Raw genomic sequence first — 56,225 nt, forward strand, 5'->3', positions numbered from 1 at the left:
GGACGACTCGGCGATCAAGAACCTCGTCGTGCACAACAACGAGATCGCCGGCAACAACCAGGACGACTGGGAGACCCGGATCCCGGGGTGCGGCTGCACCGGCGGCCTGAAGTTCTGGGACGTCAAGGGCGCCACCGTCACCGAGAACTACGTGCACGACAACCTGAGCGTCGGCCTCTGGGCCGACACCAACAACATCGACTTCCTGTTCGACCGCAACTGGATCGAGCACAACGAGAGCGTCGGCCTCTGGTACGAGATCAGCTACAACGCCACCATCACCCGCAACGTCTTCAAGCGGAACGCCTGGGCCAGCGGCGTCAAGAACCAGGGCTCACCGGCGCCGGCGATCTACATCTCGGAATCGGGCGGCGACGCCCGGCTCGCGAGCGCCACCAGCGGCAGCACGAACCTCACCATCAACGACAACTACTTCGAGGACAACTTCTCCGGCGTCTCGATCTTCGAGAACGCCAACCGCTTCTGCAACTCCAACGCGAACACCAGCAGGTCCTACTGCACGCCGCTGGTCGACCCGAAGCTGATCCCGCCGCCCTACGACGAGGACTACGTCGACCCGGTCAACGCCACCCACCCCTGCTACACCTCCGTCAAGGACGAGCCGTACCGGAGCGACTGCCGCTGGCACTCGCGCAACGTCAAGGTGTTCGGCAACGAGTTCCGCTTCGACAGGGCGAACGTGCCCTGCGCCGGCCCCTACTGCGGCGCCCAGGCCCTGTACGCCCAGGGCGCCGACAACCTGCCCTGGTCGCCGTACACGGTCGCCGGGATCCAGCAGGACGTGATGTTCAACGGCGGCAACAGCTTCCACGACAACACCTACATCGGTGACTGGAAGTTCGCCAAGGGATGGGGTGAGACCGTCTCCTGGGACACCTGGCGCTCCGCCCCCTACAACCAGGAGGCCGGCAGCACCCTCAACGGCTCGTCGGAAGAGCCGCCCGTGCCCAACGCGCTCGACGCCGACACCGCGACGCTCGAGAACTCGGCCGGCAAGTGGACCGCCTGGTACGGCAGCACCGTGCAACGAGCCGCCGAGGCGGCCCACGCGGGCTCGTACGGGCTGCGGATCGAGGCCACCGGGGGCAGCGGCTGGGGCGTGACGCTCAGCAACTGGCCCGGCTTCACGACCACCCCGGGCGCGAAGCGGTTCAGCCTGTGGGCCAGGCAGGGCACGGCCGGGATCGCCTCCGCGACCGTCAGCGTGCAGTGGTTCGACAACGCCCAGCAGCTGCTGCGGACCGATCCGGTTCCGGTGGGTGAGCTGAGCGGGAGCTGGCAGGAGTTCGCGGCGCGGCTCACCGCCCCCGCCGGGACCGCGAGCGTCAACCTGGAGGTGCGCGGCGCGGGCGGCAGCGCCGGCAGCTCGCTCCACCTGGACGACGTCGTGCTCGCCGACCTGGAGTGACGGCGGGCCGGGCATGACGTGATGGTCGTGCGTGCCGGCGCACGGCCATCACCCCGCCCTGAGGACGGTCTGTCAGCCCAGGGCGGCGACGAAGCGGTCCATGGCCGTGGTGGCGTCCACCAGCATCCGGGCCGACTCCACCGCGTCCTCGCCCTCCAGGCCGTGATCGGCGCCGGGGATCTCGATGTACTCGTGGCCGGTCGCCACCGCCGTCTTGCCGTCCCACGACCGGTCCGCCCCTCCCCCGACCAGCAGCGCGGGCTCGCGGCTGCGGCGCAGTGCGTCCGCGACGAGCGCGTACCGCAGCAACGGGGTCAGCCAGATCGCGGGCAGCCCCCGCTCGGCGGCGAGCGGCGCCGCGAACGAGCCGAGCGACTTGGCCACGAGCAGCACCCGCGGGACGTCCCCCTCGGCGTCGAGCGCCGCCCGCGCCTGCTCCATCACCCAGGCGGCCATCTCGTCCTGGTCCCGCGTCTCCGGCGTCTCCCACCAGATCTCCTGGACCGACCAGCCGCGCCGGACGAGCACCGTCCGGGCGAGGTGAAGCAGCGGCCGGGCGGGCACGTACGCCGCTCCGGGCAGCAGCACGGCCACCTTGTCGGAGTCGCGTTCCCATCGGGTCGGCACCCCGAACACCGTTTCAGGAGCCATGCCTGGAGTATAGGGTCGCCCCTGCTTGATCCCGTGGTCGTTTTCACCGATGACCCGGCCCGCCCCTTCGGCGGCGCCCGGCGGGCACGCGGCGAAAGCGCTCGGCGGGCTCGACGACGTGCTCGCGCCGGCCGTAAGGGTGCATGACCGGCCGCACGCGTGGTCGGCCGCAGTCGCCGGAGCCGTGGCGAACGTTCCCGCCGCGCCCGGCCACGGCCGCCGAGGCCGCGCCGGACCGGCAGATCCCGTGCGGGGCCGGTTTCAACGGCCTGGAGCCGTCCATCGCGAGCGCCAGGAGCAAGAGCGAGGCCTGTGCCGGAGGTGAGGCTCCATGACGCGCTGCGTCTCGGCCGAGGAACAGGTGTTCTCGCATCCTGAAGGCGCGGCCCGTCAGTGCTGCTGGAGCTTGGCGAGCAGCAGGTTCGAGTCGTTCCCGGTCAGGTTGGCGCCGTTGGTCACGTAGGCCCGGTGTCCTCGGACGGCGACGGCCGTGGTGCCCTGCATGCCGTCGCCGGCGTCCAGGAGGGTTTCGTGGGTGCCGTCCGCGGCGACCCGTACGAGCTGGCTGGACTGGTTGATCGCGGCGAGGATCTCGGTGCCGCGGCCGGTGAAGTCGAAGTCGTCGATGCCCGCCAGCCCCGTGGCCCGCACCTCGGCCCGGCCGGGGCCGCCGCCCCTGGTCAGCGGGATGCGGACGATGGTGCCGCGGTCGGAGTTGCCGGCCCACACGGCGCCGTCGTGGATCTTCATGCCGTTGGCGCCGAAGAACGAGCCGGGCGCCAGGGCCGGGTCCGCCGACCACACGGTGGCCGTGCCGCCGTGCAGCGGGGCCTGCCAGATGCGCCCGCCGGTCGAGTCGGTGACCAGGAAGCGGTCCCGTTCGCCGTCGATGACCAGGGCGTTCGGCATGGTGTCGGCGGGCAGCGGCACGACGAGCCGCGGCGCGCCGGAGGAGCGGACCTGCCAGATGCCGGTCAGCCCGCCCTGCCCGGCGGAGTAGAGGAAGTACAGGGCGCCGCTGCCTGACCGGGCGACGCCGGTGACCACCGGGTCCCCGACGACCGGGGTGGTGCCGCCGCCGCCCGGAGGCGGCGGCATGGTGACGAGCACCTGGACCGAACCGTCCCGCGCGACCCGCACCACCTGGCGGGCGGGGATCATGCCGACGACCACGCCGCCGCCGGGCTCCAGGGCGATGCTCTCGGCGGCCTGCCCCGCCGCCCGGTCGAAGTGGGCGAGGACGCGCACCTCGCCCAGGCGGGTGCCGGGATGCATCGGAGTGGCGGCCGCGGCGCTTGTGGTGCCCGTGGCGAGCAGGGCGGCGAGGCCGAGTGTGGCGGCGCGCCGCCGGAGCCCGGTGGGCCGGTGGAGGGACATGGCTTCCTTTCGGTGGTGCCGGGCAGGGGCAGGCAAGGCCGGTTCTCCCGCCGCGGACTGTATCGCTCAGTACAGAGCGGTCTGCCACAGACTGTATCAGCGAGTACAGAAGCTCTGTACCATGAGATACAGAACACCGGAGGAGGCTCCATGGGGCACACCCCGACCACCGCGCGGGGCCGCGCGACCCGAGGGCGCATCCTCGACGCGGCAGCGGACCTCATCCAGCGGCACGGCGTCGCGGCGGTGACGCTGGACGCGGTCGAGCGCGCCGCGGGGGTCGGCCGGAGCCAGCTCTACCACTACTTCGACGACCGCGACGACCTCATCCGCTCGGTCGTGCACGCCACCGTGGACAAGGTGCTGGCCGCGCAGGAACCGCTGCTCCTGGAGGTCGGCTCCCTAGCCGGCATCGAGCGCTGGTTCGACGCGATCGTGGCCAACGGAACGCGGCAGGACGCGGTGGGCGGTTGCGCGATCGGCTCGCTGGCCAGCCAGCTCGGCGGCCAGGACGAGCTCACCCGGCAGGCGTTCGTGGACGCCTTCGCGCGCTGGGAGGCGCCCCTCATCGCGGGCCTGCGCTGGATGCAGGAGTCGGGCGAGCTGCGCCCGGACGTGGACGTGACGGAGCTGGCCGACCTCACCATGGCCGCGATCCAGGGCGGCCTCCTGCTGGCCCAGATCCGCCGCACCCCTGACCAGCTCCGTCACGCGCTGAACGGCGCGCGGGCGGCGCTGAAGGACGCGCTCACGTCCCCGCCCTGAACGCGGGAAACTCTTTTTTGAACGTACGATCCAGATAAGCTAGGGTGGGGCCATGGCGAGGACCCGGGAGTTCGACACCGAGGCGGCGGTGAGCCGCGCGATGGAGCTGTTCTGGACGCGCGGCTACGAGGCGACCACCGTGCGCGACCTGACCCGGCACCTGGGGCTCGGGCAGGGCTCCCTCTACGCCGCGTTCGGCGACAAGGACGGCCTCTACCGGGCCGCGCTGGAGCACTACCGCAGCACGCTCGCCGCGGATGCCCTGCGCCGCCTGGAGGAGGGGGCCGATGCCCGCTCGGCGATCCGCGCGATGCTGGCCGAGCGCGTGCGCATCGCCGTCGAGCACGAGGGCCGGGGCTGCCTGGCGGTCAACGCCGCCTGCGAGCGCCTGCCGCAGGACCCGCCGACCAGGCGCATCGTGCGCGACATGCAGGACGTCGGCCGCGACGCCATCGCCGAGGTGCTGCGGGTCGCGGCCGAACGGGGCGAGATCGCGGCGCGGCACGACCCGCACACGCTCGCCGCGTTCCTGGTCACCTTCCTCGACGGCCTGCTGGTGTCCGCCAAGATCACGCCGGACGCCCGGGCCCTCGAATCGCTCGTGGAGGTGGCGCTCGCCGCCCTCGATTGATTTTTTCACGCCCCAAATCTGTATCAAGCGATCCACAATAAGGAGTACCCGTGTTCGACCACGACGGAATCCCCGTCCGCACCGGCCGCGCCGCCGTCAACGGCACGAGCCTGCACTACCGCACGGCCGGCTCCGGGCCGGCGGTGGTGCTGCTGCACGGCGTGCCGAAGACCGGCTACCACTGGGCGCGCTCGGCCACGAGCGCTACGCCGTGATCGGCGAGGACTGGGGAGCGGTGATCGGCTACCAGCTCGCCGCCCGGCACCGCGAGCACGTCACCGCCCTCGTGTTCGCCGAGGCGCTGTTCCCGGGTTCGGCTTCGAGGAGCACACCGCGCTCACCCCCGAGAACGTCTCCGGCGGCATGCACCTGTGGCATCTGGGCTTCTACTTCCAGCCGGACGTCCCGGAGATGCTGATCGCCGGGCACGAGCGCGAGCTGATCACGTACATGATCAAGTTCGAGCGTAGCCGCCCGGACAGCGCCACCCCCGACGCGATCGACGAGTACGTGCGCTGCTACTCGATGCCCGGCGGCATCCGCGCGATGCTGTCGATCTACCGGGCGATGCTCGTCGACGCGGAGCAGAACCGGCAGGCCGCGCGGCGGAAGCTGGACATCCCGTGCTGGCGCTCGGCGGTTCGGCGTTCATCGGCGACCGCAACGAGTCACAGATGCGGCTCATGGCCCACGACGTCACCGGTCACGTCTTCGACGCCGGCCACGACCTCGCCGAGGAGGTGCCGACGAGATGGCCGGCGTCGTCCTGCCGTTCCTGGCGGCGCAGTCGGCGGCCGCCGCCTGAGCGCGACGCCCACGGGCCGCCGTCATGAGGCCTCCAGCTCGATGGTGGTACCGGCGGGTCGGAGCGCAGCGTGAGCCGGGCGACGTTCTGCCGGGCCAGCCAGAGGCCCCGCCCCTCCGGGCTGCCGGGATCCGGAAGCCGCCCGGGGTCCGCGGCGCCTCCTGGCCCGCGATCGTCGATCCGGCAGTAGAGCCGCCGGCCGACGTGCCACAGGCGCAGCCGCCCGCTGCCGCCGCCGTGCCGGACGGCGTTGGTGGTGATCTCGTTGACCGCCACGACGAAGCGGTACAGGCCGAGGCCGGTCAGGCCCCACAGCCCGCACAGGCGTTCCACCTCGTGCCGGATGGCGACGAGCGTGCCGAGGTCGAAGTCGCGCAGCAGCAGGACGCGGGCGGCCTGCGCCCCCGGTGCGGCGGATCCGCGCGGTCGCTGCGGCCCGGGCTGCCGGTCGGTGGGTTCGGATGCGCTCATCATGGCCCGCCTGCCGGGCTCGGGCCGCCGAGCGGGCGGGCGGCCAGGATGCAGGTGTCGTCGTCGGGGTTGGCGTGATCGAGCTGGTTGACCAGATCGGCCACGGGGTGCGGCGCCGGCTCCGCCGTGATGCGGTTCAGCACGGCGAGCACGGGGGCCAGGCCCTGCTCCGAGCTCTGGTGGCGCTGCTCGACGAGGCCGTCGGTGTAGAGCAGCAGCACGTCACCGGGCCTCAGGGACGTGACGGTGGTCGGGTATTCGGCGGCCGGGAAGGCGCCGAGCAGCGGCCCGTCGGGCTGCTCCAGCTCAACGGTGACGCCGGCGCGGGCCAGCAGCGGCGCCGGGTGGCCCGCCCGCGCCCACACCAGGCGGTTGCGGCCGGGCTCGTAGCGGGCCACCACCGCCGTGGCGGTCACGGGCAGCAGGTTCGGCTGCGCCGCGACGTGGCCGTCGGCGAACAGCAGCCGGTTGAGGGCGGTCAGCAGCCGGCCGGGGTCGTCGGTGGTGGTGACGGCGAGCGCGGCCAGGCCGTGGCGGAGCTGGGCCATGGCGGCGGCGGCCTCCATGCCGTGGCCGGCCACGTCCCCGACCGACAGCAGGACGTTGCCGTTGCCGGTCGGGGTGGCGTGGTACCAGTCGCCGCCGACGCGGCTGGCCTTCTCCGCGGGCAGGTAGCGGACCGCGACCCGCAGGCCCGGCAGGTCGATCGGCTCCTGCGGCATCGGCAGGACGATCTGCTGCAGCCTGGTCACGACCCGGTGCTCGGCGGCCAGGCTCTGCTGCTGGGCGCGCAGCTGCCGCTCGGCCTCGGTCAGCCGCAGGCGGCTGATCTCGCCGGCGGTCACGTCCTGGACGATGCCGTACACCTTGACAGGCCGGCCTTCGGTGTCACGCACCGCGTCGACGACGGTCCGGACGTGCTTGATCCGGCCGCCCAGGCGGATGCGGTAGGTCACATCGACGGCCTCGCCGCGGCCGAACGCCTCGGCGGCCCGGGCACGCACGGGCAGGTCATCGGGGACGATCAGGGCCTCGGTCTCCTCCCGGGACAGGGGGCCTTCGGAGGGGGCACGCTCATAGACGCGGTACAGCCCGTCCGACCAGAGGACCTGCCCCGTGACGAGGTCCCACTCGCCCCAGCCGAGATTGCCCAGGCGCTCGGTCTGGGCGATGCGCTCGGCCAGGCGCGTCTCCTCGTCGTGGCGGATCCAGCTGTTGAGCAGCCCGGCGCCGACCGGCCACACCTTGACCGTGAGCAGGATCTCCGCGGGCGCGCGCTCGGCCGGGCTGAGGTAGGGAAGCGGGCCGATCTGCCGGGGCAGGCCGTCGCGCAGCGTCTGGTGCCAGGCGTCCCAGATCGGGCCGTCCACGATCGCGGGATAGATCTCGCTCATCCTGTGCCCGATCAGCTGCGCGCCGCTGCGTCCGGACAGGTCGAGCACGGCGGGGCTCGCGGCGGCGAAGGTGTAGTCGTCGACCTGTCCCGTCGCCGTGTACCGCGGGATGAGCAGGACATGCCGGCCGGCGAGCCCGTCGAGGATCTGCTGCACCGCCTGGATCCAGGCTTCGCCCGAGGAGGACGGGCGCGGGGCCGGCGCGGGAGCGGCCTGGTCCTGAGCAGGCCGCAGGGCGGCCTCCAGCATCGCGGAGACGAAGGGAGGCCCGCGTGGGGGTTCCTTCTCCAGCGCCGCGAGCAGTTCGGCGGCCAGCTCGTGGGCCGGCCGCCGCTGCTCGGCCGCCAGCCGCACCAGGTAGGCGTGGGCCTCGCCCAGCCGGCAGCCGGCCCGGCCGGCCAGCAGCCCGCTGGCCTGCCCCAGCACGATGTCCGGAGGCGGCTGCGCCTTGCCGATGCGGGCGTCGAGGTCGGCCAGCCGGCTGCGATAGCCCTCCGGATTCATCAGCCGCTGCCATGAGGCACGTAGCCGCAGGTCGCCATCACCCTCGCCCTTCTCGCGCGCTCAGGCCAGGCCGAAGGCGGCCAGCAGCCCCATGGTCCGCAGCTGATCCGAGATGCGGCGGTTCGGGCCGACCACGCGAAACTCGGAGCGGGCCGCGTTCGCCATGCGCATCGCGTTGACCAGCACACCGACCCCGGTGGAGTCGATGAACGTCACGGCGGACAGATCCACCCGCACGGCCGCCGGACGGTACTCGGTCACGGCTTCCTTGATCCTCTTGTTGATCTCGGTGGAGTTGGTGAAGTCGATCTCGCCTCGCAGCGTGACCTGCAGAACCTCGTCGGTCCTCATCTCCATCGACGCCTCCTGCATGCGTTCCCCCTTCTCCGGTGCCGAGCGATGGGGCGACAGCATGAACGTGGCGATGCGATCGGACGCTCATTCTGCTCATGTAGGGCGCACTAGCGGCATTGTCCCGCAACCCGCCCGTCCTGTCATGGGACCGGCTCCCCCGCTCTCTCCTTGCTCAGCCGAGCGAGATCCGGTCGAGGTCGGGGGCCGCCGCCGCGTCGTTGTGCAGCTTGACGGTGTTCGCCCCGGCCCGCAGCGTGACCGGGATCGTGGTGGTGTAGGGCGTGTTGTTGCCCGTCCCGCTCACCTTCACCTCCACCGGGGTCCCGTCGTTGACGGTCACGACGTACGACCGCTCGCCGTTGACGGTGAAGTCGACGAACAGCGTGTACGAGCCCGCCGCCGGCACCGTGACGTCCTCGAACAGCACGTAAGCGTCGGGGCCGCCGCCCAGGTTGCGTACCTTCTGCCCGCCGGAGCAGGCCGCGCAGCTCGTGATGCCGGCGTCGCCGATGCGGTTGCGCGAGTCCTCGGCCTCCCGCATGAACACCCGGTCGGCCGGGCGGGGCCGGACGCGGAGCTGGCGGGTGACGGTGCCGGGCCGGCCGAGCAGGCGGAAGGACGCGCTGATCGGGACGTCGGCCGCGCTCACCTCGCCGGGCGACGTGATCGTCCACGAGCCGGTCAGGGTCTGCCCGAGGCGCAGGGTGGCCGCGGTGGCGGGGCCGCCCTCGACGGTCCAGCCGGCGGGGGCGGCCGGGGCGAGGCTCACCTGGTCGAGCGCCTCGTCGTCGTCGAGGCGGAGGGTGGCCGACACGTTGAGCGTCTGCCGTCCCGGGCCGACCCACTGCAGGCCGGAGGGGTCGACGGTCATCGTGGTCCGCGGCGGGCCGGGCGCGGCCGGCATGGGGGCGATCGCGATGCGGTCCACGCCCGCCGCCCCGGTCAGCGCGATCGTGTTGGCTCCGGCCTTGAGGGTGACGGGCAGGGAGGTGGCGGCGGGCACGTCCGGGTTGTCGCCCGGCACCCGTACCTCGGTGGGGGCCGCGCCGTTGACGGAGATCGACAGCGGGGCCGGCGCGGCGGCGGTGTGGTCGATCCGGAGACGGTACTCGCCGGCGGCCGGGGCGGTCACGTCCCGGTAGGTGAGCGTGCCGCCGGACAGCCCCGTCACCTGCGCCGAGCCCGAGCAGGCCGCGCAGCGCTCGACGCGCGCCCCGCCCGAGCGCCGCTGGTGCTCGGCCTCCAGCGGCAGGCTGCCGCGCGAGAGCGGGTAGGCGCGGGCGACCGCGATCTCGTCGATCCTGAGCTGCCGGTGGAAGCGCGGCGCCTGCGGGCCGGCCCAGGTGTCGAGCACCTCCAGCTTCACGTAGCGGGCGTGCCGCTCCCCCAGGTCGATGATCTGCACGCCGCGGGCGCTGGGCAGGGCGGCAGCCCGTACCGGCCGGCCCCAGTGCCTGCCGTCGTCGCTGACGTGGACGCGGTAGTTCTTGATGCGGGCGGAGTCCTCCGGGCGGCCGAAGGACTCCCTGGCGTAGACGGGTGACCATTCGCGCTGGTTGACGGCCAGGTACGCGATCCGCTCCCGCCGCCCGAGATCCAGGGTCACGGAGGCGGGCAGCCGGCCGCCCGCGTCCCAGAAGGTCTCGAAGCTGCCGTCCACCAGCTCGGGCGCGGTCGAGGTGACGCCGTCGAGGAAGCCGGTGCGGCCGGCGGTCTCGACCTTGAAGACGGTGTCGTAGTCGTCCCACGCGGTGATGCCGAGGATGGTCAGGTGGCCGCCGGACTGGGCGAAGCGCAAGGGCCGTCCGGTGCGCAGGTCGCTCACCCGGCGCACGCGGTAGCCGTTGTCGCGCAGCCGGACGTGGTCGGTGCTCGGCCGGGTGACGACGTGCACGTACTGGATGTCCGGGTCGTCGCGGCGGACGGTGATCACGCCGTGCGCGCCGTCGTTCCAGAAGCCCGGCTGCAGGCCGCCGTACATGTAGCCGCCGCCCTCGGTGGCCCGCAGCGACTCGCTGATCGGCGGGACCCACGTGGACATGAAGGCGTTGAACGCCTCCTGCTGGGGCGGGAACCGGCCGTTCACCATCGGCGTCTCGGCCATCAGCGACTTCATCGACGAGCCGGCGTTGGTGATGAAGCGGCCCGTGCTGAGGCGGACGTCCACCGGGTGGTCGCCGCCGTCGTACCACCAGTCGCCGGTGGTGGGCAGCTTGTAGTCGGCCTCGGTCAGGCGCGGCATGGGCGTCCAGGCGGCCTGCGGGTAGTCGTAGGGCGGCGTCATGCCGGTCTTCTGCTCGTTGCTGACCGTGTCCATGATCGGGGTGTCCTCGTTGTTGTTGCTCAGCAACCAGGACGGGCGCCGCTCGCGGATCTGCTCGTACAGGCGGTGTTGTTCCCAGTACTCGTTGTCGTTGTCGATCCAGAACCCGGCCAGGTCCGGATACCGCTCCATGACCTCGAAGAACAGGTCGTAGCTGAACATGCCGAAGCCGGCCCGTGTCGTCAGGTCGACCCGCTGCCCCTTGTAGGCGGAGTAGGCAACCGAGTCGAGCGTCTCCACGCCCTGCTCGGCGTGCCACTGGGGGTCGTCGGTCATGTAGAGCAGGACCCGCACGCCCTTCTCCTTGCCCGCGGCGACCAGCTCGCCGAGCAGGTCCCGCTCGGTGGCGCAGCTGCCCGGGATCGCCGACGGCCACGGCCGCGCGTAGCCGAGCCTGCTGTGGAAGGTCGCGAGCACGATGTACGAGGCGCCGAGCTTGCGTGCCTCGTCCACCCAGTAGCCGGCGCTCCAGCCGCCGCCGGTGACGTCGCGTTCCCAGGCGGCGCAGTCGAGGTGCCTGGGCGCGGTGAACATGCCCCAGTGCAGGAACAGCCCGGCCGTGGCGTCGCGCAACCACTGCTGGCGCGGGTGGACGACCTCGGCCAGGGCGGGCGGAGCGGTGAGCAGGGCGGCGATCAGGGCGAGGACGAGGGCGGCTCTGAGTCTCATGGGATGCGTCCCTTCAGACATCCGAGGGGTATCGCAGGCAGGCGGGCGAGTCAAGAGGCGGATTCCCGATCCGGCTTGACGGGCCGTCAGCGAAGTGATCCTATGACCCACGATAGGAAAGTTTCCTAATCTGGAGGGCGCATGCGCTTACTCCTCCCGGGCAAGGCGACCTTCCGCCCGGCGACCCGTTCCCTTGATGTCCGGCGATCGCCCGCGCGACCTCGACGGACGCTCCCCTTCCTGCGGCGCGTGCAGACACCTCCGATCTTTACACGGAGCGCGGCCGGCCCGCAGGGCCGAACCCGCTCACGCATTGATCGGATGTCTTGGGCGATCGCGGTGGCCGTCGTCCTCGCGGTGAGCGGATGCGCGGGCGCGGGTGCGCCGAGCGCCCCGCCGGGCCGGCAGAAGGTCTCGTTCCTGGTGTTCCCGTCGCCGAACCTGCCGGAGTCGTACTGGAAGGCCCAGGTCGGCAAGGTCACCCAGGCCCATCCTGACCTGGAGGTCGAGCTGGTCTCCGCCCCGTCGGAGTCCGACCGCAACGACTACGCCAAGCAGCTGGCGGCCTCCGGCCAGCTGCCCGACGTGCAGATCGGCATGCAGGACCTCGTCGCGCTGGCGCCGCACCTGGCGCCGTGGCAGCCGGAGGAACTGACCGCCTTCCTGTGCCCGAGCTGCGGCGCGGTGAACGGCAAGGTGGTGCAGCTGCCGGCCAACACGCAGACGATCCCCGACGTCTTCTACAACAAGAAGCTGTTCGCCAGGGCGGGCATCAAGGCGCCGCCCAGGACGTACGCCGAGCTGCTGGCCGCCGCCGACCGGCTCAAGGCCGCCGGCATCACGCCGTTCGTCACCGGTGGCGTGTTCGTCACCTCCCAGCCCTGGACCGCGATCCTGGCCACCGACCTGTACCCCAGGACGCCCGGCTGGATGGCCGCCCGGCGGGCCGGCGAGGTCACCTTCGCCAAGGACCCGGCGATGCGGGCGGCCACCCGGAAGTTCGCCGACCTCGCCGCCAAGGGCTACCTCGACAAGCGGCAGATCGGCCAGGACTATCCCAAGACCCAGGAGGCGTTCCTGGCGGGCAAGGGCGCGATGTACCCGATGGGCAGCTGGTTCGCCGCCGCCGCCGACCAGTCGCCGATGAAGGACGACATCGGCGTGTTCGCCTGGCCCTCCGACGACGGGAGCCTGCACCTGCCGGCCTTCACCGGCGGCGGCCTGTCGGTCAGCGCGACGGCCCCGAACCTGGCCGCGGCCAAGAAGTTCGCCCTGGCCTTCCAGCTCACCAAGGACAACCTTGACGCCTCGGTCAAGGCCGACGCGCTGTTCCCCGCGATCAAGGGCTACACGCCGCCGGAGGGCACCGGGCCGGTCTTCAAGGCCGTCTACGACCTGTGGAAGCAGGCACTCGGCCGCAACGCGACCGTGCCGGCCTTCGGCTGGGAGGCGGGCGACGCCGCCATGCTGCCCGGCATGCAGGGCAAGTTCTGGTCCTCGGCGCAGGATCTCGTCAGCGGCAGGAAGAGCGTGGACCAGGTGCTGGCCTACCTCGACACGGAATGGGAGAAGAGCGGCTGATGGCCGTCGGCGTCACCCGCCCCAAGCCGGGCCGCGCGCCGAGCGGGACGCGCGGCAGCCGCGCCAGGCGCGCGCGGCGGCCGGGCGCGCGGCACTTCCTCCTGTTCGCCGCCCCCGGCACGCTCGTGTACGTGTGCCTGGTGCTCGTGCCCATCGTGATGAGCGTCGGCTACAGCCTCACCGACCAGGCGCTGCTGCGGCCCACGACCTCGTTCGTCGGCCTGCGCAACTACCGGCTGCTCCTCCAGGACGAGACGTTCCTGCAGTCGCTGAAGGTCACCACGATCCTGACGCTCATCGTCGTCGTCGTGCCGAACGTGCTGGGCGTCGCCATCGCCGTGCTGCTGGACCGGCGCGGCTGGCTCTACAACGCGTTGCGCGGCGTGTTCTTCACCCCGATGGTGATCAGCTCCGTGGTCATCAGCGTGATCTGGACGCGTGTGCTGGCCGACGACGGCCCGGTCAACCAGGCGCTGCGCGCCCTGGGCGTGCAGGATCCGCCGGGCTGGCTGTCCGACCCGGACATAGCGCTCTACTCGCTGTCGTCCATCGTGTGCTGGCAGCTGCTCGGCTTCTGCGTGGTCGTCTACCTCGCCGGGCTGCAGGGCGTGCCGCAGGAGCTGGCCGAGGCCGCCGCGATCGACGGCGCGGGGCCCGTACGCCGGTTCTGGAGCGTCACCTGGCCGCTGCTCGCCCCGGCGCTGACGATCAACACGGTCGTGCTGCTGATCTCCGCGTTCAAGATCTTCGACCACGTGAAGGTCATCACCAACGGCGGGCCGGGCACCGGCACGACCGCGAGCGTGGCGTTCGTCGTGCTGCAGGAGGGATTCGTGGACAACCGCACCGGCTACGCCTCGGCCGAGGCCGTGGTCATGCTCGTCGTCATCGCCGCCTTGTCGGTGCTCACGCTGCGGATCCTCGGGCGCAGGGAGGTGCAGCTGTGACCGGCTCGCGGGCGCCGTGGCTGCGTCCCCTGGTCGCGCTGCTCGCCGGCGCGTTCTTCGCCCTGCCGCTCTACATCGCGCTGATCAACGTCTTCAAGCCCAGCGGCCAGGTGGCGGCGAACGCCATGTCGCCGCCCGCCCCGCCCACGCTGGACAACCTGGTCAGGGTGCTGACCGGGCCGGACAGCCTGTTCTGGTCCTCGCTGCGCACCAGCGTCGTGGTGACGTCGCTGTCGATCGTCATCCTGACCCTGCTGTCGGCCCTGCTCGGCCACTACCTGGCCAGGCACACCCGCTGGTGGTCGCGGGCGATCATGGTGCTGCTGCTGTGCGGGCTGATGATCCCGCCGCAGGTCATCCTCATCCCCGTCACGCAGGTGCTGAAGTCGCTCGGGCTCATGTCCACGCTGCAGGGGCTGATCCTGTTCAACGTCGGCTACTACGTGCCGTTCGGCGTGTTCGTCTTCTCCGGGTTCATGAAGGGCGTGCCGCGCGAGCTGGAGGAGGCCGCCGCGATCGACGGGGCCACGCGGTGGCAGACGTTCTGGCGGATCGTCTTCCCGCTGCTGCGGCCCGCCACCGCGAGCGTGCTGATCTTCCTCGGGGTGTGGATCTGGAACGACTTCCTCAACCCGCTGATCATCTACGGGCCGCGCGAGGGCACCACGATCATGACGGGGGTGTACAAGTCGCTCGGCCGGTACGCCGCCGACTTCGGCGGCATGTTCGCGCTGATGTTCCTGGCCACGCTCCCGATCCTGGTCTTCTACCTGCTGCTGCAGAAGCAGTTCGTCAAGGGTCTCACCGGGGGCGCCACTAAGGGTTGAGCTGCTCGTTCATGATGAGGAAGGCCCCGAGCCCATGGAAGTCGTCGACCGGCCTGGCCCGGCCGAAGTAGTACGACAGCGAGTCGCTGGCGTTGGTGCCCTCGCTGATGTCGGTGATGCGCGTACGCCCGTCGGCGCCGAGCGACACCTTCGCCAGCACACCCTGGTAGCCGCGGTCGGCGTTGGCCTGGTAGGAGGCGTCCACGTAGCCGCGTTCGACGGACTTGTCGATCGTGTAGGTGTACATCGCCGAGCACGACGTCTCCGTCCAGTTCGACGGGTTCGACGGCTCGGTGACGACCTGGAACCAGCGGCCCGTCGCCGGGTCCTGCCAGCGGGCGTAGGCGGGCACGAGCTCGCGCAGGATGCCGACCAGCGCGCCGCGGCGCGGGTGATCCGCCGGCAGGAGGTCGAGGATGTCCACCGTGGCCATGCCGAACCAGCCCATCGCCCGGCACCACGAGATGCCGTTCGTGTGGCCCAGCGACGGCTTCACCCACGAGGCGGTCGGCCCGCCGGGCTCGTCGTAGGCGTGGTAGAGCAGCCCGGCCGCCGTCCCCGAGGTCCGCCGCAGGTGGCTCCAGTAGACCTCGATCTGCCGGGCCGGCTCGGTCGTGGTGAACGCGTCGGCCGTCACCCAGGCGCCGTAGCGGGCGAGGAACGGGTCGGCCATGTAGACGCCGTCGCCCCACAGCTGGCCCTCGCGGGAGGTGCCGGTGGCGTGCCACCAGCCGCCGTCCGACGTGCGCGGGTAGGTGCTCAGCCGGTTCCTGATCCTGGCCGCCGCGATGCGGTAGCGGTCCTGCCCGGTCTCCCGGTAGAGGGCGAGCAGCACGTTGCCCGACTGCATGCTGTCGAGGTTGCCGAAGCTCTGGCCGATGCCGCCGGAGGAGTCGACGAACCGGTCGGCCCAGTCCTTGATGTAGCGCAGGTGGCGAGGGTCCTTCGTGCGCCGGTAGACGAGGTACTGCCCCCACAGGTAGAGGCCGCGCGGGTAGCTCCAGCCGCCGAGCGTGGCGGGCGAGTAGCGGGCCATCGTCGACTCCACCACGGCCTTCGACCAGTCGGTGGTGGCGGCGCCGGCGGTCACCGTGCGCCAGGTCGTCCACGACCCGGTGCCGGTGAAGCCGGCGTGGTTCGACTCGACGGCGCCTCGCGAGATGGCCGCGCGCTCGGCTTCGTAGAGCGTGGCGGCGGCCGAGGGGGCCAGCGGCTCCGCAACCGGTTGCAGGAATTGCAGGCCGCTGAGGGCTGTCACGGTGATCGCGCGTAGTCGTCCCATGGATCACTCCTGGGCTGGTGAGCTGTGCGGGCAGGCCGCCGCCCGTCCGGCGGCGGATGGCTCCGATCTCCTTGGCGCATTTCAGGCATACATCCCGGGAAGGACGCTGTCCACTGGCCGCTTACATCCGATGTATGAGCTTGATTAAGTTAGGAAAGGTTCCTAAATGTTGGACCGGTCCACCTGTTGACGGCTCCCCGCATTTATGGCAAACGTTTGTGAAGCTCCATCTCCTTACCGGCGGCATTACTCTCAGCCAGGAGGGCCGATGGTCTTCAGCAGATCCCGGGCCGGCGTCGTCGCCTGCCTCCTCGTCCTGGGCTCGGTGGCCGCGCCGGCCACCGCCGCGGCCTTCACCGACTACCAGGCGGAGACCGCGACGATCTCGCAGGGCGTCGTGGAGTCGAACCACGCCGGTTTCACCGGCTCCGGCTTCGTCAACTACGACAACCTCATCGGCTCCTCCGTCGAGTTCGCGGTCAGCGCCGCCGCCGCCGGCACGCAGAGCCTCACCTTCCGCTTCGCCAACGGCACGAGCGCCGACCGGCCGATGGACATCGCGGTCAACGGCACGGTCGTGGCCGCCGCCCGCTCGTTCCCCGGAACCGGCGCGTGGACGACCTGGCAGGAGATCACCGTGGAGGCGCCGCTCCAGGCGGGCGGCAACACGGTCAGGGCCACGGCCACCACCGCGGGCGGCGGCCCGAACCTCGACCGGCTGCGGGTCAGCGGCCAGGGCGACACCGAGAAGCCCACCCCGCCGGGCCAGCCGGCCTGCTCGCAGATCGCGCACGACGCGCTCACGCTGGACTGGCCGGTCTCGACCGACAACATCGGCGTGGCCGGGTACGACATCTACTTCCTCGGCCAGCAGCTCGCCTCGGCGACGGCGCCGCCGTACCGGCTGAGCGGGCTCAACCCCGACTTCACCTACCAGTTGTCAGTCTTCGCCCGCGACGCCTCCGGCAACGTGTCGCTCAGCAGCCCCGAGGTGATCTGCCACACGCTGCCCGCGCCCGCCGACGACCCGCCGACCGCGCCGGGACGGCCCTCGGTGAGCGGCATCGGAGCGACCTCCGCGACCGTGACCTGGGCGGCCTCGACCGACGACAACGGCGTGCGCGCCTACCTCGTCCGTGACGACGCCACGAGCGCGGTGCTGGCCACCGTCACCGGCGACCCGCCCGCCACCACGGCGAGCGTGCCGGTGGAGTGCGCGCACACCTACCGGGTGCACGTCGTGGCCAGGGACACCGCCAACCAGCTCTCCCCGCCGAGCCCGCCGTCCGCGTCGTTCACCACGGCCGCGTGCGGCAGCGTGCCGCAGTCGCCCACCAGCGTCGCCGGCGGCTGGGACGTGCCCTGGGACATCTCCTGGGCGCCCGACGGCTCGTACGCGCTGGTGACCGAGCGCGACACGTTCAAGGTCTTCAAGGTGACCCCGTCCGGCACCAAGACGCAGGTCGGCACCGTACCCGACGTGCAGACCACCGGCGGCGAGGGCGGCCTGATGGGCCTCGACTTCTCGCCCACCTGGAACGGCACGACCGACCAGGACGTGTTCTTCATGCACACCGCCTCCGAGGGCAACCGCGTCGCGAGGATGCGCTTCACCGGCACCGCGCTGTCCGGCTACGCCATCGTGCTCCAGGGCATCGACAAGAACCGCTACCACAACGGCGGCCGCATCAGGTTCGGCCCCGACGGCTACCTGTACGTCACCACCGGCGACGCCCAGCAGAAGAGCAACGCCCCCGACCTCGACTCGCTCAACGGCAAGATCCTGCGCATCACCAGAACCGGCGCCGCCGCGCCCGGCAACCCGTTCGGCACCCGCGTCTACAGCTACGGCCACCGCAACCCGCAGGGCCTGGCGTGGGACTCGGCCGGCCGGCTGTGGGAGTCGGAGCTGGGCGACTCCGCGCGCGACGAGCTCAACCTCATCCTGCCCGGCCGCAACTATGGCTGGCCCACGTGCGAGGGCACCTGCGACACCTCGGGCATGACCGACCCGAAGCGCACCTGGACGGTCGCGGAGGCCTCGCCGAGCGGCATCGCCATCGTGAACAACACGATCTTCATGGCGGCGCTGCGCGGCAAGCGCCTGTGGCGCATCGTGCTCAACGGGGAGAACGTCTCGTCGGTCAACTCCTCCTTCAACGGCACGTACGGCCGGCTGCGCGCGGTCGAGAAGGTGCCCGGCGCCGCGGCCATCTGGTTCGGCTCCACCAACTCCGACAACAACGGCGACGGCTCCGCCGACGTGATCCGGCGCTCCACCATCCAGTGACCGCTCCTCGACCGCCGGCGGCCGTGCCTGCGTGACGGCCGCCGGCGCCTCCACCCCCCAGGAGGCCCGCCATGCGTCTCTCCCGAAGGACCGTGCTCAAGGGCGCGTTGCTCACCCCTGTGGCGGCGACGGCGACGCCCACGACGGCCCATGCCCTCGACTCTCCCTGGGACCAGGTGCCCGCGATCCTGGCCAGGATCGTCCCGCCGGTCTTCCCCGACCGCACGTTCCCCATCACCGCCTACGGCGCCGAGCCGGACAACTCCACCGACTGCACGCCCGCCTTCCGCGACGCGATCGCCGCCTGCGCCGCCGCCGGCGGCGGCACCGTGCTCGTTCCCGGCGGCGGCAAGTACCGCACCGGCGCGATCCACCTGCTGTCGAACGTGCGGCTGCACGTCGAGCAGGGCGCCACGATCAGGTTCCGCTCCGACGCCGCCTCCTACCTGCCGATGGTGTTCACCCGCTGGCAGGGCATCGAGTGCTACAACTACTCGCCGTTCATCTACGCCAGGAACCAGGTGAACGTGGCGCTGACCGGCACCGGCACGATCGACGGCAACGCCTCCGCCGGGCCATGGTTCGGCTTCGACGACCGTCGCGGGCCCGACTGGGAGCGGCTGCAGCAGCTCGCCGCGGACGGCGTGCCGGTCGAGCGGCGCCGCTTCGGCGACGGCCACTACCTCAAGCCGAACATGATCCAGTTCTACGGCTGCCGGAACGTCCTCGTCGAGGACCTCGACATCAGGAACCCGGCCATGTGGACCGTCCACCCCGTCCTGTGCGCGAACGTCACGGTCAGGCGGGTCTCGATCCGCAGCCGGGGCGCCATGGTGGACGGCGTCGACCCCGAGTCGTCGTCCGACGTGCTGATCGAGAACTGCTCGTTCGACACCGGCGACGACGGCACGGTCATCAAGTCGGGCCGCGACACCGACGGCCGCCGCGTCGGCGTGCCGTCGGAGAACATCGTCATCCGCGGCAACACCTACCGCGGCCGCTGGGGCGCGATCACCGTGGGCAGCGAGATGTCCGGCGGCGTGCGGGGCGTCTTCGCCGAGGACAACCGGATCGTCGCCGGCCCCACCTACCGCTCCTTCTACGCGCTGTACCTCAAGACGAACGAGCGGCGCGGCGGCGTGGTGGACGGCGTGCACGTCAGGAACCTCAGCGGCGGGCCGTGCGAGCGGGGCGGCTGCTACGTCGACATGAACTACAGCCTCACCGGCCCCGGCCACGGCCCGATCGTCCACCCGGTCATCCGGAACATCACCGTGGACGGGCTGAACATCGCCGGCGCGCCGTTCGCGATCAAGCTGTCCGGCTCGCCGGCCAGCCACATCAGAGACGTGACGATCCGGAACAGCACGTTCACCCAGATCGGCACGCCCGCACCGCAGCTGTCCAACGCCGACGGCGTGGTGCTGCGCGACGTCCGCATCAACGGCGTCCTGTACGGCGGGGCGGCGGCCGTCCCGCCCCTCGACCACCTGGAGGTTCAGGCATGAACGTGACCCGTCGGCAGCTCGGCCTCCTGGCCGGGGCGGCGCTCCTCGTGCCCGCCCGCCCGGCGCGGGCCACCGCGGCGGCGTGGCAGCTCATGTGGGCGCCCGACCCCGCCAGGACCGGGCTGGCCGCGTTCGAGACGATCGAGGACGACCGCGCCGGCTCGCATCCCGCCGGCCGGCCGCACATCCGCGTCGAAGGCGACGCCTTCCGCTTCGACATGCACACGGCCGACCGGGACACGATGACCGACCGGCAGCGCCAGGAGGTGACCGGCACCCGCAACCCGGACGGTTACCTGCGCTGGCTGAGCGGGGAGACCTGGCGGGTCACGTACTCGATGTTCATCCCCGCCTCGCTCAGGGCCACGACGACCTTCACCCACATCAGCCAGACGAAGATGCCGGGCACCGGCACCAGCCCGATCACCGTCACCTCGCTGCGCCGGGTGAACGGCGTGCAGACCATCGAACACAAGATCTTCGCCTCCGACACGCTGGTCGGCCGCACGGAGCTGGAGCCGTTGCACGACAAGTGGATCGACGTCGAGTACGAGATCAGGATCGGCGACGGGAGCGCGGGCTCGGTGCGCTGGGTGCTGCGCAGCGGCGGCGTCACGCTCGTGGACGCGACAAGGACCGGCGACACCTTCCTCGGCGACCGGGTGCGCCCCAAGTGGGGCATCTACCGCTCGCTCGGCGACACCTCCGGCTCGCTGCGGAACTGCTACCTGCTGCTGCGCGACCTGCGGGCGTACAAGCTGGTGCGGGCCACCTCCGGCGCGGGCCCCGGCCGCCTGGAGGTCCCCCGATGAGGATCTCCCGCCGCGGCCTGCTCCTCGCGAGCGGCGCCGCCCTGCTCGCCGGACCGGCGATCGCTCCGCCCCGGGCGTTCGCCGCCTCGCCCTGGGACCAGGTGCCGAGGATCCTGGCCAGGATCGTCCCGCCCGCGTTCCCCGACCGCACGTTCCCGATCACCGCCTACGGCGCCAAGGGGGACGGCTCCACCGACTGCACGGCCGCCTTCCGCGACGCGATCGCCGCGTGCGCCGCCGCCGGCGGCGGCCGGGTCGTGGTGCCGTCCGGCACCTTCCGCACCGGCGCGATCCACCTGCTGTCGAACGTGAACCTCCAGGTCGACGGCACGATCCGGTTCAGGACCGATCCGGCCTCGTACCTGCCGGTCGTGCTGACGAGGTGGGAGGGCATCGAGTGCTACAACTACTCGCCCTTCATCCACGCCGACGGCCGGACCAACATCGCGATCACCGGCTCGGGCACCATCGACGGCAACGCCCCCGCCGGCGACTGGGCGTCGTGGGGCAACGGCGGCGACGATCGCGACCGGCTCCGCGAGTGGGGCGCGAACGACCACCCGGTGGCGCAGCGCCGCTTCGGCAGCGGCCACAAGCTGCGCCCCAACATGATCGGCCTCTACAACTGCACCGCCGTCCTGGTCGAGGGCGTCACGCTGCGCAACCCGGCCATGTGGACGCTGCACCCGGTCTACTGCACGAACGTCACGGTCAGGAACGTCACCTTCTTCTCCACCAACTCCCAGGGCGACGGCTGCGACCCCGACTCGTGCACCGACGTGCTGATCGAGGGCTGCCGGTTCGACACCAACGACGACTGCGTCCCGATCAAGTCCGGCCGCGACCGCGACGGCCGCCGCGTCGGCCGGCCGTCCCGGAACATCGTGATCAGGAACTGCCGGTTCAGCGGCCGGTGGGGCGGCGTCACGATCGGCAGCGAGATGTCCGGCGGCGTGCGCGACGTCTTCGCCGAGGACTGCGCGTGCAACGCACCCGACTTCCCCGGCCGCCACCCGCTCAAGTACGCCCTCTACGTCAAGACCAGCTTCAACCGCGGCGGCTACGTGGACGGCGTGCACCTGCGCCGCATCACCGGCCACGACCTGGAACGCAGCGCGCTCTACGTGACGCTCACCTACGAGACGTCGGGCTCCCTGCCGCCGGTCGTCCAGAACCTCACCGCCGACGGCCTGGTCATCGACGGCGCGGCCCAGGCGTACAACCTGGACGGCCGGCCGACGGACCACATCAAGAACGTCACGATCTCCAACAGCACGTTCACCCACATCTCGACGGCCGCGCCGACCGCCTCGAACGTCGACAACCTGGTGCTGTCCGGCGTCTCCGTCAACGGCAAGGACATCTCGAACACGGCGGTCGCCCGCTCGCCCGGCGGCCTGCCCACCCTCGACCACGGGGAGCCCCAGCCATGAGATCGCTCGTCCAAGCCCTGCTGGCGGGCGTGCTCGCCCTGCCCTGCATGGCCGCCCAGCCCGTGAGCGCCGCCGCCGAGTTCAACGTGCGCGACTACGGCGCCACCGGCAACGGCGCCACGAACGACGACGACGCCATCGACCGCGCGATCGACGCCGCCTCCGCCGCGCCCGGCGGCATCGTGGTCTTTCCGTCCGGCCGCTACCGTTCCCGCACGATCCACCTCAAGTCACACCTCACGCTCAGACTCGACAGCGGCGCCACCCTCCTCGCCGCGGGCAGCGGCATGGACGCGCCCGAGTCCAACCCCTACGACGACTACCAGGACTACGGCCACAGCCACTTCCACAACTCGTTGCTGTGGGGCAGCGGCGTCACCGACGTGCACCTCACCGGCACCGGCACGATCGACGGCGACGGCAACCTGATCACCGGCAACCCGTCGTCCGGCCAGGCCGACAAGGCGCTCACGCTCACCGAGTGCTCCGACATCAGCCTGACCGGGGTCACCTTCCGGCGCGGCGGCCACTTCGCCGCCCTCATCAACGGCTGCCACGACATCACGATCGACGGCCTGAGGACGATCCGCTCCAGCAGCGGCGTGCGCGACGGCGTCAACCTGATCAACAGCTGGAACGTCACCGTCACGAACAGCCGCATCGAGTCCAACGACGACGCCCTGGTGTTCAAGAGCGACTACGCGCTCGGCCACACCTTCACCAGCCAGAACGTGCGGGTCCGCGACACGACGGTCTACTCGCACGAGAACAACGCGCTGCAGTTCGGCTCCGAGACGTGCGGAAACTTCCGGGACTTCCGGTTCGAGAACGTCACGGTGCTCGGCGCGGGCAAGGCCGGCATCGGCATCGTCTCCATGGACGGCGCGATCATCGAGGACATCCACTACGACGGCGTCTCGCTCACCAAGACCACGTCGCCGTTCTTCTCCAAGATCGGTGAACGGAGGCGCTGCCCCGGCTCGCCGCCCGCCGGCCGCATCCGGAACATCACGATCTCGAACGTGACCGGGACCCGCCTGACCGCGCCCGTGGTCACCGGCACCGTCGGCGCCTCCGACTACACCAGCACCCTGACCGGCACGCCGTCCGTGGACATCGGCCCCGGCATCACGTTCACGAACGTCGACCTGACGGTCCCCGGCGGGCATCCGGCCTCCGAGGCGAGCAGGAACCCGGGCGAGTTCCTCACCACATACCCGCCGCGCGACTACGGGGCCCGCCCGTCGTACGGCTACTGGATCAGGCACGCCACCGGCATCACGCTCAATGGCGAGACCCGCTTCGACGACAACGACAACCGGCCGTACCTGATCGCCGACGACGCCTCCAACGTGCGACTGGACGGTGTCGTCGCGCAACGCGGCAGCCGCAGCGCGTACGACGTGGGCTTCACCGGCGTCAACGGCTACGCCGTGCGCGACAGCACCAACACCTCGGGCGGGGCTCTGCGCGTCAGGGCCACCGGCTCCACACCCATCGGGAGGACCCGGTGACCGTGTACTCCGAGGCGCGGTCCGGCACGTTCGCGGTGCGGGCCCGCGTGATCACCCCCGCAGATTAGGAGGCGCCACCATGAAACGCACGGCGACGCTCGCCGTTCTCGCCCTTCTCGCCGGCCTGCTCACCGGCGCGCCGGCGCGGGCCGACCTGCAACATCCGCGCCAGGCGTTCCTGCGCGGCTCGGTCGCCGGCCTCTTCCTGCACTGGGGCGAGCGGACCTCGCCCCAGCACACGAGCTGCACCGCCTGGGAGAACGACGTCACCAGCGGCGGCTGGAGCCCGTCCTACTGGGTGAACGAGGCCAAGAAGCTGCACGCCCAGTACATCGTGCTGGCCACCTTCCACAGCCGGCTCGGCTACGCCCGGCCGTACCCGTCGAAGATCCCCGGAAGCTGCGCCACCAAGCGGGACTTCCTCGGCGAGCTGATCGACGCGGCCGGCGCGCAGGGGCTGAAGGTCATCCACTACATGACCGACGACCCGCAGTGGCACGCCGAGGGCCTGTCGTCGGGGTCGTGGCTGGACTCCGGCGCCTTCTCCCGCCACGTCGGCCACGACGTGGACCTGACCAGCCGCGACGGGTTCGGCGAGTTCTCCTACCTGCAGTTCTTCGAGCAGATGGAGCGGTACCCGAAGCTCGCCGGGTTCTGGATCGACAACGACAACGCCTACTGGGAGCGCAACGACCTCTACGCCAAGATCTACCAGCGGCGGCCCGACATGACGATCTCGAACAACAACGAGGACACGCCGATCATGGACATGATCAGCAACGAGCAGAAGACCGGCATGACGCCGTCCTACGACTACCCGCAGGCGGTCTACACGGCGCTGCCCCGCCTGATCGAGGCCGACTTCAAGCTGCCCACCGGCGGCCCGTGGTGGTACGGCGGCTCCGACCAGAGCGTGGACCGCAAGCTGACGCTCGGCCGGCTGATCACCAACGCCGGCTCGTCGATCAAGGCGCTGATGGCCGAGACCCCCATGGTCAACGGGCGTTTCCCGGCCCAGCAGGCCGCGTTCAACACCTTCGCCGGCACGTACCTGTCGGCGATCTGGGAGTCGCTCGGCGGCACGGAAGGCGGCGGCTACATGTACGGCGGGCTCAAGCCGGGCTTCTGGAACGACGGCGCGCACGGCGTCACCACGATCGCCAAGAACGACCCGAACCGGCACTACGTCCACGTGATCACGCCGCCGTCCGGCAGCACCCTGTCGCTGCGGGACAACGGCTACCGGATCGCCTCGGTGACGAACCTGCGCACCGGCGCCCCGGTGAGCTTCACCCAGGCGAACGGCACGCTCACGCTGAAGGGGATCTCCTCCTGGGACCCGTACGACACCGTCTTCAAGGTCGTCTCCAGCGGCCGGCAGGGCATCCACTCCGGCGTCACCCTCTCGGCGAACTCCTCCACCGGCGGCCACCCCGCCTCGGCCGCGGGCGACGGCGACTACCTCACCTACTGGGACAGCGGCGCGGCCGAGCCCGCCCGGCTGACCTTCGACCTGGGCTCGGCCAAACGTGTCCAGTACATCGCCTTCAACCAGCGGGAGGACTCCACCGTCCATCCGTCGTCGGGGTCGGCGCGGATCTCCGGCTACCAGGTGCACGTCAGCAACGACGGGTCGAGCTGGGGCAGCGCGGTCAAGACCGGCACCGTGCCGAACGCGCGCGGCGTCCAGATCATCGACCTCGGCGCCGTCACCGCCCGCTACGTCCGCCTCTCCAAGACCGGCCACCACGGCGTCGCCCGCTGGCGCGTGGACGAGGCGTGGGTCGGCGGCGCGTACGCCGGGAGCCTGGTGACGGCCACGACCGCGAACGGCGACCCCGACCTCGACCACGGGGAGGTGCGGCCATGATGAGAGCCGCGCTCGCGACCATCCTCGCCTTGTGCGTGCTCACGGGCCCCGCCGAGGCGGCCTCCGACAACGGGCTGTCGATCCGGCCCGCGATGGGCTGGAGCAGCTGGAGCTTCGTGCGCCGCCAGCCCACCGAGGCCAAGATCAAGGCCCAGGCGGACGCGCTCGTCAGCAGCGGCCTGCGCGACAAGGGCTACGTCTACGTCAACCTCGACGACTTCTACCAGAAGTGCGACGGCAACGGCTTCGTCGTCGACTCCTACGGCCGCTGGGCCGTGGACGCCGCCAAGTTCCCCTCGGGGATCAAGGCGCTGGCCGACTACGTCCACGGCAAGGGCCTGAAGTTCGGCTTCTACGTCACCCCCGGCATCGCCAAGAACGCCGTCACCGCCGACACCCCCGTCGAGGGCACCTCCTACCACGCCCGCGACATCGCCGACACCTCGCAGACCCACAAGAACTACAACTGCAAGAACATGTACCGGCTCGACTTCTCCCACCCCGGCGCGCAGGCGTTCATCGACTCGTGGGCCAGGCAGATGGCCTCCTGGGGCGTGGACTACCTCAAGATCGACGGGGTGGACGCGTCCACGGTCGCCGACGTGGAGGCGTGGGACCGGGCGCTGCGCAAGACCGGCCGGCCGATCAACTTCGCGCTGTCCAACAACCTGCCGATCGCCCAGGCCGCCACCTGGAGGCGGCTGGCCAACAGCTGGCGCACCCAGGGCGACGTCGAGTGCTACTGCGGGCCCGGTCCGAACGGCAGCGGCTTCCCGCTCACCGACTGGGCGCACGTGTCCAGCCGGTTCGGCTCGGCCGCCTCGTGGCAGCCGTACGCGGGGCCGGGCGGCTGGAACGACTACGACTCCCTCGAGATCGGCAACGGCGACCAGGTGGGGCTCACCGCCGACCAGCGCCGCTCGCACCTGACCCACTGGGCCATGGCCGCCAGCCCGCTGCTGCTCGGCACCGACCTGACCGCCCTGACCACCGTCGACCTGGCGATGCTGAGGAACGAGCGGCTGATCGCGGTCGACCAGGACGGCGTGGCCGCGCAGCGCGTCGTCAACAGCGGCGTCAAGCAGGTGTGGCGCAAACGGGAGGCGAACGGCGACTACGTCGTCACGCTCTACAACACCGGCACGTCGGGCCGCTCCACGGTGAGCGTGACCTGGGCGCAGGTGGGCTTCACCGGCCCGGCCGCGGTCACGAACCTGTGGTCCGGCGCGTCCGAGGGCACGGTGGCCTCCTCCTACAGCGCCACCCTCCGCCCGGGTGAGACCCGGCTCATCCGCGCCCGGCCCGACGTCCTGCGTGCCGGGCCGGGCGTCTCGCCGCCCTGACCCCGGCACCCGCGGACGGCCCCGCCGTCTCGTCCGAGACGCACCCGGGGGCGGGGCCGTCCCCGCCCTCGCGTGCCCGGACAGCGGTGATGGCCGCGCTCGCGCCGGCGGCTTCTGGATCAGACTCCCAGGCCGTCAGCTCACCACCGCCCGGGCAGAGCCGGTGAGCCCCTGGGCGGCAGGGCGGCGCGGGCGATGGCCGCGCGTTCGGCCGCCTCGCGTTCGGCGGCCTCCCGCTCCGCCGCGGCGCGCCGGTCGTAGGCGGCGCGGGCCGCGGCGATGGCGTTCTGGTGCTCCTCGGTCCAGACGACCAGGGCGTTGATGGTGGCGTGCAGGGTCGCGCCCATCGGCGTCAGCGCGTAGTCCACGCGCGGCGGGACGGTCGGGTGCACGGTGCGGCTCACCAGCCCGTCGCGTTCCAGATGCCGCAGGGTACGGGCCAGCATCCGCTGGCTGACCCCGTCGATCGCGCGGCGCAGCTCGGTGAAACGCAGGCTGCGCTTGTCCAGCAGCGCGATCACCAGCAGCGACCACTTGTCGGCGATGCGGTCGAGGATCTGCCGCACCTCGCAGTCGGCGCGCTGGTCCCACTGGAGAACGTCGTCGTCGACGCCGGTATCCGCGCAGTAACCGAGGGACTCGAAAGTGCCGTCTTCCATGGTCACCGATGGTGCCTGACGATGCTGTCGGTTACAAGAGGGAACCGGCAGGCATGCGGGGAACGGCCCCGGAACCGGTTCCCGCGTCATGAGGAAGTCGGGGTCCGATGTCCAATTCCGTCACTGGATCCGCCGGTGGGCCGGCCCGCCTGACAGGGCGGGCGTGGGGCGTGCTGCTGGTGCTGTGCGGCGCGATCTTCCTGGAGGGGATCGACGTGGCGATGCTGAACGTGGCGCTGCCGTCGATCCGCGCCGACCTGGGCCTGTCCACCGGGACGCTCAGCGGGGTCGTCAGCGCCTACGTGCTTGGCTACGGCGGGTTCATGCTGCTCGGCGGGCGCGCCGCCGACCTGCTGGGCCACCGCCGCATGTTCGTGTTGTGGCTGGCGGTCTTCCTGGTCTTCTCCGGGATCGGCGGGCTCGCCACGGAGGGCTGGATGCTGCTGGTCGCCCGGTTCGTCACGGGGGTCGCGGCCGCGTTCATGGCCCCGGCCGGGCTGGCGCTGGTCACGTCCAATTTTCCGGAGGGGCCCGCGCGCACCAAGGCGCTCGGTGTGTACGCGGGGACGGCGGCGGGCGGGTTCTCGCTCGGCGTGGTCGCGGGCGGCGCGCTCGCCTCGTTCGGCTGGCGGTGGGTGTTCTTCGCGCCGGTCATCCTGTCGGCGCTGATCCTGGTGGCGGCCCTGGCTCTGGTCCGCGACAGCGGCGGTGAGCGCCCTTCGGGCGGGTTCGACCTGGCGGGCGCGTTCACCATCACGGGGGCGATGCTGCTGCTGGTCTATGGGGTGGTCCGGCTGGAGCACGCGGGCGACGGCCCCGCCGTGACCGCGGGCGTGTTCGCCGCGGGCCTGGCGCTGCTCGGGCTGTTCACCGCGATCGAGCGGCGCTCCCCGTCCCCGCTGCTGCGGCTGGGCATCCTGCGGTCGGCGCCGCTGGTGCGGGTGAACGTGGCCGCCCTGCTGTTCCTGGCCGCGTTCGCGGGCTTCCAGTTCCTGGTCACCCTGTACCTCCAGGAGTTGCGCGGCTGGAGCACGATGCAGACCGGCCTGGCCATGCTGGTGATCGGCATCGACACCGTCCTCGCGCCCGTGCTGACGCCGCGCCTGGTCAACCGCTTCGGCAACACCCGGGTGCTGTTCGGCGGCATCGTGCTCGCGGCGGTGGCGTACGCGCTGTTCCTTCCCGTCGGGACGGACTGGACCTACACCGCCATGCTGCCCGCGCTGGCACTGCTCGGGCTGGCCTTCTCCCTGGCGTACGGCCCGCTGACCATGGCCGCCACCGACGGCGTCGCCGAGGACGAGCACGGCCTGGCGGGCGGCCTGCTCTACACCTCCATCCAGTTCGGCACGGCACTGGGGCTGTCGGCCGTCACCGCCGTCAGCGTCGCCGCCGGCTCCGGCCTGGACGCCCTGCGCACCGCGCTGCTCGTGCCCGTGGCGGCGGCGGCGCTCGGCGCGGCCGTCATCGCCTTCGGCCTCCGCACGCCCGCCCCGCAGCGCGCCACCTCACCGGCCGAGTCCACCACGACCGCCGCCTGACAACGGAAGGAAAGGACCGATGGCTACGCGAGTGACGGCATTCGCCGAGATCTCCGACCAGTTCGACGCCTACATCGGCGACATCGTGTACGCGACCATGACCACCGTCGACGCCAAGGGACGGCCGCGCGCCCGGGTGCTGATCCCGGTCTGGGAGACCGTCGAGGGCGCCCCGCTGGGCTGGCTGGCCACGTACAAGACGCCGGTCAAGGCCGCCCACCTGGCCGGCAACCCGCACACCACGTTCTCCTACTGGACGCCACGGCAGAATGCCGTGAGCGTCGACGCCGTCGCCGCCTGGGCCGACGACCTGGACACCAAGCGGCACGTGTGGGACCTGTACCGGCGCACCAGCCCGAAGGGCGCCGGGTACGACCTGGGCAACTTCTGGCGCGGCGGGCCCGCTGACCCGCAGCTGCACGTCCTCCGCCTCGAGCCCTGGCGCGTCCAGGTGATCAGGGGGACGGACCTGCACAGCAGAATCTGGTACGCCGCAGGAGAACGCTGACGGGGCGGGGGCGGGCCGGGGAAGGCCGTCTCCCCCGCAGGGGGGAGGTCGGGCGTGGCGGCGTCGGCCGCGAGGCCGTGGAGGCCGGCGCGGGCGCGGACGTCGTGCTCATGGACATCCGCATGCCCCGGCTGGACGGCCTGGCCGCCACGCGGGAGCTGGCCCGCCGCTCCCCCGCGACGCGGGTCGTCGTGGTCACGACGTTCGAGAACGACCAGCTCGTCTGGGGTGCGCTGCGCGCGGGCGCCGCGGGGTACGTGCTCAAACGCGCGCCCGCCGGCGAGCTGGTGGACGCCGTGCGGCTCGTGCACTCCCGCGACGCGGTGCTCTTCCCCGACGCGCTGCGCCGCATCGCCGGCCCGCATCACGGCGCCTCGAAGCCGCGCATCCCGGTCGAGCCGACCGCGCGCGAGCTGGACGTGCTGCGGCACATCGCCTTGGGGCAGAGCAACGCCGAGATCGCGGCGGCCCTCTTCGTGTTCGTCGAGACGGTCAAGACGCACGTCCGTCACCTGCTGGACAAGCTGGACGCCCGCGACCGCACCCAGGCCGTGGTGCTGGCCTACGAGCTCGGCCTGCTGTTCCCCGGCCGGGGGGCGATGACCGCGGTGGCGACGAGGCCGGGAGCGTCCGGCTCCCGGCTTCCGTTCACTGCGTCCGGCTCCCGCTCACTCCGTCCGGCTCCCGCTCACTGCTGTCCGGCGCCGCCGGAGGCCGGGCCCGTGGTCAGGGACAGCGGTGTGCGTCCGAGCAGGTCGCGGGCCGTCCTGGTCAGGTGGGCCTGATCGGCGAAGCCCGCCTCGGCCGCGGCGGCGGCCACCGACCGGCCGGGCAGGACGGTGATCGCCGCCCGCAACCGCCCCCAGCGGCGCAGCCGGGCGAGCGGCACCCCCACCGACGTGCGGACCAGGGTGCGCAGCCGCGCCGCCGACAGGCCGACCTCGGCGGCGATGGCCGGGATAGAGGGGTGGTGCCCGGGAAGCGTGCTGCACCGCACCGCGTGCGTCACTCTCGGGTCGAGCGAGGGGGCGACTCCGGTGCGGGTGACGAGCTCGGCGTACGCCGCGGCCAGGTCGGGGGTGCGGCCGGAGCCGTCGATCCGGTTCAGGCCCAGAGCGGCGCGCAGCCGGCGTACCGATGCGCTGTCCAGGAGCAGCGGCCCCAGCCCCGGGCGGAGCAGCGTGGGGTCGAGGAACAGCGCGAGGTAGGCGGACGAGGCCGCGCAGGTGTGGGCGAGCTCGGGCGGCACGATCAGCCCCGCCGCCGCGACGGGACGGCGGCCCTCCCGCCCGATCAGGGCGAGGCCGTCCACCGGCAGGACCACCTTCCAGACCGGGTGGCGATGGCGGGTCACCCGGGAGGCCGCCGACTCGCCGAAGAGCGCCATCCCGGCATCGGCGGCGAACAGCAGCCGGCGATCGTTTCGTTCAAGCGTCCAGGCGGGAGGGGGCGCGAGCATCACCTCATGAACGCTACCGCGCCCGTCATCCTGGCGGTCTTCCTCCTGACGACGGGGGCCGCGCACTTCGCGGTGCCCGCCTACTTCCGATCCCTGGTGCCGTCCTGGATCGGCCCTGCCCCTCTGCTCGTCGCCGCGACGGGGGTGGCGGAGATCGCCGTGGGCGCTCTGATCCTGGCGCCCGTGACCCGGGGCGCCGGCGCCTGGGCGGCCGCCCTGCTGATCAGCGCCTACCTGGCCTCCCACCTCGACGCCGTGCGGCACGCCACGCCCGGCCATGCCCGCGTGCTGCTGCGGCCGTGGGCGGTCGCGGCCCGGCTGGTCGTGAACCTCGGCTACATCGGCTGGGCCGTCGCGGTGGCGCTCAGTGCCAGGTGAGACTCGCCGGGCCGATTCCCTCTCAGGAGTGATGTGCCGGTCCCGGCACCGCGCGACCCTCGTCGTGATCAGACCGTCCGCCCCTGACCCGGAGGATCACCATGACAAGCATCGCGCGCACCTCTCCTGCCGCCGGCCGGCTGCGGGCCGCGTGGACGGCCGCCCACACGCCCGTGCCCGGGGTGCCGCGGTGGGCGCGGATCGCGGCCTACGCCGTCCCGCTCACCGTGCTGCCGGCCGGCCTCTGGCGGATCGCGGGGGTGACCTTCCACCTGCCGATCGCCCATGGCGCGCAGGGCAGCGGGGAGGTGCCGCCCTGGCTGCCGATGGAGCTCTACGTGGTGCTGCTGTCGATCTTCTCCGAGGTGGTGGCGTTCGCCGCCATCGGCCTGATCGCCCGGTGGGGCGAGGTGTTCCCGCGCTGGGTGCCCGGCCTGCGCGGCCGGCGGGTGCCGCCGCCGGCCGCCGTCATCCCCGCGGCGCTCGGGGCGACCGCGCTGACGGTCATGTGGACCTGGGCGGGCGTCTGCGTGGCCCTCGGCCGCACGATCCACGGCGACGCCCTGCCCGCCGACTTCCCCCTGGGGCTCGGCGACTGGACACGCGTGCTGGCCACCGCCGCCTACGCGCCACTGCTGCTGTGGGGGCCCTTGCTCGGAGCCCTCACCGTCGCCTACTGGCGGCGGACGCGAGCCTCCGGGTGAGCAGCCGGTCGTCACCCGCCGCTGCGCGGCTCCTCCTCTCTGAGGGTCGGGGACGGTTCAGTCTCCGAAGGCTGCCTGGTGGGCGGCCGCGCAGGTGTGCGGGAGATCGAGCGGTACGACGACGCTGCCGGTGATCGTGGCCCGCGGTGTGAACGGGATCGCCCGCACCCGGGTGGAGCGGATCTCCGCGACCTGGTCCGCCGGCAGCACGGTCCAGCTACGCGGGTTGGAGCCGACCTCGACGATCGTGTCCTGGACCGTGCCGGAGTCGCGGTCGAGCCGGGTTTCGACCCCGGCCTTCCGCATCGCGGCCGTCAGAGCCTCCGGCAGGAACAGGCCGTGGTCCCGTGACGGGATCCGCAGCTCGCCGACGGCGAGATCGGCCAGGTCGACCGTCGGGCGATCGGCGGCGAGGTGCCGCACGGACACGATGGCGAACAGCTGCTCCGTCCACGTCGGCAGCACCCTCAGGCCGGGCGCCGAGCGTACGCCCCGGGCCAGCGCCAGATCGATCTCCCCTCGTCGCACGCCGTCCAGGCGGGCCGCAGGCGGGAGATCGATCAGTTCGACGTCGACGCCGAGCGCCGAGGGGTGCTCGCGCAGCGCGTCGATGCCGCGTTCCAGGCGAGCGGTGAAGCCGGCGGCGGTGCCGATGCGCATAGTGCCCGCCCGCGCGCCGGCGGCGGCCCGGACCCGGTCCACGGCCGCGAGCGCGTCCCGCGCCGCGGCGAGCACCCGGTGCCCGGCGGCGGTGAGCCGGACCCGGCGCGGTGAACGGTCCAGCAGCCGGACTCCGAGCTCCCGTTCGAGCTGGGCGATCCGCCTGCTGACCGCGGGCTGGGCGATGTGCAGCCGCTCGGCGGCCCGCCCGAAGTGCAGCTCGTCGGCCACCGCGACGAAGTAGCGCAGTGCGCGCAGTTCCACCGAGCCCCCCTGTTCTGCGACGATGCCTCCAGGTTATCGAGCGCGTCGGAACCGGTGCTGGCTCCCGGCGGGGACCTGGTGCTGGGATCGGATCATGGATATCGAACTGGGCCTGCTTGGCGCCCACCTGCGCGAGCATGAGGTCAGCCCGGAGAGCGCGGTGGAAGTGGAGCGGGCCGGCTATGGCACGCTCTGGCTGGACGCGTCGCCGCCGGCCGACCTCGCCTTCGCGGAGAAGCTGCTCGACGCCACCACCCGGCTGGTGGTCGGCACGAGCGTGGTCAACGTGTGGACCGCCGACGCCGAGATCGTCGCCGCCTCCTACCACCGCATCGTCGCCAGGCATCCCGGCCGGTTCGTCCTCGGCGTCGGGATCGGGCACCGCGAGGTCCACGCCGGATGGGCGTCGCCGTACGACACCCTGGTGTCCTACCTGGACCGGCTGGCGCTGGCCGGCGTGCCGCCCGAGCGGGTGGTGCTGGCCGCGCTCGGGCCGCGCATGACGCGGCTGGCCCGCGACCGCACCGCGGGCGCCATCCCCTGCCTGGTCACGCCGGAGCACACCCGGCGAGCCAGGGAGGTCCTGGGTGCGGGCAAGCTGCTCCTTCCCGGCCACTTCGCGCTCGCGGAACCCGACGCCGAGCGGGCCCGCGCCATCGGCAGGGCCGCACCGCCCGGGCAGGCGTTGCAGGTCACCAACTACGCGAGCAACCTCCGACGGCTGGGCTTCACCGACGAGGACCTCTCCGGCAGCGGGAGCGACCGCGTCATCGACGCGCTGCTCGCCTACGGCGACCCGGCCGGCCTGGCGCGCGGCCTGACCGCCCACCTCGACGCCGGCGCGGACCAGGTCGGCGTCTACCCCCTCGGCGACGACCCCATCGCCACCCTCCGAACGGTCGCCGACGCCGTCCTCGCCATCAGCCACGAGTGACCGGCCCCGGTCGGCCTTCGTTTCCCGTTCACTTTCATCGAGCACGCAGGTGAACGGGCAAGGCGGCCCTGGGCCGCCGCGAACGAGCTGCCGCACGGGACGCGCCCCGTCCGGCGGTACGGGGCTGCCTCCTGCCTGAGCCGGGCTTCGGCGGCGGCCTCCAGCCCGGTACGGGCGTGCGCGGCGTGACCGTCCGCATGCCGCGCACGGTCCGCAACGAGGGCAAAAGGGTTCGCCGGTCTGCTGTTGGACCAGGCGTACCGCACCGGCGTGGCCGGCTACCCCCCGGCGAGGCCGCCAGCACTGGCCCTCCGGTCCCAGCCCGGCGACACCTTGCCCAGCGCCGTGGAGCGCAGGGGGCGGCGCAGGCCGACGCGCCGCTGCCGGGGTCGCCGACCCCGCCGGGCGGGCCACCGTGGCCGGGCGCAAGCGGACACCGCGGCCGGGCGCAGGCGGACGCCGTACTGCGCGAGGTCGGCGAGCCGGTGGTTCGCACCCGCTCGGCGACGGCCTCCTTACGCCGCTCACGACGACCGCACTTTCACCACCGCCGCGCCGGACATCGAGGTGATCGGGGCCGGACGAGTCGCCGGCGGCTCGCGGGCCGGTACGGCTACGGCTTGACCTCGCTGAGCCGCCCGGTCGTGACGTCGTAGACGAACCCTCTGATCGCGTCCTTGTGCGGGATGAACGGGTCCTCCCTGATGCGCCGGATGGACTGGATCACGTCCTCCTCCAGGTCGGTGAAGGCTTCGGCGGCCCAGTCGGGCTTGATGCCGACGTCGCGGTAGACGTCCTGTTTGAAGCCGTCGTCGGTGAAGGTGAGCATGCCGCAGTCGGTGTGGTGGATCAGGATGATCTCGCGCGTGCCCAGCAGCCGCTGGCTGATGGCCAGGCTGCGGCGCTCGCCCGCCGTGATGACGCCGCCCGCGTTGCGGATGACGTGCGCGTCGCCCTCCCGCAGGCCGAGCAGGCCGTAGACGTTGAGCCTGGCGTCCATGCAGGCCACCACGGCCAGTCGTTTGGCGGGCGGCAGGGCGAGAGCGCCGTGCCGGAAGGACTCGGCGTAGCGTTCGGCGTTGGCGATCAGCTCGTCGGTGATGCTCATCGAACCTCCCCTTGACCGGTCCTCCCACCATTACCCCTAATCCCGGCATGGTCAACCGGGATAATCCGGCCATGATTTCCGTGTCCCGATAAAGGACACGCGCCTGGCCGGCAGGGCGGTGGCGAGCCAGGCGACCGCGCCGACCAGCAGCACGCCGGCCGTGGCCGCGGCGCCGGCGGTCAGCAGGGCCTCCCAGCGCAGCATCCGGCGGAGCTGGCCGGGCGTGGCCCCCAGGCGGAGCAGCGCGCGGAACTCGTCGCGCCTGGCCGTCGTGGTCGCCACTACCCGGGCTCGCACGGCGGCGCCGTCGCCCAGGACGAGGTCGCGGCTCTCCCCCACCGCGCCGACGCGCTCGTCCACGGCGATCGTGGCCCCGCGCAGGTCGCTCAGGCTGCCGTGGGCGACGTCGAGGTCGATCACGGCGCTCGCGTCGGGGCCGAGCACCAGGGCGGTCCTGTCCTGGAGGCCCTCGTCGTCGCCGAAGGCGAGGCGCCGGGTGAGCACGGTGGTCGTGGCGATCGGGGCGGCGGCGCGTAGGCCTGGCGTCGCGCGTACCTCGGCCTCCAGGCCGTGCGGGACGCCGCCGAGGCGGGCGGCCGTGACGGCGCGCACGCCGCGCAGGCCGAGCGCGGCCTCGCCGGCCTTCGCGGTCGTGATCGTGGTCTGGGTGAGCGTGAAGCTGAGGCAGGCGGCGGGCGAGCGCGCCGGTCGCGGTCCGTACGAGGTGCGGGCCGGCCAGCGCGAGCCCGATCACCGCCAGCGGGGCGGCGTTGGCCGGGCCGATCACCGCGGCCTCGGTGCAGACCAGCAGCGGGATGACCGACAGCACCAGCGGGCTCCCCCGTCCCGTGCGAGCTTCGCGTGGGCGAGCTGGGGCACCTGCCCCTGTCGGTGGAGGCGACGGCCTACTTCACGGTCGCGGAGGCGCTGCCCAACGCGGCCAGGCACAGCGGCGCCACCCGCGTCAGCGTGGAGGCGGACAGGCGCGCGGAGGTCCTGCGCGTCGAGGTGGCGCACGACGGGGTGGGCGGCGCGTGGGAACGCGACGGGTCGGGCCTGACCGGCATCCGCCGCCGGGTGGAAGCACACGACGGCACGCTCACCCTGACCAGCCCCCCGGGCGGCCCGACAAGGATGAAGGTGGAACTGCCGTGCGCATCGTGATCGCCGAGGACGACGCCCTGCTGCGCGAAGGCCTGGCCATGCTGCTCGGCGGCGAGGGCTACGAGGTCGTCGCGGCCGTCGCGAACCCGCAGGAGTTCCTGGCCGCGGTCGCCCGGCACTCCCCCGACGTGGCGGTGGTGGACGTCCGCATGCCGCCCACCCACACCGACGAAGGCATCCGCGCCGCGGTGGAGGCCAGGCGCGCACAGCCCGGACTGGCCGTGCCGAGTCAGCTCCCGGCCTACGGGTGCCCGGCCGCGCTCCTGCGGCACACCTGCCCTGACCTGCCCGAGCCACCGCCTGGTCGGCGCCGTCGATGATCCTCAACGGCTCGGTACGGACCGGGGTCAGGCCGGTCTCGGGACGCCGCAGCCCCTCTGGAGCAGGTAGAAGTGCTGCAGGTACGCCCTGTGGTAGTCGGCGCTCGTGATGCGGACGAAGGCCTCGTCGGCCGCGCGCACCGAGTCGCCGATGAGGTTGGCGCTGCCGGTGTAGACGCGCGGCGTGATGTCGCCGCCGTAGTCGCCGTCGATCAGCAGGTACTTGTTGTGCGGGTACGGCCCGGCGGTGTTGTCGCCCTGGCACTCGCGGAACCGGATGCCGGCCTGGGTCAGCCTGGAGGCGATGTCGCTGTCGATGTGGCGCGCGACGATGTCGACCCAGCAGCCCTTGCGGCGCAGGTCGGCCAGCTTGTCGGCCACCTGGGGGCGGGTGTTGTAGAAGAAGGTGTGGGCGATCCGCACGTCGGTCTGGTGCTTGGCGCCGTCGGTCCCGACGTAGGAGCAGGACACCTCGTTCAGGGCGTTCACCAGGGGGTCGCTGGCCGGGTTCGTGGGGTTCGGGTCGGGGCGGGGGGTGAAGTACGCGCGGTAGGTCGAGCCGGTGCGGGTGGAGAAGTACGGGTTGGCCGTGACGTCGGCCCTGTGCCGGGTCGTGTACTCCAGGTCGTGGTAGCTCAGGTAGCCGTCGTAGACGGCGTCGTCGGCGAACGTCACCGAGTCCTGGAAGGCGCTGTCGGCGTCCCAGGCCGTGATGTTCGAGGAGGACTGGAAGACGACCTTGGAGCGGGTGGTGCCGTCCGCGAACGGGCCCGTCCGGGAGAAGATGAAGTACTTGTTGTGGTTGTAGGACCCGCGCTTGGAGCTGAGGCAGCCGCGGTCGGCGTCGTCCACGCCGTCGGCGTCCTCAAACTGGTCGTCGCAGACGACGGCCCAGGAGCGCTGGGTGTCGTCGGTGCCGAGGCCGGCCTTGAGCGCGTCGTAGGCGGGGTTGGCGTACTCCTGGTGGGTGGCGGCCACCACGTACGTGGAGTCGTCGAGGATCACCTTGACCGACACACCGCGCCGGTGCGCGGCCAGCAGGGCGTCCACGACCTCCTGGTCGCCGATCGCGAACACGGAGCCGCGAATCTGCTCGCCCGCCGGAGTGCCGTCGATGAGCCCGATGAGCTGGCTGAAGATCGCCCTGCGCTCCTGCAGCGTGCCCGAAGGGTTGTTGAACACGGGCCGGTCGATGACCGGCGGCGCGCCCGCCGTGACGCTCATGGCCACGCCGGCCGCCGCTGCGGGCGTGGCGCCGCCCAGCACCAGCGCGCCGGCGAGGGCGGCAAGGGATCTTCCTAACCTTTTGATCATGACCGGCCATCGTACGGCCACGAGCGCCGGATCGGGACCGCGAAGCGCCGGTCAGCTCCCCGTGGCCGCGGCGCCGCCGGACGTGCGGGCCTTGGCGTACTCGGCGGCGCCGCCGGCGAAGTCGTAGAGGACGACCTGCTCGTCGCCCGCCACCCAGGCGTCGTGTCCGGGCGGGCAGACGAACACCTCCCCCGGGCCGACCTCGGCCTCGGTGCCGTCGTTCATCCGGATGCGCAGCCGGCCCTGGACGACGAACCCGTTGTGGTGCACCTCGCACGAGTCCGTGCCGGCGATCGGCTTGACCGACTCCGACCAGCGCCAGCCGGGCTCGAACGTGGCCACGCCGAAGCTGAGCCCGGACAGGGCGCACACTTCCAGGTGCCCCCTGGGGAAGTCGCGGCGCTCGTCCGGCTTGTCGATGCTCTTGACCTCGATCATGACGTCCCCCTTCCGTCAGCTCCAGTCTTCCACCGGGCGAACGTCCTCACAAGGCGTCTACCTGCGCGAATGTCCCTGATCGAGGTCGGGGGGCGGGGGTGGGGCGGCGCGGGTGCGGCCGCCCCTGTCCGACCGCGTGTCTCAGTCGCAGTGTTCGAAGTCGCTGGCGTAGGAGGCGCTGCCGATCGTGCCGCCCCACTTGACGCACACTCCCGCCGCCTTCGCCTTCACCGGGCCGGCGTAGTAGCCGTAGTTGCCCTTGTCGGTCACCGGCTTCTGGCCCTTGGGCTCGAGGAAGGCCGACACCGGGGTCGACTTGCCCACGTTGGAGCTCTTGAGGGTGACGACGCAGTTGTTGCCGTTGCCCGCGTTGTAGAGCAGGTAGGCGCGCCCGCCGGTGAGGGGGGCCGAGTCGATGACGGCGAAGCCGGCGCCGCAGACCTGCTGCGGGGTGTAGCGGTTGCCGGAGCCGGAGCCGCCGCCGCCGTTGTCGGTGGGGGCCGGGGCGGCGCCGCCGCAGGCGTTGGTGCTCTTGATGGCCTTCTTCTGGCCCAGGGACACGGTCACGCCGTTCACGGTCGGGCTGGTGTCCATCGCGCCGCTCGGGGTGCGCTGCTCGTAGTGCAGGTGGGGAGCCTGCGAGCCGCCCGTCGATCCGACGGTGCCGATCACGGTGCCCTGGCCGACGCTCAGGGTGGCGCCGACGCCCCGCACCATGCTGGACAGGTGGGCGTAGCGGGTCCTGCTGCCGTCGGCGTGCCGGATCTCGACCCACTTGCCGTAGCTGGTGTTGCCTTCGTTGTGGAAGGTGGCGGTGCCGGCGGCGGTGGCCCGTACGGTCTTGCCGTTGATGCTCTCGCCCCCGTAGTTCTGCCAGTCGATGGCGCCCGAGGGGTTGTGGCCGCCCTTCCAGTTGTTGGCGTAGAAGGTCTTGCCACAGTCGAAGGGGCTCTGGTGGGACACGGCCGAGACGCTGACGGTCTGGGCCGAGGCGGCCTCAGGGACCAGGGTCGCGGCGAGGGCCAGCAACAGAGCGGTGCCGGCGGCCTTGCGGGAGTTCGGCCAGGCCGGTCTGCTGATCGTGGGCATGCTTACCTTTCTGGGCAGGCGCTTGAAGGGGTACTGCGCAGCGCCCGGCTACGTGGTGTCGACGCGGCCCGCGATCCTGGGACGTGCGGGCCGATCTTGTAACGTAGCCGCTCTTGATCTCGTCATCAATCCGGGTCAGAAGAACTTTCGGTGTCATTTGTCGCGGCCAGAATCCTAGATGTAACCGGCCCGCATATGGGGTGAATCCGGCGAATCGGCCGGCCGGGGTCCCCTCCCCCGGCCGGCCGCCGCACTGCGCTCAGCGCACGCCGTACGCCTCGTGCACGGTCTGGGTGACGGTGTTGCCCGCCGCGTCGGACGCCCGCACCCGCAGGCTGACCGGCACACCGCGGGCGGGCGCGGCCGGGACGAGGGCGCTCACCGTGCCGCCGGACGGAGGCGAGGCCGGCGCGGCCCGCCAGGTCTTCTCACCGTCGAAGCTCACCCACGCCTTGATCGAGGTGATCCTGGGCGCCTTGCCCGCCGCCGCCTCGTGGTAGGCGTGCAGCCTGATCCGGTGGGCGCCCCGGCCGGTCGTGTTGCCGAGGTCCAGGCCGAGGTCGTAGCGCAGGTACACCAGCGGCTGCACCGCGCACGGCTCCGCGGAGCCCGCCACCAGGGTGCCGACGCAGTCCAGCCGGCTCTTGTCGTCCTTCGTCACCCGCGCGGAGGTGAACTCCCACTCGCTGCTGACCCGCCGGTCGTAGAACCTGTCCGCCAGCTCGGCGGGCACGGTGTCCAGCTCGTGGGTGAGCCGGTAACGGGCCCGGCCGGCGGGCAGCGTGAAGCCCGTGTACACGCCGGCCACCGGGGTCGGCGGCACCTCGGCCCCGTCCTGGTAGAGGCGCAGCCGCCCGGTCTGCACGGCCTCGGTGTAGAACGACTCGGCCTTCGCCTCGGGGAAGGTCAGCGGCAGCAGCGGGCTGAACACGTCACCCTGCCGGCACGCGCCGCACGCCAGCATCTCCGAGTACAGCGGCTCCTCCTCGAAGGCGCCGGGCACCGACGGCCCGCCGTACCACTCCTCGCCGCTCCTCGACCCGGCCTTGAGGCGCTGGACGACGCCCGCGAGCGGCAGCTCGGCCTCCAGGGCGGCGCCGTCGAGGGTGGTGCGCTGGATGAAGCTCTTCACCGCCTGCTCGGGGTCGACGACCGGGCCGACGTACTCCTCGCGTCGCGACGGCCCGCGGTACTGGAAGCCCTGCGCGAAGCTGACCGTCTCGCGGCCGGGGATCCACTGGTGCCAGGCCGCGGTCAGGTCGAGGGGCTGCTCGGCGTGGTAGTCGCGGTCGACGCGGGCCAGCTGCCGGGTGGCCGGCTCGTAGTGCTGGTCGGCGCCCACCTGGTCGAGCTGGTAAAACTTCAGGTGGTAGAGGTACGGGCTGGCCGCCTGCCCCTTCACCCGTACCTGCGCCTTGCCCTTGCTCTTCACCAGCTCACGCAGCGCCAGCCCTTGTGCGGGCGGCACGGTGACGGCCGGCAGCCGGGGCCGCAGCACCCCCTCCAGCGGCGTGTCGGCCGTGCACATGTGGCCCTTCAGGAAGAGGATCACGCCGGCCGCGCCGGCGGCGTGCAGGGCGTCGAGGTACTCCTGGGGCGTGGTGCAGTCCCACTGGTTGTCGTGGAGATCGTCGTCGTGCTCCACCAGCGCCAGCTTGCCCTTGACCCGGCCGAGGTCGGCGGGGATCTGGGAGGCCGGGTCGGCCAGGCCGTGGATCGTGCCGAGGTCGACCACCTCCAGGCTCCGGACGCCGTCGAACTTCGGGACCGCCTCCCCGTAGAACTTGTACCGGGGAGCCAGCCGCAGCGCCGCGTTCACCTCCATCGTCAGCAGCGGGGCGACGGCGTCGCGGGCGTGCTGGAAGACCAGGGAGCCCTTGGCGACCTTGGGCGTGGGGGTGACCCAGAAGTCGTCGAGCCCGTACGCGAACAGGCTGGCCCAGCCCGAGGAGGAGCCGTTGCCGTCGTCGCGCATGACGCCGATCTCGTTGGTGGTGCCCTCGCTCGGCTTCGGCGTCTCGATGGTGATCCGGCGCGCCTTGGAGGCGTCGAGCGTGACCGTGACGGGCCCGCGCACGTCCACGTTCTCGGCGAGGACCACGGCCGTCTGCTGGCGCCGGTCGGCGTCGATCCACGTGACCGAGCTCTGGAAGGAGTACTGGCCGGCCGTGAGCCGCACGGTCTGCGAGCCGGAGCCGAGCCGGAAGGCGCTGCGGCCGTCGTCGAGGTTCAGGTAGGACAGGGCGCCGACGGACCAGCAGCCGTACGCGTCGGTGGCGCCGCACGGCTTGCCGTCGTGGCCGATGACGTCGATGCGCACGGGGTAGGACTGAGGCTCGATCAGGAAGCCGATCGGGATGCGCGCGACGGCCTGCCCGGTGGCGTCGGAGGCGGTGACGGCTCCGGTGTACTCGCCCTTGGCCAGCGCCGGCACGTTCACCGAGACGGTGGCGGAGGCGGTACCGCCGGCCGGGACGGTGAGCGAGGTGTCGCCGCTGATCGCCCCGGCCGGCACCTCGCCGCCCGAGCCGGGCGCCAGCGTGGGCTTCAGCGACAGGGTGACCGGCTGCGGCCCGGCGTTGCCGAAGGTGACGGTGCGGGTGAGCGGCGCCTGGTCGAAGGCGAGGGTGCCCAGGTCGAGCGCCGGGGTCACCGCGTGCACCTGCTGCTTGACGGCTCTGGCCACGTCCAGGCGCCCGGCGCCCTGCTCGTAAGCGGTCAGGCCGACGTCGGTGGCCGCGCCCATCAGCGCGGCCTTGAGCCGGGCCGCCTTCCAGTCGGGGTGCTGCTGCGCGAGCAGCGCCGCCGCCCCCGACACGTGCGGGGTGGCCATGGACGTGCCCGACATGCTGGTGTAAAGGTCGCCGGGCAGGCTGCTGGCCGACGAGCGGGCCGCCATGATCGCCGCGCCCGGCGCGGCGATGTCCGGCTTGAGCGCGCGCTCGGGGTACCACAGCGGGCCGCGGCTGGAGAACGGTGCCAGCCCGTCGCGCTTGTCGGTCGCCGCGACGGTCAGCGCCGACGCGGCCACCCCGGGCGACTGGATGCTCTCCTTGGCGCCCTCGTTGCCCGCCGCGACCACGAACAGGGTGCCGGTCGAGGCGGTCAGCTCGTCGATCGTCCGCGACAGCAGGTCCGGGTACTCCAGCGGGGCGTCGCCGCCGATGCTGATGCTCACCACCGGGACGTCCTGCTCGGCCGCCCACTGCATGCCGGCGATGAGCGCGGAGTCGAAGCAGGTGCCGTCGTTGCCGCAGACCTTGCCCACCAGCAGCGACGCGCCGGGGGCCACGCCCCGGTACTTGCCCGCCGACCCGGCGCCCGTGCCGGCGATGGTGGAGGCCACGTGCGTGCCGTGGCCGTGCCCGTCCACCGCCTCCGGCGAGGTGCCGGTGAAGTCGGCCGTGGCGGCGACCCGGCCGGCCAGGTCGGGGTGCGTGCGGTCCACCCCCGTGTCGAGGACCGCGACCTTCACGCCGGCGCCGTCGTAGCCGGCCTCCCAGACCTGCGGCGCGCCGACCAGCGGGACGCTCTCGCTGAGCGAGACGTGCTTGACCCGGTCCAGCCACAGCCGGCCCACCCCACCGCCCAGCCGCAGCTCCGCGCGGCGCGTCGCCTCGGCGGGCGGCACGTCGGTGCTCTGCAGGGCCTGCCAGAACGGGGAGCTGTCCTTCTTGGCGACCGCCAGGGCCGCGCCGTTCACGCTCGGCAGCTGCCGGCGCACCTTCGCCCCGGCCACCGCGGCCGCGCGCCGGTTCCGGTCCGCGTACTGGGCGATCAGCGGGACGTCGGCGCGCTCGGCGTCGCCGTAGCCGTTTCCTGCCAGGTACGTGACGTTGAACAGGCCCTCGTCCAGCACGCCCGAGCGGAGGTAGGGCCGGACGTCGTCCGGCACCACGTAGGTGTCGCCCTCGCGGGTGTAGGTGGTGAAGTCGCTCCTGCTGCCGTCGCTGCGGGTGGCGGGGCTGACGGTCACGTCCGCCACGCCGCCGGCGTTCCTGCCGTACGTCACGGTGTCGCCGGTCACCAGCGTGATCGTGACGCGTCCGCCCGGGTCGGCGGGCCTCGCGGCGCCGGCCGCCGGAGGGCGGTCGACGCGGCGGCCGTCGCCGGCGGCACGGGGGCGGTGGCCGCGATCGCGGCCAGCAGGGCCGTGCCGGCGAGCAGCCGCCGTCCGGGCGATAACGGGAAGGTCATGGGCGCTCCCAGGGGGGTGAGGGGACGGGATGACCTGGCCCGGCGAAGGGTCCGCCGGGCAGATTCGGCCACAGGGTGACACGCGCCCGCGCCGACCGAAAAGGTTTACGGCTGGCCGGTTCCGGCGGTGACCGCCACCGGCCACGCGCGTCCGGGCCCTCACGTGCGGCAGGCATCGTCCGGAACCGGGTGACGATGCCGTCGGACCGCGATCGCGCCTCGCCACGCTGTCCCCGGGGTCGGCTGAATGGCCGATCCGGGGCTACTTCGCAAGGCGGAGATCGCCCCAGGGAAGATCAGGGTTTTCGTGGGTGGCTGCTCCGATGCCTGACCGGGCTGTCAAGGCCGATCTTGATGCGGGCGGAGGCCGAGAGCCGGGCTCCGCCCGTATCGGAGAAGGAGCGACATGAACGTGAAGCGGACCGTGGCGGCCGCCGGGGCGGGCCTGGCCGTGACGATGGCGATGGCGATGGCGGCGGCCGTACCCGCCGGGGCCGCCACGACCGGAGCAGGCGAGCCCCGCTGGCAGGCGCTGCTCGACAGGATCGTCGCCAGTGGCGCGGTGTCCGCCGTCGCGGAGGTCCGCGACGGGACCAGGACCTGGCGCGGCACCAGCGGCAAGGCCCGCCTGGGCGGTGCCCGCCCGGCCCCCATGGACGGGCGGTTCCGGATCGGGAGCGTGACCAAGTCGTTCACCGCGACCGTGGTGCTCCAGCTGGCGGGCGAGGGGAAGCTGAGCCTGTCCGACAGCCTGGAGCGGTGGCTGCCCGGACTGGTGGCCGGCGGCTCCCGCATCACCGTCCGGCACCTGCTGCGGCACACCAGCGGGATCCCCGAGTACAGCACGACCATGTTCGACAAATGGGGCATTCCCAAGGAGCGCTTCCGCACCTGGTCGGCCCGCGAGCTGGTGGAGATGACGGACGGTCTCCCCCGCGAGTTCGCTCCCGGCGCCCGATACGGCTACTCCAACACCAACTACATCGTGCTCGGCATGCTGATCGAGAAGGTGACCGGCAGCTCGTACGCGGCCGAGGTCGGGCAGCGCATCCTGCGGCCGCTCAGCCTGCGCGGCACCTTCGTGCCGGGAGCCTCCCCGGAGGTGCCCGGCCCGCACGCCCACGCGTACGCGCGGGTCACCAAGGGAGGTCAGAACGTCCCCGTGGACGTGACCCGGTTCAACCCCACGATGGCGGGCTCGGCCGGCGAGATCATCTCCACCACCGCGGACCTCAACCGCTTCTTCCGCGCCCTGTTCCAGGGCAGGCTGCTGCGCCCCGCCCAGCAGAAGGAGATGAGGGACCTCGGCACGATCAAGGAGTACGGGCTGGGCCTGGAGGCGGGGCCCCTGCCGTGCGGCACCGCGTGGGGGCACGGCGGCGGCACCCATGGCTACTCGACGGTGGCGTTCAGCTCGGCCGACGGCTCACGGCAGCTCGCCCTGTCGATGACCCCGTACTCCGGCGACCCCGAGAAGGCCGCCATGACCATGCTGATCGCCGCACTGTGCTCGTGACCGGCGCGCCGGCGACGGGATGGCGGGCGGTCACGCCGTCGTTCCGGCGTCGACGGTGATGGCGGTGCCGGTGATGGTGCGGCCGCCTTCTCCGGCGAGGTGGGCGACGGTGGCGGCGATGTCCTGGGGGGTGCAGTAGCGGTTCAGTGCCGTGTACGCGCGTTCCTCGTCGGCGCCGGGGCCGTCGGCCGGGTTCATCTCGGTGTCGGTGGAGCCGGGGTGGACGAGGTTGGCGGTGATGCCGCGGGGGCCGAGGTCGCGGGCCAGGCCCTTGGTGAGGCCGATGAGCGCCGACTTGCTCATCGCGTACAGCGTCCAGCCCGGGTAGGGCACCCGCTCGGCCAGGCTGCTGCCGATGGTGATGATCCGGCCGCCCGCGCCCATCCGGCGGGCGGCGGCCTGGGCGAGGACGAGGCAGGCGCGGGGGTGGACGGCGAGGGTCCGGTCGATCTCCTCCAGCGTCACCTCGTCCAAGGGGCCGTAGGGAGCGATGCCGGCGTTGTTCACCAGGACGTCCAGCCGTCCCAGCTCGGCGACGGTCCTGTCGACCGCGCCGTGCAGCGCGGCGGCGTCGGCGGCCTGTGCGGGAATGGCCAGACCTCGTGCGCCGGTGGCCTCGATGTCCTTGACCGTCGCGGCGGCGCGGTCGGCGGCGCGCTCGTAGGTGATCGCGACGTCCATCCCGTCCTCGGCCAGGCGTCGGGCGATGGCGGCTCCTATGCCCCGGCTCCCGCCTGTGACCAGCGCGACCCTGCCTCTTGTCATGGTGTCCTCCGTCTCGGACGAACCGGAACCGATTCCGCTTGAGCCTAAGCGGAATCGGTTCCGGTTACAAGTCCCGGCCGGCTTAGTACGCTGGCCCGGTGAAGAAGGACGTGGTCACCAAGCCGCGTCGCGAACGAGCGGACGCGTCGCGCAACCGGGCCAAGATCCTCGCCGCCGCCGCCGGCATCGTGGCGGCCCGCGGCGTGGAGGCCCTGTCGATGGCCGAGGTGGCCGCCGCCGCGGGAGTGGGGGTCGGGACGCTCTACCGGCGTTTCGGGGACCGGTCGGGGCTGGCGTACGCGCTCATCGACGAGCGGGAGCGGCAGTTCCAGCAGGCCTTCCTCGAAGGGCCCGCCCCGCTCGGGCCGGGGGCTCCCGCTCCCGCCCGGGTCCGCGCCTTCCTGCACGCGCTCGTCGACCGCACCATGGACCAGCTCGACCTGCTCGTCATGGCCGAGACGGCGAGCCCGTTCGCCCGCTTCGGCGGCGCCTACGAGCTCTACCACCGGCACCTCGCGATGCTGCTCGCCCACCTCCGGCCGGCCCACGACACGCCCTTCCTGGCCGATGCGCTCCTGGCTCCCCTGGCGGCCCCGCTCCTGGCGCACCGGCTGCGCGGCGGCGCGCTGACCCCCGAACGGGTGAAGGCGGGCCTCGACGACCTGCTCGCCGGGCTCGGCACGGCCGGCGAGGGGCGACCCGCTCAGGGGTGAAGGCTCCAGCCCGCTCCGGTGGGCCGACGACGTCCTCGGGCTGGTCGAGGCGTCCGTCGTCCCGTGTGGCTGGCGGTTCAGCGATCGACCAGCTTCATGTGCGCCTCACCGTACCGGTCGCCGGCCACCCCCACGCGGGCGGCGAGCGCGTCCAGGTCGGCCCGTTCGTCGGCGGACAGCCCGACCTCGGTGGCGGCGGCATTCTCGCGCAGGCGGTACGGGCGGCGGGTGCCGGGGATGGGCACGATCCAGGGCTGCTGGGCCAGCAGCCAGGCCAGCGCGATCTGCCCGGGGGTGGCGCCCTTGGCCTGGGCCAATGCCCGGACGTGATCCACCAGGGCCTGGTTGGCGGGCAGGTGGTCGGCGTCGAAGCGCGGGATCGTCGCCCGGATGTCGCCCTCGGCGAAGGAGGCGCCCGAGGCGACGGTGCCGGTCAGGAAACCCTTGCCCAGGGGGCTGAACGGCACGAAACCGATGCCCAGCTCCGCGCAGGCGGGCAGCACCTCGGGTTCGGGGTCGCGGGTCCACAGCGAGTACTCCGACTGCACGGCGGTGACCGGGTGCACGGCGTGGGCCTTGCGGATGGTGGCGGCCGACGCCTCCGACAGGCCGAAGTGCCCGACCTTGCCCGCCCGTACCAGCTCGCCGACCGTGCCGGCGACGTCCTCGATCGGCACGTCCGGGTCCACCCGGTGCTGGTAGAACAGGTCGATGCGGTCGGTGCGCAGGCGCCGCAGCGAGGCGTCGGCGACCTCGCGGATCCGCTCGGGCCGCGAGTTCAGCCCGACCGTCCTGCCGTCCTGGATGTCCCAGCCGAACTTGGTGGCCACCCGCACCTGATCCCGGATCGGGGCGATGGCCTCACCCACCAGCTCCTCGTTGTGGTACGGCCCGTACACCTCCGCCGTGTCGAGGAAGGTCACCCCGGCGTCCAGCGCGGACCGGATCACACCGATCATGTCCTCGCGGGTGCCCGGGTTCGGGCCGTAGCTCTGCGACATGCCCATGCAGCCCAGCCCCACGGCCGACACCTCAAGGCCCTGTCCCAACGTCCTGATGTGCATGGCCGGCTCCTCAGCGTGGCTGGAGTTCGAGGGTGGTGGCGCGGGCGGTCTCGGGTGCCGCAGCGGCCGTGCTTGCCGCGGTAGCGGTACCAGGCTCCGCCACTGCCGCGCCGGGAGCGTACGAACAGGGCATCGCCGTCGCGGACGACCCCCATGGTGGTGCGCCTACCCGGGGACGGCGGAGACAACCGCGGCGAGCCGGCCGCGCTATGCCGGCGCGCCGGTGTAACGCGCCGCGAGGGCGGGCCGGTTCCCGCCGGTCAGCAGGGTGGTCTCGGCGGCGAGCAGGGCGTCGAGGGCGGCGGTCCGGTCCTCCAGGCCGGGGACGCAGACGGTCTCGCCGAGGCGCAGGCCGGCCAGGCTGGCCGTGACCACGTCGTCGGGCGACATGGCCCAGGGGATGGCGTGGCCGGCGCCGCCGTTCCACTCGGTGGCCACCACGCCGGGGCACAGGACCTGGACGCGGATCGGGGTGCCGGCGAGCTCCCCGGCCAGCGTACGGGTGAAGCCGAGGGTGGCGGCCTTGGCGGCGACGTACAGGGTGCGCCGGGGCGCTCGCGGGTCGGTGCTGCCGGCGCTGAAGGCGAGCAGCGAGGCGACGGTGACGATGGTGCCTTCGCCGGCCGCGAGCATGGCGGGCAGGGCGGCCCGGGCCAGCCGGATGGGGGCGACGGCGTTGAGGGTGAGCAGGCGGTCGATGCCGTCGGGGTCGACGTCGGTGAGCGGGGCGTAGCCGCCGGCCCCGGCGTTGCTGATGAGGGTGCGGACGTCGCCGGCGGCCAGCCGTTCGGTGACGGCGGTGACGCCGTCGGCGGTGGCGAGGTCGGCGGGCAGCACCTCGACGGCGGCGCCGCCGGCGCGCAACTCCTGGGCCAGATCGGCGAGGCGGTGGGCGCGGCGGGCCACCAGCACGAGGTCGTGGCCGGCGGCCAGGCGGCGGGCGTAGGTGGGCCGATGCCGGAGGAGGCGCCGGTGATCAGCGTGAGCGGTCGTGACATGTCCTCAGCTTGCATCAAGCGCTGATGAAGTGTCAAACGCTTGATAGTTATGAAGCGTCGTATACTCCATGGGTGAGGCACGACGACGCGGACCCGTCCCCCATCGACCCGCTGGAGCGGGTGACCTGGGCACTGCGCCGCACGGAGCTGGCCGTGCAGGCGCTGAAGGAGCAGCGGCTGCGGTCGCTGGACATGGCGGTGGCGCACTACGCGCTGCTGATCTCGGTGCACAGCGAGCCGGGGCTGACCGGCGCCGAGCTGGCCCGCCGCCTCAACGTCACCCCGCAGGCGGTGGCGTCCCTGGTGGCCCGGCTGGAAGGGCGCGGGCAGATCGAGCGTCGCGAGCACCCGCGCCACCGGCACGTCCAAGAGCTGCATCTCACCGACGCCGGGCGTGCGGCACTGCGCGCCGCCGACGAGGTGATCGACGGGGTCGAGCGGCAGATCGTCGACAGCCTCGGCCCGGACGCCGGCGCGCAGCTTCGGGCGCTGCTCGACCAGGTGGCCGAGGCCGTCCGCGAGGGCTGAGGCCGCCGCCGCATGGGCAATCGGGCGATTTCGTCGCCCCGACTATTCATTGAATGTATAGTCGTGATCATGTCGACCGGACACGTGCTGCTGGGCCTGCTCGCCGAGCGCCCGCAACACGGTTACGAGCTCAAGAAGGAGCACGACCAGCGGCTGGCCGGGGCCAAGCCGCTGGCGTACGGGCAGGTCTACGCCACGCTGCAACGCCTGGAGCGCGACGGCTTCGCCGAGGTGGCCGAGACGCGGCAGGAGGGCGGCCCCGAGCGCACCCTGTACGCGATCACCGAGGAGGGCCGGGCCGAGCTGGAGCGGTGGCTGGGCACGATCGAGCCGCCCGCCCCGTACGTGGCCGGCGGGTTGTTCGCGCGGGTCGCCGTCGCGGGCAAGGCCGCCGACGGTTACCTGGTGCGGCAGCGGGAGGCGCATCTGGCTCGCATGCGGGAGCTGACCGCGGAGAAGGCGTCCGGCACGCCCGCGCGGGTGCTGGCGGCCGACTACGCGCTGCAGCACCTGGACGCCGACCTGCGCTGGATCGAGACCGCCCTGGCACGGATGAAGGAGGAGGGTGATCATGCTTGAGGCCAGAGGGCTGAGCAAGTCGTTCGGACGTGCCCGGGCGCTGGACGGGGTGTCGGTGGAGATCGCGCCGGGCGAGGTGGTCGCGGTCACCGGCCCGAGCGGCGCGGGGAAGTCCACGTTGCTGCACTGCCTGGCGGGCGTCTTACGGCCGGAGTCGGGTGAGGTCGTCCTGGACGGGCGGCGCATCGACACGCTGGGGGAGGCGGAGCTGACCGCGTTGCGGCGGCAGAGCTTCGGCATCGTCTTCCAGTTCGGCGAGCTGGTGCCCGAGTTGAGCGCGGTGGAGAACGTGGCGCTGCCGCTGCTGTTCAACCGGCACGGCCGCGGTGAGGCGATGGCGGCGGCGGCCGAGTGGCTGGAGCGGCTGGAGGTCGCCGACTGCGCCGATCAGCGCATCGGGGAGCTGTCCGGCGGGCAGCGGCAGCGGGTGGCGGTGGCGCGGGCGCTGGTGACGGGGCCGCGGGTGGTGTTCGCCGACGAGCCCACCGGGGCGCTGGACACGCTCGGCGGCGAGCAGGTGATGACCGCGATGCTGGGCGCGGCCCGCGCCGGCGGCGCCGCGGTGGTGCTGGTCACGCACGACAACCGGGTGGCCGCCTACGCCGACCGGGAGATCACCCTGCGCGACGGCGCCGTCCTGGCAGGGGTGAACCCGTGACCGCCGCATCGGGCCGGCGTGCGCCGGCGACCGCCGCGCCGGGCGGGGGTGCGCCGGTGACCGGCGCGCCGGGCGGGCCGGTCGCGGAAGGCTGGGCGGGGGTGCGTCGGTGATCACGGTGCTGCGGATGTTGAACCGGGGCCGCTCGCGTCCGGAACGCGTGCGGGCCTGGCTGGTCGGCGCCGGAGCCGGGGTGGCGGCGTTCCTGGTGTGCACGGCCGTCAGCCTGGCCGACTTCCGTGACGAGGGCGGCTCGCTGACCGGGCTGGCGCTGGCGTTGCTCGCGTTGCCGGTCGCCGGGCTGGTCCATCAGGCCAACCGGCTGGCCACGGCCACGCGGGAGCGGCGGCTGGCGGCGTTGCGGCTGGCCGGGGCGGCGCCGGGCGACGTGCGCCGGCTGGGCGCGCTGGAGGGCGGCTGGCTGGCGCTGACCGGATCGCTGGCCGGCAGCGTCGTCTACGCGCTGACGCACCTGCCGGGGCCGCTGGCGCCGGTGCCGTTCGTGGTGGTGCTGATGACGGCGGGCGGGGTGGTGTCCGGGGCGCGGGCGGGCCGGGACGTCATCGCCTCGCCGCTGGGCGTGACCCGCCGCCCGCGCGTACGGGGGCCGCGCGTGCGCGACCTGCTCCTCGCCCTGACCGGCGTCGCCCTGCTGGTGGCCGGCCTCACACTGAAAGGCGGCTTCCCGATCGGCGGCAAGTACGGCACCGCGGTCGCGATGGCCGCCGGCATGGTGCTGCTGCTGTTCGGCCTGACCATGGCCGCGACCTGGCTGATCCGCGCCTGCGCCGCCCGCATCGGCCGGCGGGCCCGCTCGCCGGAGACGCTGCTGGCGGCCCGGCTGGTCGAGTCGGACCCGCGGGCGTGGGCCAGGGCGCTGTCCGTGGTGGGCCTGACGGTCTTCTTCGGCGCGGGCTCCGGCGCCCAGCAGGCCGGCACCGGCTACTGGCACGCGCACGCCCTGATCGACGTGGCGCTGCTGCTGGCCATGCTGACCTCGGCCGCCGCGCTGGTCGTGCACCAGGCGGAGGAGCTGATCGACCTGCGCCGCTCGTTCGCCGCGCTGGCCGCCGCCGGTGTGCCGGAGCGGTCGCTGGGCCGGGTGCTGGTGCGGCAGGCGGCCATCGCGGCGCTGCCGGTCTGCGCCGTGGCCGCCGCCGCGGGGGTCGGGGTGGTGGTGTTCTCCGTGCTCGACATCTACCAGGCGCGGTGGCTGGTGTGGGCGCTGACCAGGGCCGTGGCCATGACGGGCATCGGGGTGCTCACCGCGATGCTCGTGGCCCTGGCGGCTCGCCCCCTGCTGCGCGGAGCCCTCCGGTTGGAGACGCTGCGCGCAGGCCGCTGACGGCTCCTGCCCCGCCCGCCGGCCTGATCGGGCCGGCGGGCGGGGACCGGAGCCCTCGTCAGGCGCTCGGCGAGCATCGCCCGGTCCGGCCGTGCGGCGGGCCCTGATCGGGGTGCTACGCTACTGTTCGTTCGGTAGTGGATCAGCGTGGAAGGGAGGTGAGGTTCGATGACCGCGGTGAAGACCGCTGCCCTGCGCAGCGCCCGGACCGACCTCACGTCCCGGGTCCCGGTCTGACCCTGCTTCCTCCCAGCCTCGAGCCGTCGGGCTCGCCAGGCGGGGTGACGTCCGCGTCTCGTCGGGGCCCCTTCTCCGCAAGGGTCTCACTTTGCCACACACCAACACTGATTCATCCGGCCTGTCCAGGTACGGGTGGACCGACGCGCTCGACCGCGCTTTCACCGAACACTACGAAGCGGGCCTCGTGCCGGCCCGGATCTCCCGGGTCGATCGCGGCCTGTGCACGGCGATCACCGCGTCGGGCCCGGCGCGGGCCACGTTCGCCGCGCCGCACCCGCCCGGCTCGCTCCTGACCCCCTGCACCGGCGACTGGGCCGCGCTGCGCCCCGGCGCCGAGCCGCACGTGGTGGCGCTGCTGCCGCGGCACAGCGCGATCGTGCGCTCGTCGGCGTCCAGGTCCTCGCACGGACAGGTGCTCGCCGCCAACGTCGACACGGTCGTCATCGCCCTGTCCCTGGCCACACCCCTGGACGCGGCCAAGCTGGAGCGGCTGCTCGCCCTGGCCTGGGAGAGCGGGGCGCAGCCGGTGATCGTCCTGACCAAGGCGGACCTGGTTGACGCGCCCGAGCCCGTCCGGGCGGAGGCCGAGGCGCTGGCGCCGGGCGTGGACGTCCTCATCACCAGCGTCGCCACCGGTCAGAACGTCGACGTGCTGGCCGCGCGGCTGCGCGGCACCTCTGTGCTGCTCGGCCCCTCAGGTGCCGGCAAGTCCAGCCTCGGCAACGTGCTGCTGGGCGAGGAGGTGCTGGCCACCGGCACGGTACGCGCGCAGGACGGCAAGGGCCGGCACACCACCGTCCGCCGCGAGCTGCTTCCACTGCCCGGCGGCGGCGTCCTCATCGACACCCCCGGCCTGCGCGGGATCAGCCTGCACGACGCCGCCGACGGCCTGGAACAGGTCTTCGCCGAGATCGAGGACCTGGCCGCGCACTGCCGCTTCGGCGACTGCGGCCACGACACCGAGCCGGGCTGCGCGGTGCAGGCCGCCATCGCGGCCGGTGAGCTGCCCGAGCGGCGCCTGCGCAGCTACCGGAAGCTGCAACGGGAGAACGCCTGGGCGGCCTCACGTACCGACGCCCGGCTGCGCGACGAGCGCGTCCAGCAGAAGAAGGCCATCACCAGCCACCTGCGCGCCACCTACAGGTTCCGGGACCGGCAGCCATGACCGGCCGAGCCCCCTACGGCGCAGACCCCTCGTCCATCGGCTATGACCTGCTCCCGCAGCAGGACAAGGAGACGAACCCGACCATGACCTCTTCCTACGCCACCCGTCCCGAAGGCGCCGGCGACGTCGCCGCCGTCCGCGACATCAACCTCGCCGCCTTCCCCACCCCGCACGAGGCCGACCTCGTCGAGGCGCTGCGGGCCGACCCGCTGGCGTGGCTGCCCGGCTTGTCCTGGCTGGCCGAGGTGCCCGGCGGCGAGCTCGTCGGGTACGCGCTGCTCACCCGCTGCCACGTCGGCGACGCCCCCGCGCTCGCCCTGGGCCCGTGTGCCGTCAAGCCCGAGTACCAGCGGCGCGGCGCCGGCTCCGCCGCCATCCGCGCCGCGCTGGACGCGGCCCGCGAGCAGGGCGAGAACCTGGTGGTCGTGCTCGGTCACGCCGAGTACTACCCGCGCTTCGGCTTCACCCCGGCCTCCGGATTCGGCATCCGGCCGCCGTTCGAGGTGGAGGACAAGTACATGATGGCGCTCGCCCTCGACCCCGCACGGCCGGTCCCCAGCGGCGTGATCCGGTATGCGGCGGCGTTCGGCGTCTGATCCGCCGGCTCCGTGAACGCGGCGCATGGCCCCCGGCCTCGTCGGGGGCCATGCGCCACGCCTCTCGTCCGCCCGCAGCGTCACCCCCCGGCAAGCCGCGCGATCTTCACAAGAGCCCGGTACTGCGGAGCCCGAGGACAGTCAGCGCCTGGCTGACGTGGTGCGGCTACGATCGCCGTAGATACTCCTGAGTACGGGGAGGGATCGGCATGGACACGGCAGCGTCGGCCGGCCGGAGCACCGTCAAGCGAGAGCAGTCACGCCCGCCGATCCAGCCCGTCAACACTCCCGGCGTCGCGCGGCAGGGCGACGACTTCACCGCCCGGCGATGACCAGCCCTCCCGCCCCCAAGAGAGCGGCGGCGCGCGGTGAGCGGGCCACCGCGGTCGGCGACAACAGCGGCATCACCCAGCAGGGCGACAACGCCGCCGCCGGGCAGGTGCGGGCCGAGACCGTGGGCGAGATCCACATTCACAGCGGGCCGCCGTCGCCGCGGAAGCAGGCACCCGACGAGGGCAGACGGCGGCTGCTCTTCATGGCCGCGGTGGGCGGCGCCTGCCTGGCCAGCGGCGCGGTCGGCGGCGGGCTCTGGTTCCAGCGGAGCCTGACCGGGTTGACGCCGGTGTTCGGCGGCGGCTGGGAGGGCCTGTTCGCCAGTGAGGAGATCGGGGACGTCTTCCGCCGGCGGGGGCTCGATGTCGACGTCAACAACCTGTCCGGCATCGACATGACCTACATCAAGGGCAGGGACCTGGACCGGTACGACTTCTTCCTGTGCCCGGCCGACACCATCGTCGCGGCGGTGAAGAACAACTTCAGGATGTCGGGACAGTCGCCCTCGAACCCCCGGCTGGTGTTCCAGGCGCCCATGGTGGTGCTGGTCCATCGGGACCTGCTGGAATGCCTGGCAAGCCAGTCGCTCGTCAGGCTCGAGAACGGCTTCTCCATGTTCGACGTCCGGCACTATCTGCGCCTCCGATTAACGGCGCCGGACTGGACCTGGGGCCGCATCGGAGCACCGGAAGCGGTCGCGCAGGGGGATTCGCAGATAGAAGTGGTCTCCGGCGCCCCGTGTTCCGCCGGCGGCGGCGACCTTTACCTGAGCCTGCTCATTCACGCGCACCGGAAGAGCTACCACGCGGACCGGCCGCGTTTGATCAGCGACCTGCGGCGATTGTTCCAGAACAGCTGGCCGCCGAGCAGCTTCGGCCTTTTGCAGGAGTTCTTCTCCAGCCACCAGTATCCGATGGCCTTCGTCTACGAGCACGACGCGCTCAAGTATCTGGCGGACCAGCAGGGCATCGCGGCCGACGAGTATCGCCTGCTCTACCCCGATCCGGGGGTGATCTCCAAGCACATGTTCGTCGGCCGCGATGACAAGGGCGGCAGCGAGCTCGTCGGTGATCTGCTCACCTCGCGCGAAGTGCAGCGGATCATGGCGCGGCGGTTCTTCCTGCGCGGCGCCGACGCCGGGCTGTTCGAGCAGGCGGTCGTCGCCCATGGCATGAGCGGCTGCATCCGGCAGGGCGACGCCCATGGGTCCCTGGCGCTGCCGAGCACGTCCGACATCGCCCCGTTCCCCCGCCCGGACCTCATGATCCAGCTCAGGAACGAGATCGTGGCATGCGCCTGAACCGGCCGGCCTCCCGATGGGCGGGCATCGTGGCGGCGACGTCGCTGCTCCTGACCACCGGATCGTGCTCGCCACGCGCTCTGGAGCGGATCACGATCCTGGCCGCTCCCGAACTGATGGAGCTGCGTCCCGTCCTGTCGGACTTCGCCCGCTCCGAAGGGATCCGCGTCGAGCTGCGCGAAGCCGGCAGCGCGCCCCTCGCGACGCAGCTGGGCACGCGGCCGCCGGTCGACGCGGTCTGGCTGCCGGCCGGTTTCGAGCAGGGCGGGGACGGCCACCGGCTGCTCGGCGCGGGAAGGACCATCACCTTCTCCCCCGTGCTGCTGGCGTTGAAGGCCCCGGTCGCCGACCGGCTCGGCTGGACCGGCAAGGGGGTCACCTGGAAGCAGATCGCCTCGGCCGCGCGCGGGCACCGCTTCACCTTCGGCATGAGCGCACCGGACTCGGCCTTCGCCGGGCGTGCCGCCGTCCTGGCCGCCGCCAGCGGGTTCACCGAGGTCATCGACTCGGTGGACGACGGCGACATCTATCCGGCGGCGGGCGGGCTGCGGGCGATGTCCACCGCGCAGACCCTCACCGCGCCGACCGACGCCGAGCTGATCACCCGCTTCCTGCGGTCCGGCGGCGCCGCCGCGGACGGGCTGTTCACCTACGAATCCCAGATCGCCCGCCTCAACGCCTCCGGCCGGCTCGACCAGCAGCTCGTCCCCATACGTCCGAGCGACGGCGTGGTCAACGCCACGTACACGTTGCGCCCGCTCCTGAGACCCCGTACCCCCAAGGCGGCCGAGCACCTGTCCCGGCTCACCAGCCACCTGCTCAGCGCCGGAGCACAACGCGAGATCGCCGGCCGGATCCGTCACCGTCCCATCACGCCGGGCGTGCGCCCGCCCGCGGGACTGCCCGCG

The 56,225-nt window shown here is 72.5% G+C and carries 53 protein-coding genes (2 of these 53 only partly in view); 33 read left to right on the forward strand and 20 right to left on the reverse strand.

The genetic code is table 11. The features are described 5' to 3' along the window. Nucleotides 1–1,429, forward strand: the 3' portion of a protein-coding gene (locus KIS93_RS58355; protein ID WP_186405087.1) for a right-handed parallel beta-helix repeat-containing protein. The gene continues 569 nt to the left of window position 1, outside the view; 1,429 of the gene's 1,998 nt are visible here — the last part of the coding sequence; its start codon lies beyond the left edge, outside the window; the stop codon is at nt 1,427–1,429. Nucleotides 1,430–1,501: 72 nt separating this feature from the next. Here the strand turns inward: KIS93_RS58355 and KIS93_RS58360 are convergent, their stop codons facing one another. Together KIS93_RS58360 and KIS93_RS58365 are read right to left on the reverse strand one after the other, a co-directional pair. After that, entirely contained in the window at nt 1,502–2,080 is a 579-nt protein-coding gene (locus tag KIS93_RS58360; protein WP_080039648.1) for an alpha/beta fold hydrolase, read from the reverse strand. A 390-nt stretch (nt 2,081–2,470) separates the two neighbouring features. Next, the gene (locus KIS93_RS58365; RefSeq protein ID WP_080039649.1) at nt 2,471–3,457 is read right to left on the reverse strand and encodes a hypothetical protein; all 987 of its coding nucleotides are present in this window, start codon (nt 3,455–3,457) and stop codon (nt 2,471–2,473) included. A 150-nt stretch (nt 3,458–3,607) separates the two neighbouring features. Between KIS93_RS58365 and KIS93_RS58370 the strand changes: the two genes are divergently transcribed. The 3 genes from KIS93_RS58370 to KIS93_RS64120 are packed head-to-tail and all read left to right on the forward strand — an operon-like array spanning nt 3,608 to nt 5,068. Further along, nucleotides 3,608–4,222, forward strand: a complete 615-nt coding sequence (locus KIS93_RS58370; RefSeq protein WP_186405088.1) for a TetR/AcrR family transcriptional regulator — start codon at nt 3,608–3,610, stop codon at nt 4,220–4,222. A gap of 52 nt (nt 4,223–4,274) precedes the next feature. Continuing rightward, nucleotides 4,275–4,853 carry a TetR/AcrR family transcriptional regulator gene (locus KIS93_RS58375; protein WP_080039651.1) on the forward strand — a complete coding sequence of 193 codons (579 nt, stop codon included), beginning with the start codon at nt 4,275–4,277 and terminating at the stop codon, nt 4,851–4,853. A gap of 50 nt (nt 4,854–4,903) precedes the next feature. Beyond that, entirely contained in the window at nt 4,904–5,068 is a 165-nt protein-coding gene (locus KIS93_RS64120; protein ID WP_222108097.1) for a hypothetical protein, read from the forward strand. A gap of 488 nt (nt 5,069–5,556) precedes the next feature. Here the strand turns inward: KIS93_RS64120 and KIS93_RS58385 are convergent, their stop codons facing one another. From KIS93_RS58385 to KIS93_RS58400, 4 genes are all read right to left on the reverse strand, one after another. Beyond that, nucleotides 5,557–6,132 carry an ATP-binding protein gene (locus KIS93_RS58385; protein ID WP_222108098.1) on the reverse strand — a complete coding sequence of 192 codons (576 nt, stop codon included), beginning with the start codon at nt 6,130–6,132 and terminating at the stop codon, nt 5,557–5,559. After that, nucleotides 6,129–8,027: a PP2C family protein-serine/threonine phosphatase gene (locus tag KIS93_RS58390; protein ID WP_230466260.1), complete on the reverse strand. Its 1,899-nt coding sequence runs from the start codon at nt 8,025–8,027 to the stop codon at nt 6,129–6,131. The genes KIS93_RS58385 and KIS93_RS58390 overlap by 4 nt, the downstream gene beginning before the upstream one ends. 60 nt (nt 8,028–8,087) lie before the next feature. Beyond that, nucleotides 8,088–8,384 (reverse strand): STAS domain-containing protein, encoded by a 297-nt coding sequence (locus tag KIS93_RS58395; RefSeq protein WP_168011745.1) that lies wholly within the window; start codon nt 8,382–8,384, stop codon nt 8,088–8,090. 169 nt (nt 8,385–8,553) lie between these two features. After that, a complete protein-coding gene (locus KIS93_RS58400; protein ID WP_080039655.1) occupies nt 8,554–11,373 on the reverse strand; it encodes an alpha-L-fucosidase in 2,820 nt (939 codons plus the stop codon). Between the two features lie 321 nt (nt 11,374–11,694). On the opposite strand from KIS93_RS58400, the gene KIS93_RS58405 reads away from it, so the two are divergent. The 3 genes from KIS93_RS58405 to KIS93_RS58415 are packed head-to-tail and all read left to right on the forward strand — an operon-like array spanning nt 11,695 to nt 14,728. Next, on the forward strand, nt 11,695–12,954 hold the full coding sequence (locus KIS93_RS58405; protein WP_080039656.1) for an ABC transporter substrate-binding protein: 1,260 nt from the start codon (nt 11,695–11,697) through the stop codon (nt 12,952–12,954). Continuing rightward, nucleotides 12,954–13,901 (forward strand): carbohydrate ABC transporter permease, encoded by a 948-nt coding sequence (locus tag KIS93_RS58410; protein ID WP_155127715.1) that lies wholly within the window; start codon nt 12,954–12,956, stop codon nt 13,899–13,901. Before KIS93_RS58405 ends, KIS93_RS58410 begins: the two co-directional genes overlap by 1 nt. After that, nucleotides 13,898–14,728, forward strand: coding sequence for a carbohydrate ABC transporter permease (locus KIS93_RS58415; RefSeq protein WP_222108099.1), 831 nt, complete (start codon nt 13,898–13,900; stop codon nt 14,726–14,728). The genes KIS93_RS58410 and KIS93_RS58415 overlap by 4 nt, the downstream gene beginning before the upstream one ends. On the opposite strand, the gene KIS93_RS58420 is transcribed toward KIS93_RS58415, so the two are convergent. Then, on the reverse strand, nt 14,718–16,010 hold the full coding sequence (locus KIS93_RS58420; protein WP_080039658.1) for a glycoside hydrolase family 88 protein: 1,293 nt from the start codon (nt 16,008–16,010) through the stop codon (nt 14,718–14,720). The two genes, KIS93_RS58415 and KIS93_RS58420, sit on opposite strands and share 11 nt — an antisense overlap. Nucleotides 16,011–16,278: 268 nt before the next feature. On the opposite strand from KIS93_RS58420, the gene KIS93_RS58425 reads away from it, so the two are divergent. The 7 genes from KIS93_RS58425 (at nt 16,279) to KIS93_RS58455 (ending at nt 26,780) form a co-directional block, all read left to right on the forward strand. Further along, on the forward strand, nt 16,279–18,300 hold the full coding sequence (locus KIS93_RS58425; RefSeq protein ID WP_080039659.1) for a PQQ-dependent sugar dehydrogenase: 2,022 nt from the start codon (nt 16,279–16,281) through the stop codon (nt 18,298–18,300). A 71-nt stretch (nt 18,301–18,371) separates the two neighbouring features. Further along, on the forward strand, nt 18,372–19,808 hold the full coding sequence (locus tag KIS93_RS58430; protein ID WP_080039660.1) for a glycoside hydrolase family 28 protein: 1,437 nt from the start codon (nt 18,372–18,374) through the stop codon (nt 19,806–19,808). Further along, nucleotides 19,805–20,620 carry a Tat pathway signal sequence domain protein gene (locus KIS93_RS58435; protein ID WP_080039661.1) on the forward strand — a complete coding sequence of 272 codons (816 nt, stop codon included), beginning with the start codon at nt 19,805–19,807 and terminating at the stop codon, nt 20,618–20,620. The genes KIS93_RS58430 and KIS93_RS58435 overlap by 4 nt, the downstream gene beginning before the upstream one ends. Beyond that, nucleotides 20,617–22,053 (forward strand): glycoside hydrolase family 28 protein, encoded by a 1,437-nt coding sequence (locus KIS93_RS58440; protein WP_080039662.1) that lies wholly within the window; start codon nt 20,617–20,619, stop codon nt 22,051–22,053. Before KIS93_RS58435 ends, KIS93_RS58440 begins: the two co-directional genes overlap by 4 nt. Next, nucleotides 22,050–23,567, forward strand: coding sequence for a glycoside hydrolase family 28 protein (locus KIS93_RS58445; protein ID WP_080039663.1), 1,518 nt, complete (start codon nt 22,050–22,052; stop codon nt 23,565–23,567). The genes KIS93_RS58440 and KIS93_RS58445 overlap by 4 nt, the downstream gene beginning before the upstream one ends. 79 nt (nt 23,568–23,646) lie before the next feature. After that, nucleotides 23,647–25,437, forward strand: coding sequence for a discoidin domain-containing protein (locus KIS93_RS58450; protein ID WP_080039664.1), 1,791 nt, complete (start codon nt 23,647–23,649; stop codon nt 25,435–25,437). Beyond that, nucleotides 25,434–26,780 carry a glycoside hydrolase family 27 protein gene (locus KIS93_RS58455; RefSeq protein WP_080039665.1) on the forward strand — a complete coding sequence of 449 codons (1,347 nt, stop codon included), beginning with the start codon at nt 25,434–25,436 and terminating at the stop codon, nt 26,778–26,780. Before KIS93_RS58450 ends, KIS93_RS58455 begins: the two co-directional genes overlap by 4 nt. Before the next feature lie 140 nt (nt 26,781–26,920). On the opposite strand, the gene KIS93_RS58460 is transcribed toward KIS93_RS58455, so the two are convergent. Then, complete coding sequence (locus KIS93_RS58460) at nt 26,921–27,439, reverse strand: winged helix-turn-helix transcriptional regulator (protein WP_080039666.1); 519 nt, start codon at nt 27,437–27,439, stop codon at nt 26,921–26,923. 107 nt (nt 27,440–27,546) lie between these two features. On the opposite strand from KIS93_RS58460, the gene KIS93_RS58465 reads away from it, so the two are divergent. The 3 genes from KIS93_RS58465 to KIS93_RS58475 all read left to right on the forward strand — a co-directional run bounded on the left by KIS93_RS58465 (nt 27,547) and on the right by KIS93_RS58475 (nt 30,273). After that, entirely contained in the window at nt 27,547–28,980 is a 1,434-nt protein-coding gene (locus KIS93_RS58465) for an MFS transporter (protein WP_080039667.1), read from the forward strand. 19 nt (nt 28,981–28,999) lie between these two features. After that, the gene (locus tag KIS93_RS58470; protein ID WP_080039668.1) at nt 29,000–29,488 is read left to right on the forward strand and encodes a pyridoxamine 5'-phosphate oxidase family protein; all 489 of its coding nucleotides are present in this window, start codon (nt 29,000–29,002) and stop codon (nt 29,486–29,488) included. Between the two features lie 77 nt (nt 29,489–29,565). Beyond that, nucleotides 29,566–30,273, forward strand: a complete 708-nt coding sequence (locus KIS93_RS58475) for a response regulator transcription factor (RefSeq protein ID WP_222108100.1) — start codon at nt 29,566–29,568, stop codon at nt 30,271–30,273. On the opposite strand, the gene KIS93_RS64125 is transcribed toward KIS93_RS58475, so the two are convergent. Continuing rightward, nucleotides 30,177–30,947, reverse strand: coding sequence for a helix-turn-helix domain-containing protein (locus tag KIS93_RS64125; protein ID WP_230466509.1), 771 nt, complete (start codon nt 30,945–30,947; stop codon nt 30,177–30,179). The two genes, KIS93_RS58475 and KIS93_RS64125, sit on opposite strands and share 97 nt — an antisense overlap. A gap of 6 nt (nt 30,948–30,953) precedes the next feature. Between KIS93_RS64125 and KIS93_RS58485 the strand changes: the two genes are divergently transcribed. Together KIS93_RS58485 and KIS93_RS58490 are read left to right on the forward strand one after the other, a co-directional pair. Beyond that, entirely contained in the window at nt 30,954–31,325 is a 372-nt protein-coding gene (locus tag KIS93_RS58485) for a DoxX family protein (protein ID WP_080039669.1), read from the forward strand. Between the two features lie 101 nt (nt 31,326–31,426). Further along, nucleotides 31,427–32,029, forward strand: a complete 603-nt coding sequence (locus KIS93_RS58490; protein ID WP_080039670.1) for a hypothetical protein — start codon at nt 31,427–31,429, stop codon at nt 32,027–32,029. 57 nt (nt 32,030–32,086) lie between these two features. Here KIS93_RS58490 and KIS93_RS58495 read toward each other — a convergent pair whose 3' ends face one another. Then, nucleotides 32,087–32,953: a LysR family transcriptional regulator gene (locus KIS93_RS58495; protein ID WP_080039671.1), complete on the reverse strand. Its 867-nt coding sequence runs from the start codon at nt 32,951–32,953 to the stop codon at nt 32,087–32,089. Nucleotides 32,954–33,047: 94 nt separating this feature from the next. On the opposite strand from KIS93_RS58495, the gene KIS93_RS58500 reads away from it, so the two are divergent. Beyond that, nucleotides 33,048–33,887: a TIGR03620 family F420-dependent LLM class oxidoreductase gene (locus KIS93_RS58500; RefSeq protein WP_080039672.1), complete on the forward strand. Its 840-nt coding sequence runs from the start codon at nt 33,048–33,050 to the stop codon at nt 33,885–33,887. Between the two features lie 613 nt (nt 33,888–34,500). Here KIS93_RS58500 and KIS93_RS58505 read toward each other — a convergent pair. Together KIS93_RS58505 and KIS93_RS58510 are read right to left on the reverse strand one after the other, a co-directional pair. Further along, entirely contained in the window at nt 34,501–34,995 is a 495-nt protein-coding gene (locus KIS93_RS58505; protein ID WP_080039673.1) for a beta-class carbonic anhydrase, read from the reverse strand. Between the two features lie 51 nt (nt 34,996–35,046). Further along, a complete protein-coding gene (locus KIS93_RS58510) occupies nt 35,047–35,607 on the reverse strand; it encodes an FtsX-like permease family protein (RefSeq protein ID WP_080039674.1) in 561 nt (186 codons plus the stop codon). Between the two features lie 249 nt (nt 35,608–35,856). Between KIS93_RS58510 and KIS93_RS58515 the strand changes: the two genes are divergently transcribed. After that, the gene (locus KIS93_RS58515) at nt 35,857–36,159 is read left to right on the forward strand and encodes a sensor histidine kinase (protein WP_080039675.1); all 303 of its coding nucleotides are present in this window, start codon (nt 35,857–35,859) and stop codon (nt 36,157–36,159) included. Beyond that, nucleotides 36,147–36,479, forward strand: a complete 333-nt coding sequence (locus KIS93_RS58520) for a response regulator transcription factor (RefSeq protein ID WP_080039676.1) — start codon at nt 36,147–36,149, stop codon at nt 36,477–36,479. The genes KIS93_RS58515 and KIS93_RS58520 overlap by 13 nt, the downstream gene beginning before the upstream one ends. Before the next feature lie 27 nt (nt 36,480–36,506). On the opposite strand, the gene KIS93_RS58525 is transcribed toward KIS93_RS58520, so the two are convergent. The 5 genes from KIS93_RS58525 to KIS93_RS58545 all read right to left on the reverse strand — a co-directional run bounded on the left by KIS93_RS58525 (nt 36,507) and on the right by KIS93_RS58545 (nt 43,517). Beyond that, nucleotides 36,507–37,793, reverse strand: coding sequence for a phospholipase D-like domain-containing protein (locus KIS93_RS58525; RefSeq protein ID WP_080039677.1), 1,287 nt, complete (start codon nt 37,791–37,793; stop codon nt 36,507–36,509). Nucleotides 37,794–37,844: 51 nt separating this feature from the next. Then, complete coding sequence (locus KIS93_RS58530; RefSeq protein ID WP_080039678.1) at nt 37,845–38,231, reverse strand: cupin domain-containing protein; 387 nt, start codon at nt 38,229–38,231, stop codon at nt 37,845–37,847. 141 nt (nt 38,232–38,372) lie between these two features. Continuing rightward, nucleotides 38,373–39,320 carry a M23 family metallopeptidase gene (locus tag KIS93_RS58535; protein ID WP_080039679.1) on the reverse strand — a complete coding sequence of 316 codons (948 nt, stop codon included), beginning with the start codon at nt 39,318–39,320 and terminating at the stop codon, nt 38,373–38,375. A gap of 259 nt (nt 39,321–39,579) precedes the next feature. Beyond that, the gene (locus KIS93_RS58540; protein ID WP_186405089.1) at nt 39,580–43,347 is read right to left on the reverse strand and encodes a S8 family peptidase; all 3,768 of its coding nucleotides are present in this window, start codon (nt 43,345–43,347) and stop codon (nt 39,580–39,582) included. Then, entirely contained in the window at nt 43,344–43,517 is a 174-nt protein-coding gene (locus KIS93_RS58545; protein ID WP_186405090.1) for a hypothetical protein, read from the reverse strand. Before KIS93_RS58545 ends, KIS93_RS58540 begins: the two co-directional genes overlap by 4 nt. A 406-nt stretch (nt 43,518–43,923) precedes the next feature. On the opposite strand from KIS93_RS58545, the gene KIS93_RS58550 reads away from it, so the two are divergent. Beyond that, nucleotides 43,924–45,033 (forward strand): serine hydrolase domain-containing protein, encoded by a 1,110-nt coding sequence (locus KIS93_RS58550; protein ID WP_080039681.1) that lies wholly within the window; start codon nt 43,924–43,926, stop codon nt 45,031–45,033. A 30-nt stretch (nt 45,034–45,063) separates the two neighbouring features. On the opposite strand, the gene KIS93_RS58555 is transcribed toward KIS93_RS58550, so the two are convergent. After that, nucleotides 45,064–45,798 carry an SDR family NAD(P)-dependent oxidoreductase gene (locus KIS93_RS58555; protein ID WP_080039682.1) on the reverse strand — a complete coding sequence of 245 codons (735 nt, stop codon included), beginning with the start codon at nt 45,796–45,798 and terminating at the stop codon, nt 45,064–45,066. Nucleotides 45,799–45,896: 98 nt separating this feature from the next. On the opposite strand from KIS93_RS58555, the gene KIS93_RS58560 reads away from it, so the two are divergent. Beyond that, nucleotides 45,897–46,511 carry a TetR/AcrR family transcriptional regulator gene (locus KIS93_RS58560; protein WP_080039683.1) on the forward strand — a complete coding sequence of 205 codons (615 nt, stop codon included), beginning with the start codon at nt 45,897–45,899 and terminating at the stop codon, nt 46,509–46,511. A 77-nt stretch (nt 46,512–46,588) separates the two neighbouring features. On the opposite strand, the gene KIS93_RS58565 is transcribed toward KIS93_RS58560, so the two are convergent. Together KIS93_RS58565 and KIS93_RS58570 are read right to left on the reverse strand one after the other, a co-directional pair. Next, on the reverse strand, nt 46,589–47,575 hold the full coding sequence (locus KIS93_RS58565) for an aldo/keto reductase (protein ID WP_080039684.1): 987 nt from the start codon (nt 47,573–47,575) through the stop codon (nt 46,589–46,591). A 207-nt stretch (nt 47,576–47,782) separates the two neighbouring features. Next, on the reverse strand, nt 47,783–48,508 hold the full coding sequence (locus KIS93_RS58570; protein ID WP_268967013.1) for an SDR family NAD(P)-dependent oxidoreductase: 726 nt from the start codon (nt 48,506–48,508) through the stop codon (nt 47,783–47,785). Between the two features lie 137 nt (nt 48,509–48,645). Here KIS93_RS58570 and KIS93_RS58575 point away from each other — a divergent pair, with 137 nt between their 5' ends. The 9 genes from KIS93_RS58575 to KIS93_RS58610 form a co-directional block, all read left to right on the forward strand. Next, on the forward strand, nt 48,646–49,101 hold the full coding sequence (locus KIS93_RS58575) for a MarR family winged helix-turn-helix transcriptional regulator (protein ID WP_222108103.1): 456 nt from the start codon (nt 48,646–48,648) through the stop codon (nt 49,099–49,101). Nucleotides 49,102–49,170: 69 nt separating this feature from the next. Further along, entirely contained in the window at nt 49,171–49,680 is a 510-nt protein-coding gene (locus KIS93_RS58580; protein WP_080046842.1) for a PadR family transcriptional regulator, read from the forward strand. Further along, a complete protein-coding gene (locus KIS93_RS58585; RefSeq protein ID WP_080046841.1) occupies nt 49,673–50,338 on the forward strand; it encodes an ABC transporter ATP-binding protein in 666 nt (221 codons plus the stop codon). The genes KIS93_RS58580 and KIS93_RS58585 overlap by 8 nt, the downstream gene beginning before the upstream one ends. A 109-nt stretch (nt 50,339–50,447) precedes the next feature. Next, nucleotides 50,448–51,683 carry a hypothetical protein gene (locus KIS93_RS58590; protein WP_080039686.1) on the forward strand — a complete coding sequence of 412 codons (1,236 nt, stop codon included), beginning with the start codon at nt 50,448–50,450 and terminating at the stop codon, nt 51,681–51,683. Between the two features lie 328 nt (nt 51,684–52,011). After that, nucleotides 52,012–53,088, forward strand: a complete 1,077-nt coding sequence (rsgA, locus tag KIS93_RS58595) for a ribosome small subunit-dependent GTPase A (protein ID WP_080039687.1) — start codon at nt 52,012–52,014, stop codon at nt 53,086–53,088. An 83-nt stretch (nt 53,089–53,171) separates the two neighbouring features. Continuing rightward, nucleotides 53,172–53,684, forward strand: coding sequence for a GNAT family N-acetyltransferase (locus tag KIS93_RS58600; protein ID WP_080046843.1), 513 nt, complete (start codon nt 53,172–53,174; stop codon nt 53,682–53,684). A 209-nt stretch (nt 53,685–53,893) separates the two neighbouring features. Continuing rightward, on the forward strand, nt 53,894–54,016 hold the full coding sequence (locus KIS93_RS68125; RefSeq protein ID WP_268966975.1) for a hypothetical protein: 123 nt from the start codon (nt 53,894–53,896) through the stop codon (nt 54,014–54,016). A 122-nt stretch (nt 54,017–54,138) separates the two neighbouring features. Next, nucleotides 54,139–55,317 carry a hypothetical protein gene (locus tag KIS93_RS58605; RefSeq protein WP_155127721.1) on the forward strand — a complete coding sequence of 393 codons (1,179 nt, stop codon included), beginning with the start codon at nt 54,139–54,141 and terminating at the stop codon, nt 55,315–55,317. Then, nucleotides 55,308–56,225 carry the 5' portion of a vWA domain-containing protein gene (locus KIS93_RS58610; protein ID WP_080039689.1) on the forward strand. It continues 639 nt past the right edge of the window, so only the first 918 of its 1,557 coding nucleotides appear in the window; the start codon lies at nt 55,308–55,310; the stop codon falls past the right edge of the window. Before KIS93_RS58605 ends, KIS93_RS58610 begins: the two co-directional genes overlap by 10 nt.

Origin of the sequence: [Actinomadura] parvosata subsp. kistnae, assembly GCF_900323885.1 — a bacterium.
Taxonomy (GTDB): domain Bacteria; phylum Actinomycetota; class Actinomycetes; order Streptosporangiales; family Streptosporangiaceae; genus Nonomuraea; species Nonomuraea composti.

Coding starts and splice junctions, on each gene's coding strand:
- KIS93_RS58555 (WP_080039682.1), bottom strand. CDS start 45,798: ATGACAAGAGGCAGGGTCGCGCTGGTCACAGGCGGGAGCCGGGGCATA.
- KIS93_RS58400 (WP_080039655.1), bottom strand. CDS start 11,373: ATGAGACTCAGAGCCGCCCTCGTCCTCGCCCTGATCGCCGCCCTGCTC.
- KIS93_RS58410 (WP_155127715.1), top strand. CDS start 12,954: ATGGCCGTCGGCGTCACCCGCCCCAAGCCGGGCCGCGCGCCGAGCGGG.
- KIS93_RS58530 (WP_080039678.1), bottom strand. CDS start 38,231: ATGATCGAGGTCAAGAGCATCGACAAGCCGGACGAGCGCCGCGACTTC.
- KIS93_RS64125 (WP_230466509.1), bottom strand. CDS start 30,947: ATGCTCGCGCCCCCTCCCGCCTGGACGCTTGAACGAAACGATCGCCGG.
- KIS93_RS58445 (WP_080039663.1), top strand. CDS start 22,050: ATGAGATCGCTCGTCCAAGCCCTGCTGGCGGGCGTGCTCGCCCTGCCC.
- KIS93_RS58460 (WP_080039666.1), bottom strand. CDS start 27,439: ATGGAAGACGGCACTTTCGAGTCCCTCGGTTACTGCGCGGATACCGGC.
- KIS93_RS58420 (WP_080039658.1), bottom strand. CDS start 16,010: ATGGGACGACTACGCGCGATCACCGTGACAGCCCTCAGCGGCCTGCAA.
- KIS93_RS58500 (WP_080039672.1), top strand. CDS start 33,048: ATGGATATCGAACTGGGCCTGCTTGGCGCCCACCTGCGCGAGCATGAG.
- KIS93_RS68125 (WP_268966975.1), top strand. CDS start 53,894: ATGGACACGGCAGCGTCGGCCGGCCGGAGCACCGTCAAGCGAGAGCAG.
- KIS93_RS58535 (WP_080039679.1), bottom strand. CDS start 39,320: ATGCCCACGATCAGCAGACCGGCCTGGCCGAACTCCCGCAAGGCCGCC.
- KIS93_RS58600 (WP_080046843.1), top strand. CDS start 53,172: ATGACCTCTTCCTACGCCACCCGTCCCGAAGGCGCCGGCGACGTCGCC.
- KIS93_RS58430 (WP_080039660.1), top strand. CDS start 18,372: ATGCGTCTCTCCCGAAGGACCGTGCTCAAGGGCGCGTTGCTCACCCCT.
- KIS93_RS58370 (WP_186405088.1), top strand. CDS start 3,608: ATGGGGCACACCCCGACCACCGCGCGGGGCCGCGCGACCCGAGGGCGC.
- KIS93_RS58490 (WP_080039670.1), top strand. CDS start 31,427: ATGACAAGCATCGCGCGCACCTCTCCTGCCGCCGGCCGGCTGCGGGCC.
- KIS93_RS58405 (WP_080039656.1), top strand. CDS start 11,695: ATGTCTTGGGCGATCGCGGTGGCCGTCGTCCTCGCGGTGAGCGGATGC.
- KIS93_RS58375 (WP_080039651.1), top strand. CDS start 4,275: ATGGCGAGGACCCGGGAGTTCGACACCGAGGCGGCGGTGAGCCGCGCG.
- KIS93_RS58465 (WP_080039667.1), top strand. CDS start 27,547: ATGTCCAATTCCGTCACTGGATCCGCCGGTGGGCCGGCCCGCCTGACA.
- KIS93_RS58545 (WP_186405090.1), bottom strand. CDS start 43,517: ATGACCTTCCCGTTATCGCCCGGACGGCGGCTGCTCGCCGGCACGGCC.
- KIS93_RS58585 (WP_080046841.1), top strand. CDS start 49,673: ATGCTTGAGGCCAGAGGGCTGAGCAAGTCGTTCGGACGTGCCCGGGCG.
- KIS93_RS58525 (WP_080039677.1), bottom strand. CDS start 37,793: ATGATCAAAAGGTTAGGAAGATCCCTTGCCGCCCTCGCCGGCGCGCTG.
- KIS93_RS58505 (WP_080039673.1), bottom strand. CDS start 34,995: ATGAGCATCACCGACGAGCTGATCGCCAACGCCGAACGCTACGCCGAG.
- KIS93_RS58360 (WP_080039648.1), bottom strand. CDS start 2,080: ATGGCTCCTGAAACGGTGTTCGGGGTGCCGACCCGATGGGAACGCGAC.
- KIS93_RS58385 (WP_222108098.1), bottom strand. CDS start 6,132: ATGATGAGCGCATCCGAACCCACCGACCGGCAGCCCGGGCCGCAGCGA.
- KIS93_RS58450 (WP_080039664.1), top strand. CDS start 23,647: ATGAAACGCACGGCGACGCTCGCCGTTCTCGCCCTTCTCGCCGGCCTG.
- KIS93_RS58440 (WP_080039662.1), top strand. CDS start 20,617: ATGAGGATCTCCCGCCGCGGCCTGCTCCTCGCGAGCGGCGCCGCCCTG.
- KIS93_RS58425 (WP_080039659.1), top strand. CDS start 16,279: ATGGTCTTCAGCAGATCCCGGGCCGGCGTCGTCGCCTGCCTCCTCGTC.
- KIS93_RS58395 (WP_168011745.1), bottom strand. CDS start 8,384: ATGGAGATGAGGACCGACGAGGTTCTGCAGGTCACGCTGCGAGGCGAG.
- KIS93_RS58435 (WP_080039661.1), top strand. CDS start 19,805: ATGAACGTGACCCGTCGGCAGCTCGGCCTCCTGGCCGGGGCGGCGCTC.
- KIS93_RS58580 (WP_080046842.1), top strand. CDS start 49,171: ATGTCGACCGGACACGTGCTGCTGGGCCTGCTCGCCGAGCGCCCGCAA.
- KIS93_RS58470 (WP_080039668.1), top strand. CDS start 29,000: ATGGCTACGCGAGTGACGGCATTCGCCGAGATCTCCGACCAGTTCGAC.
- KIS93_RS58550 (WP_080039681.1), top strand. CDS start 43,924: ATGAACGTGAAGCGGACCGTGGCGGCCGCCGGGGCGGGCCTGGCCGTG.
- KIS93_RS58365 (WP_080039649.1), bottom strand. CDS start 3,457: ATGTCCCTCCACCGGCCCACCGGGCTCCGGCGGCGCGCCGCCACACTC.
- KIS93_RS58565 (WP_080039684.1), bottom strand. CDS start 47,575: ATGCACATCAGGACGTTGGGACAGGGCCTTGAGGTGTCGGCCGTGGGG.
- KIS93_RS58390 (WP_230466260.1), bottom strand. CDS start 8,027: ATGAATCCGGAGGGCTATCGCAGCCGGCTGGCCGACCTCGACGCCCGC.
- KIS93_RS58485 (WP_080039669.1), top strand. CDS start 30,954: ATGAACGCTACCGCGCCCGTCATCCTGGCGGTCTTCCTCCTGACGACG.
- KIS93_RS58455 (WP_080039665.1), top strand. CDS start 25,434: ATGATGAGAGCCGCGCTCGCGACCATCCTCGCCTTGTGCGTGCTCACG.